The organism is Streptomyces spinosisporus (assembly GCF_022698145.1).
Lineage (GTDB): Bacteria > Actinomycetota > Actinomycetes > Streptomycetales > Streptomycetaceae > Streptomyces > Streptomyces spinosisporus.
Genome location: NZ_JALDAX010000008.1, coordinates 225,670 through 280,574, shown reverse-complemented (window position 1 = coordinate 280,574; position 54,905 = coordinate 225,670). Strand labels below are relative to the sequence as shown.

54 protein-coding genes and 1 pseudogene (2 of these 55 only partly in view) are annotated in these 54,905 nt (G+C 72.3%); 33 read left to right on the top strand and 22 right to left on the bottom strand.

Features of this window, described 5'->3' with window-relative positions; translation table 11 throughout:
- The 3 genes from MQN93_RS22725 to MQN93_RS22715 all read left to right on the top strand — a co-directional run.
- On the top strand, positions 1–249 hold the 3' end of the coding sequence (locus tag MQN93_RS22725) for a FadR/GntR family transcriptional regulator (protein WP_242711095.1). It extends 462 nt beyond the left edge of the window; only the last 249 of its 711 coding nucleotides appear in the window; its start codon lies beyond the left edge, outside the window; the stop codon is at positions 247–249.
- Positions 250–280: 31 nt separating this feature from the next.
- Entirely contained in the window at positions 281–1,297 is a 1,017-nt protein-coding gene (locus tag MQN93_RS22720) for an asparaginase (protein ID WP_242711026.1), read from the top strand.
- A 93-nt stretch (positions 1,298–1,390) separates the two neighbouring features.
- Positions 1,391–2,329: a glutaminase gene (locus MQN93_RS22715; protein WP_242711094.1), complete on the top strand. Its 939-nt coding sequence runs from the start codon at positions 1,391–1,393 to the stop codon at positions 2,327–2,329.
- Positions 2,330–2,338: 9 nt separating this feature from the next.
- Here MQN93_RS22715 and MQN93_RS22710 read toward each other — a convergent pair whose 3' ends face one another.
- On the bottom strand, positions 2,339–3,109 hold the full coding sequence (locus tag MQN93_RS22710; RefSeq protein WP_242711093.1) for an alpha/beta fold hydrolase: 771 nt from the start codon (positions 3,107–3,109) through the stop codon (positions 2,339–2,341).
- Between the two features lie 188 nt (positions 3,110–3,297).
- Between MQN93_RS22710 and mptB the strand changes: the two genes are divergently transcribed.
- Positions 3,298–4,692, top strand: a complete 1,395-nt coding sequence (mptB, locus tag MQN93_RS22705; RefSeq protein WP_016433407.1) for a polyprenol phosphomannose-dependent alpha 1,6 mannosyltransferase MptB — start codon at positions 3,298–3,300, stop codon at positions 4,690–4,692.
- Positions 4,689–6,065, top strand: a complete 1,377-nt coding sequence (locus MQN93_RS44240; RefSeq protein ID WP_308404371.1) for a glycosyltransferase 87 family protein — start codon at positions 4,689–4,691, stop codon at positions 6,063–6,065. Before mptB ends, MQN93_RS44240 begins: the two co-directional genes overlap by 4 nt.
- A 35-nt stretch (positions 6,066–6,100) precedes the next feature.
- On the opposite strand, the pseudogene MQN93_RS22695 reads toward MQN93_RS44240, so the two are convergent.
- Together MQN93_RS22695 and MQN93_RS22690 are read right to left on the bottom strand one after the other, a co-directional pair.
- Positions 6,101–6,979 (bottom strand): annotated as a pseudogene (locus tag MQN93_RS22695) (D-alanyl-D-alanine carboxypeptidase family protein); the annotation flags it as partial.
- Positions 6,980–7,127: 148 nt separating this feature from the next.
- On the bottom strand, positions 7,128–9,926 hold the full coding sequence (locus tag MQN93_RS22690) for a helix-turn-helix transcriptional regulator (RefSeq protein WP_308404370.1): 2,799 nt from the start codon (positions 9,924–9,926) through the stop codon (positions 7,128–7,130).
- Between the two features lie 222 nt (positions 9,927–10,148).
- On the opposite strand from MQN93_RS22690, the gene MQN93_RS22685 reads away from it, so the two are divergent.
- From MQN93_RS22685 to MQN93_RS22650, 6 genes are all read left to right on the top strand, one after another.
- Positions 10,149–10,868, top strand: a complete 720-nt coding sequence (locus tag MQN93_RS22685) for an SDR family oxidoreductase (protein WP_016433403.1) — start codon at positions 10,149–10,151, stop codon at positions 10,866–10,868.
- A gap of 48 nt (positions 10,869–10,916) precedes the next feature.
- Positions 10,917–11,786: a DUF427 domain-containing protein gene (locus MQN93_RS22680; RefSeq protein WP_016433402.1), complete on the top strand. Its 870-nt coding sequence runs from the start codon at positions 10,917–10,919 to the stop codon at positions 11,784–11,786.
- A gap of 26 nt (positions 11,787–11,812) precedes the next feature.
- The gene (locus MQN93_RS43970; protein WP_278191038.1) at positions 11,813–13,567 is read left to right on the top strand and encodes an MOSC and FAD-binding oxidoreductase domain-containing protein; all 1,755 of its coding nucleotides are present in this window, start codon (positions 11,813–11,815) and stop codon (positions 13,565–13,567) included.
- A gap of 302 nt (positions 13,568–13,869) precedes the next feature.
- On the top strand, positions 13,870–14,301 hold the full coding sequence (locus tag MQN93_RS22660) for a VOC family protein (protein WP_242711024.1): 432 nt from the start codon (positions 13,870–13,872) through the stop codon (positions 14,299–14,301).
- A gap of 85 nt (positions 14,302–14,386) precedes the next feature.
- Positions 14,387–14,794, top strand: a complete 408-nt coding sequence (locus MQN93_RS22655; protein WP_016433398.1) for a YciI family protein — start codon at positions 14,387–14,389, stop codon at positions 14,792–14,794.
- An 8-nt stretch (positions 14,795–14,802) separates the two neighbouring features.
- Positions 14,803–15,948: an RNA polymerase sigma factor gene (locus MQN93_RS22650; protein WP_242711023.1), complete on the top strand. Its 1,146-nt coding sequence runs from the start codon at positions 14,803–14,805 to the stop codon at positions 15,946–15,948.
- Positions 15,949–15,979: 31 nt separating this feature from the next.
- Here MQN93_RS22650 and MQN93_RS22645 read toward each other — a convergent pair whose 3' ends face one another.
- Positions 15,980–16,849, bottom strand: a complete 870-nt coding sequence (locus tag MQN93_RS22645) for an alpha/beta fold hydrolase (RefSeq protein ID WP_242711022.1) — start codon at positions 16,847–16,849, stop codon at positions 15,980–15,982.
- A 58-nt stretch (positions 16,850–16,907) separates the two neighbouring features.
- The gene (locus MQN93_RS22640) at positions 16,908–18,869 is read right to left on the bottom strand and encodes a Na+/H+ antiporter NhaA (protein ID WP_242711021.1); all 1,962 of its coding nucleotides are present in this window, start codon (positions 18,867–18,869) and stop codon (positions 16,908–16,910) included.
- A gap of 72 nt (positions 18,870–18,941) precedes the next feature.
- Between MQN93_RS22640 and MQN93_RS22635 the strand changes: the two genes are divergently transcribed.
- Together MQN93_RS22635 and MQN93_RS22630 are read left to right on the top strand one after the other, a co-directional pair.
- A complete protein-coding gene (locus MQN93_RS22635) occupies positions 18,942–19,550 on the top strand; it encodes a TetR/AcrR family transcriptional regulator (RefSeq protein ID WP_242711020.1) in 609 nt (202 codons plus the stop codon).
- A gap of 115 nt (positions 19,551–19,665) precedes the next feature.
- The gene (locus MQN93_RS22630) at positions 19,666–19,839 is read left to right on the top strand and encodes a hypothetical protein (protein ID WP_242711019.1); all 174 of its coding nucleotides are present in this window, start codon (positions 19,666–19,668) and stop codon (positions 19,837–19,839) included.
- On the opposite strand, the gene MQN93_RS22625 is transcribed toward MQN93_RS22630, so the two are convergent.
- Positions 19,794–20,648 carry a LysR family transcriptional regulator gene (locus MQN93_RS22625; protein ID WP_242711018.1) on the bottom strand — a complete coding sequence of 285 codons (855 nt, stop codon included), beginning with the start codon at positions 20,646–20,648 and terminating at the stop codon, positions 19,794–19,796. The two genes, MQN93_RS22630 and MQN93_RS22625, sit on opposite strands and share 46 nt — an antisense overlap.
- Before the next feature lie 113 nt (positions 20,649–20,761).
- Here MQN93_RS22625 and MQN93_RS22620 point away from each other — a divergent pair, with 113 nt between their 5' ends.
- The gene (locus tag MQN93_RS22620) at positions 20,762–21,619 is read left to right on the top strand and encodes an EamA family transporter (protein WP_242711090.1); all 858 of its coding nucleotides are present in this window, start codon (positions 20,762–20,764) and stop codon (positions 21,617–21,619) included.
- A 22-nt stretch (positions 21,620–21,641) separates the two neighbouring features.
- On the opposite strand, the gene MQN93_RS22615 is transcribed toward MQN93_RS22620, so the two are convergent.
- From MQN93_RS22615 to MQN93_RS22600, 4 genes are all read right to left on the bottom strand, one after another.
- On the bottom strand, positions 21,642–22,076 hold the full coding sequence (locus tag MQN93_RS22615) for a PaaI family thioesterase (RefSeq protein ID WP_242711017.1): 435 nt from the start codon (positions 22,074–22,076) through the stop codon (positions 21,642–21,644).
- 165 nt (positions 22,077–22,241) lie between these two features.
- A complete protein-coding gene (gene rho, locus MQN93_RS22610) occupies positions 22,242–23,384 on the bottom strand; it encodes a transcription termination factor Rho (protein WP_242711016.1) in 1,143 nt (380 codons plus the stop codon).
- A 284-nt stretch (positions 23,385–23,668) separates the two neighbouring features.
- On the bottom strand, positions 23,669–24,493 hold the full coding sequence (locus MQN93_RS22605) for a class I SAM-dependent methyltransferase (RefSeq protein WP_242711015.1): 825 nt from the start codon (positions 24,491–24,493) through the stop codon (positions 23,669–23,671).
- A 102-nt stretch (positions 24,494–24,595) separates the two neighbouring features.
- On the bottom strand, positions 24,596–25,738 hold the full coding sequence (locus tag MQN93_RS22600; protein ID WP_242711014.1) for a chitinase: 1,143 nt from the start codon (positions 25,736–25,738) through the stop codon (positions 24,596–24,598).
- A 158-nt stretch (positions 25,739–25,896) separates the two neighbouring features.
- Between MQN93_RS22600 and MQN93_RS22595 the strand changes: the two genes are divergently transcribed.
- From MQN93_RS22595 to MQN93_RS22560, 8 genes are all read left to right on the top strand, one after another.
- Complete coding sequence (locus tag MQN93_RS22595; protein WP_242711013.1) at positions 25,897–26,406, top strand: winged helix-turn-helix transcriptional regulator; 510 nt, start codon at positions 25,897–25,899, stop codon at positions 26,404–26,406.
- Positions 26,407–26,469: 63 nt separating this feature from the next.
- Positions 26,470–26,979 carry an SRPBCC family protein gene (locus tag MQN93_RS22590; RefSeq protein ID WP_016433390.1) on the top strand — a complete coding sequence of 170 codons (510 nt, stop codon included), beginning with the start codon at positions 26,470–26,472 and terminating at the stop codon, positions 26,977–26,979.
- Positions 26,979–28,034 (top strand): LLM class flavin-dependent oxidoreductase, encoded by a 1,056-nt coding sequence (locus tag MQN93_RS22585; RefSeq protein ID WP_242711012.1) that lies wholly within the window; start codon positions 26,979–26,981, stop codon positions 28,032–28,034. Before MQN93_RS22590 ends, MQN93_RS22585 begins: the two co-directional genes overlap by 1 nt.
- A gap of 94 nt (positions 28,035–28,128) precedes the next feature.
- Positions 28,129–28,851: a YciI family protein gene (locus MQN93_RS22580; RefSeq protein ID WP_016433388.1), complete on the top strand. Its 723-nt coding sequence runs from the start codon at positions 28,129–28,131 to the stop codon at positions 28,849–28,851.
- Positions 28,851–29,189, top strand: a complete 339-nt coding sequence (locus MQN93_RS22575; protein ID WP_016433387.1) for a YciI family protein — start codon at positions 28,851–28,853, stop codon at positions 29,187–29,189. The genes MQN93_RS22580 and MQN93_RS22575 overlap by 1 nt, the downstream gene beginning before the upstream one ends.
- Positions 29,186–30,445: an RNA polymerase sigma factor gene (locus MQN93_RS22570; RefSeq protein ID WP_242711011.1), complete on the top strand. Its 1,260-nt coding sequence runs from the start codon at positions 29,186–29,188 to the stop codon at positions 30,443–30,445. Before MQN93_RS22575 ends, MQN93_RS22570 begins: the two co-directional genes overlap by 4 nt.
- A 49-nt stretch (positions 30,446–30,494) precedes the next feature.
- Positions 30,495–30,632, top strand: coding sequence for a hypothetical protein (locus tag MQN93_RS22565; RefSeq protein ID WP_242711010.1), 138 nt, complete (start codon positions 30,495–30,497; stop codon positions 30,630–30,632).
- A gap of 2 nt (positions 30,633–30,634) precedes the next feature.
- Positions 30,635–32,095 carry an MFS transporter gene (locus MQN93_RS22560; RefSeq protein ID WP_242711009.1) on the top strand — a complete coding sequence of 487 codons (1,461 nt, stop codon included), beginning with the start codon at positions 30,635–30,637 and terminating at the stop codon, positions 32,093–32,095.
- On the opposite strand, the gene MQN93_RS22555 is transcribed toward MQN93_RS22560, so the two are convergent.
- Positions 32,058–32,465: a nuclear transport factor 2 family protein gene (locus MQN93_RS22555; RefSeq protein ID WP_016433383.1), complete on the bottom strand. Its 408-nt coding sequence runs from the start codon at positions 32,463–32,465 to the stop codon at positions 32,058–32,060. The two genes, MQN93_RS22560 and MQN93_RS22555, sit on opposite strands and share 38 nt — an antisense overlap.
- An 83-nt stretch (positions 32,466–32,548) precedes the next feature.
- Between MQN93_RS22555 and MQN93_RS22550 the strand changes: the two genes are divergently transcribed.
- Positions 32,549–33,283, top strand: coding sequence for a class I SAM-dependent methyltransferase (locus MQN93_RS22550; protein WP_242711008.1), 735 nt, complete (start codon positions 32,549–32,551; stop codon positions 33,281–33,283).
- 19 nt (positions 33,284–33,302) lie between these two features.
- Here the strand turns inward: MQN93_RS22550 and MQN93_RS22545 are convergent, their stop codons facing one another.
- Positions 33,303–35,513 carry an ATP-binding protein gene (locus tag MQN93_RS22545; protein ID WP_242711007.1) on the bottom strand — a complete coding sequence of 737 codons (2,211 nt, stop codon included), beginning with the start codon at positions 35,511–35,513 and terminating at the stop codon, positions 33,303–33,305.
- Between the two features lie 139 nt (positions 35,514–35,652).
- Between MQN93_RS22545 and MQN93_RS22540 the strand changes: the two genes are divergently transcribed.
- Entirely contained in the window at positions 35,653–36,522 is an 870-nt protein-coding gene (locus MQN93_RS22540; protein WP_242711006.1) for an MEDS domain-containing protein, read from the top strand.
- Entirely contained in the window at positions 36,519–37,484 is a 966-nt protein-coding gene (locus tag MQN93_RS22535) for an anti-sigma factor RsbA family regulatory protein (RefSeq protein WP_242711005.1), read from the top strand. The genes MQN93_RS22540 and MQN93_RS22535 overlap by 4 nt, the downstream gene beginning before the upstream one ends.
- Here the strand turns inward: MQN93_RS22535 and MQN93_RS22530 are convergent.
- The 7 genes from MQN93_RS22530 to MQN93_RS22500 form a co-directional block, all read right to left on the bottom strand.
- Complete coding sequence (locus MQN93_RS22530; protein WP_242711004.1) at positions 37,454–38,197, bottom strand: GntR family transcriptional regulator; 744 nt, start codon at positions 38,195–38,197, stop codon at positions 37,454–37,456. The two genes, MQN93_RS22535 and MQN93_RS22530, sit on opposite strands and share 31 nt — an antisense overlap.
- A gap of 130 nt (positions 38,198–38,327) precedes the next feature.
- Positions 38,328–39,494: a serine hydrolase domain-containing protein gene (locus tag MQN93_RS22525; protein WP_242711003.1), complete on the bottom strand. Its 1,167-nt coding sequence runs from the start codon at positions 39,492–39,494 to the stop codon at positions 38,328–38,330.
- A gap of 90 nt (positions 39,495–39,584) precedes the next feature.
- Positions 39,585–39,995: a nuclear transport factor 2 family protein gene (locus MQN93_RS22520; protein ID WP_242711002.1), complete on the bottom strand. Its 411-nt coding sequence runs from the start codon at positions 39,993–39,995 to the stop codon at positions 39,585–39,587.
- Positions 39,996–40,014: 19 nt separating this feature from the next.
- The gene (locus MQN93_RS22515; protein ID WP_242711001.1) at positions 40,015–40,983 is read right to left on the bottom strand and encodes an acetylxylan esterase; all 969 of its coding nucleotides are present in this window, start codon (positions 40,981–40,983) and stop codon (positions 40,015–40,017) included.
- Between the two features lie 114 nt (positions 40,984–41,097).
- Positions 41,098–41,682 carry an Rv1733c family protein gene (locus tag MQN93_RS22510; protein ID WP_242711000.1) on the bottom strand — a complete coding sequence of 195 codons (585 nt, stop codon included), beginning with the start codon at positions 41,680–41,682 and terminating at the stop codon, positions 41,098–41,100.
- A 132-nt stretch (positions 41,683–41,814) separates the two neighbouring features.
- Entirely contained in the window at positions 41,815–42,570 is a 756-nt protein-coding gene (locus MQN93_RS22505; RefSeq protein ID WP_242710999.1) for a ferredoxin reductase, read from the bottom strand.
- Positions 42,563–43,168, bottom strand: a complete 606-nt coding sequence (locus MQN93_RS22500) for a sulfite oxidase-like oxidoreductase (RefSeq protein WP_242710998.1) — start codon at positions 43,166–43,168, stop codon at positions 42,563–42,565. Before MQN93_RS22500 ends, MQN93_RS22505 begins: the two co-directional genes overlap by 8 nt.
- A gap of 201 nt (positions 43,169–43,369) precedes the next feature.
- On the opposite strand from MQN93_RS22500, the gene MQN93_RS22495 reads away from it, so the two are divergent.
- Positions 43,370–44,293, top strand: coding sequence for an NADP-dependent oxidoreductase (locus MQN93_RS22495; protein WP_242710997.1), 924 nt, complete (start codon positions 43,370–43,372; stop codon positions 44,291–44,293).
- Positions 44,290–45,000 carry a GNAT family N-acetyltransferase gene (locus tag MQN93_RS22490; protein WP_242710996.1) on the top strand — a complete coding sequence of 237 codons (711 nt, stop codon included), beginning with the start codon at positions 44,290–44,292 and terminating at the stop codon, positions 44,998–45,000. The genes MQN93_RS22495 and MQN93_RS22490 overlap by 4 nt, the downstream gene beginning before the upstream one ends.
- Here the strand turns inward: MQN93_RS22490 and MQN93_RS22485 are convergent.
- The gene (locus tag MQN93_RS22485) at positions 44,997–45,449 is read right to left on the bottom strand and encodes a MarR family winged helix-turn-helix transcriptional regulator (RefSeq protein WP_016433369.1); all 453 of its coding nucleotides are present in this window, start codon (positions 45,447–45,449) and stop codon (positions 44,997–44,999) included. The two genes, MQN93_RS22490 and MQN93_RS22485, sit on opposite strands and share 4 nt — an antisense overlap.
- A 114-nt stretch (positions 45,450–45,563) precedes the next feature.
- Between MQN93_RS22485 and MQN93_RS22480 the strand changes: the two genes are divergently transcribed.
- Together MQN93_RS22480 and MQN93_RS22475 are read left to right on the top strand one after the other, a co-directional pair.
- On the top strand, positions 45,564–46,610 hold the full coding sequence (locus MQN93_RS22480) for an ABC-2 transporter permease (protein ID WP_242710995.1): 1,047 nt from the start codon (positions 45,564–45,566) through the stop codon (positions 46,608–46,610).
- A 172-nt stretch (positions 46,611–46,782) separates the two neighbouring features.
- Positions 46,783–47,580 carry a putative protein N(5)-glutamine methyltransferase gene (locus MQN93_RS22475; RefSeq protein WP_242710994.1) on the top strand — a complete coding sequence of 266 codons (798 nt, stop codon included), beginning with the start codon at positions 46,783–46,785 and terminating at the stop codon, positions 47,578–47,580.
- Positions 47,581–47,643: 63 nt separating this feature from the next.
- On the opposite strand, the gene MQN93_RS22470 is transcribed toward MQN93_RS22475, so the two are convergent.
- Positions 47,644–48,354, bottom strand: a complete 711-nt coding sequence (locus MQN93_RS22470) for a hypothetical protein (RefSeq protein WP_242710993.1) — start codon at positions 48,352–48,354, stop codon at positions 47,644–47,646.
- Positions 48,355–48,489: 135 nt separating this feature from the next.
- Positions 48,490–50,559, bottom strand: a complete 2,070-nt coding sequence (locus MQN93_RS22465) for a SpoIIE family protein phosphatase (RefSeq protein WP_242710992.1) — start codon at positions 50,557–50,559, stop codon at positions 48,490–48,492.
- Between the two features lie 277 nt (positions 50,560–50,836).
- Between MQN93_RS22465 and MQN93_RS22460 the strand changes: the two genes are divergently transcribed.
- The 4 genes from MQN93_RS22460 to MQN93_RS22435 all read left to right on the top strand — a co-directional run.
- Complete coding sequence (locus MQN93_RS22460) at positions 50,837–51,712, top strand: hypothetical protein (RefSeq protein WP_242710991.1); 876 nt, start codon at positions 50,837–50,839, stop codon at positions 51,710–51,712.
- 104 nt (positions 51,713–51,816) lie between these two features.
- Positions 51,817–52,185 carry a hypothetical protein gene (locus MQN93_RS22455; RefSeq protein ID WP_242710990.1) on the top strand — a complete coding sequence of 123 codons (369 nt, stop codon included), beginning with the start codon at positions 51,817–51,819 and terminating at the stop codon, positions 52,183–52,185.
- A gap of 233 nt (positions 52,186–52,418) precedes the next feature.
- Positions 52,419–54,434 (top strand): NADPH-dependent 2,4-dienoyl-CoA reductase, encoded by a 2,016-nt coding sequence (locus MQN93_RS43965; RefSeq protein WP_278191037.1) that lies wholly within the window; start codon positions 52,419–52,421, stop codon positions 54,432–54,434.
- 29 nt (positions 54,435–54,463) lie between these two features.
- Positions 54,464–54,905, top strand: partial view of a PadR family transcriptional regulator gene (locus tag MQN93_RS22435; protein WP_242710989.1) — the 5' portion only. The gene runs 110 nt beyond the window's last position; 442 of the gene's 552 nt are visible here — the first part of the coding sequence; it begins with the start codon at positions 54,464–54,466; its stop codon lies off the right edge, out of view.

The window sequence follows — 54,905 nt, the reverse complement described above, 5'->3', positions numbered from 1 at the left end:
CTGGCGCGTCAGTCGGCCTTCCTCAACGAACTGGGCGGACGCCGCGAGCAGTCCAACCGCGAGCACCGGGCGATCATCGAGGCGCTGACGGACGGTTCCGAGCTCGACGCCGTGGATGCCATGGCGCACCACCTGGACCGCGTCGAGACGACTCTGACGGACATCGTGCACCGCGGGCGCACGGACGGCGCCGCACGCCCGTCCGCCGACTCCACCGACCACCGACCCAGCACCGGAGCAGGCGCGTGACCCTCGCGCCGTCCCCCTACAAGAGGCAGTGATGTTCAGCAGTTCCGTCGCGGACGCACCCCAGATCCGCGAGCCCCTCCACGCCCCCGTCGCCCACCTGATACGCGGCGGAGTCGTCGAGGGCATCCACTACGGTTCCGTCGTCGTCCTCGACACCGACGGCAAGGTCCAGCTCCAGATCGGAGACATCGAGGCCGCCTTCTACCCCCGCTCCGCCCTCAAGCCCGTCCAGGCGGTCGCCATGGTCCGGGCCGGGCTGCCGCTGGACGGCGAGCTGCTCTCGCTGGCCGCGGCCAGCCACTCCGGCGAGGAGCGCCATATCGCCGGCGTCCGGCGCATCCTCGGACTCGCCGGGCTCACCGAGGACCATCTGCGCAATGTGCCGGACATGCCGTTCGACCCGGTCGTCCGCGACACCTGGGTACGGGAGGGCCGTGAACCCTCCCGGCTCGCCCAGAACTGCTCCGGCAAGCACGCGGCCATGCTCTACACCTGCAAGCTCAACGGCTGGTCCCTGGACGACTACCTCGACCCCGCGCACCCCCTGCAGCAGGCGATCGCCGAGATCGTGGAGGACCTCACGGGGCAGCGCATCGCGCAGGTGACGGTCGACGGGTGCGGGGCCCCGCTGTTCTCGGTGTCGCTGCACGGGCTCGCGCGTGCGGGTGCCCGGATCACGACGGCGGTGGACGGCACCCCGGAGGCGCGGGTCGCCGACGCGATGCGTATGTACGCCGAGACGGCGTCCGGCGCGGGCCGGGACGTGGCCGCGCTGATGCACGCGGTGCCCGGGCTGCTCGCCAAGGACGGCTTCGAGGGGGTCCAGGTCGCCGCACTGCCGGACGGCCGGGCCGTCGCCGTGAAGATCGCCGACGGAGCGAGCCGGGCACGGATACCCGTGACCGCGGCGGGGCTTGCTCGCGCGGGCGTTGAGCCGGAACTGCTCACCGAGTTCACGGGGGAGCCGTTGCTCGGTGGGGGTGAGCCCGTGGGGTGTGTGCGTGCGGTGCGTGCTCTGGATCCGGTGCCGTTGGGTGCCTGCGCGTAGGGGGTCCGGGTTGGGGCGGGGGCTGCGGTCGTTTTCGGGCTGCCGGTCGTGTGTGGCTGGTCGCGCAGTTCCCCGCGCCCCTGGGGCGGCATGATGGTGATCATGACTACGGCGTCGTCCCACTCCTTCGAACCGGTCCTCGCGCGTATCGCCGAGGAGATCGAGCGGACCCCCGGCAGGGGCCGGCCCGCCGACTACATCCCGGCGCTGGCGGCGTGCGACCCGCGCCGGTTCGGTATGGCGGTGGCGGAGCTGGACGGCACGGTGTACGGCGTGGGGGACTGGCGCGAGCCGTTCTCCACGCAGTCCATCACCAAGGTCTTCACCCTCGCCCTCGACCTGGCCCGCGAGGGCGACGCCCTGTGGGAGCACGTGGGCCGCGAGCCCTCCGGCAACCCCTTCAACTCCCTGGTCCAGCTGGAGTACGAGAACGGCATCCCGCGCAACCCGTTCATCAACGCGGGCGCCCTCGTCGTCACCGACCGGCTGCAGACCCGTAGCTCGGACGCCTCGGGCGAACTGCTGGCCTTTCTGCGGGCGGAGAGCGGCAACCCCGCGCTGGACTTCGACCAGGACGTGGCCGCTTCCGAGTCCGCGCACGGGGACCGCAATGCCGCTCTCGCGCACTTCATGGCGTCGTACGGCAACATCGACAACCCGGTCCCGGTGCTCCTTGACCAGTACTTCCGCCAGTGTTCCGTCATGGCGTCCTGCGCCGATCTCGCCCTGGCCATCGGCTTCCTGGCCCGCCACGGCATCCGCGCCGACGGCGACAGGCTGCTCAGCCAGAGCCAGGCCAAGCAGGTCAACGCAGTGATGCTGACCTGCGGGACCTACGACGCCGCGGGCGACTTCGCCTACCGCGTCGGCCTGCCCGGCAAGAGCGGTGTCGGTGGCGGCATCATCGCGGTCGTGCCCGGACGCTGCACGCTGTGCGTGTGGAGCCCGGGGCTCGACGAGCGCGGCAACTCGGTGGCGGGAGTCGCGGCACTGGACCGCTTCACGACCCTGACCGGTCTTTCGGTGTTCTGAACGGCCGCTTCAGTCCAGGAACTCCGTCAGCAGCGGCACCAGCACGGGTGTGCGCCGCATCAGCTCGGCATGCGTGGTGCCCGGCAGCACGGCCAGCCGGGCTCCGGGGATGAGCCGGTGCATCTCGGCCGCGTGCTCGATGCGCACGAAGTCGGTGTCGCCGATGACCAGGAGCGTGGGCGCGGTGAGCCCGCGCAGGTCGTCGGCGGTCCAGGGCAGCGGGGCGTGGGCCGCGCCCGTGACCCTGCCGAGGAACTCCTCGAAGTGCTCGGGATGCGGCGCGACGGCCGCGTAGGCGTCGGCCCACTCCTGGAAGTCCTCCTGGCTCGGCAGCCGCGGGGAGGTGTAGTCGGGGGTGCGGACCTCCTCGTGGTAGCCGTCCTGGTGGTAGTGCGTGGCGGCGAGCACCAGGCGCCCGACGCGCTCGGGATGCCGCACCGCGATCTCCAGCGCGGTCAGGCCGCCGAGGCTGAAGCCGATGAAGTCGGCCTGCTCGATGCCGAGTCGGTCCAGCAGGGCCAGGACGTCCGAGGCGAAGTTCGGCACCGACATCTCGCGCTCGGTGTCGGCCGTGTGGCCGTGCCCCTGCAGCTCGGGCGCCACGATGCGGCGGCCCTCGCCGAGCGCGGGCAGCACCGCCCCGAAGGACAGGCCGACGGTGTGCACGCCTCCGTGCAGCAGCACCAGCGGACGGCTGCCGTCGTCGCCGGAGCCGTGGCGCTCGTAGTACATCTCCAGGCCGTTGACCTTCGCGTACGCGGAGTCGGAGGGCATGGTCATCACGTCCGTTCGGTAGGTGTCGGGAAGGGGGCGGAACGCTGGGTGCGACACAGGGGAGACCGGCCGGGCACGGCGAAATCATCGCTTCTGAAGCGGGATCACACGCCGGTCACATGCAGGCCCCCGCCCGGAAGGGGGCGCGTCAATCTCCGGCCACCCGGCGTTGACACGCTGACCGGGTGTTGGCCATGGCCCTTCCCGTCGATCTCCGCCGCTGCCAGGTGCTGGGCCTGGCCGGCACCGCCTTCCTCGCCCTGGGCGGTGAGTCGGCCGGTGCGCTGCCCGTGCGGGACCTGCTGGCACCGGCCGACGTGCACGCCGCCCTGGGCCTGGTCGGCGTCTACTTCGGCGTCGTCCTGCTGATAGCCGCCTGGGTGCTGCTCGGCCGGCTCGTGCGCGGCGCCGAACCGCCCACCCCGCGCGACCTGATGCTCGTGCTCGCCGTGTGGGCGGCCCCGCTGCTCCTCGCCCCGCCGCTGTTCAGCCGTGACGTCTACAGCTATCTCGCCCAGGGCGCCATGGTCGACGCCCACATGGACGTCTACGCCCAGGGACCCGCCCAGCTCGGCGGCCCGCTCGCCGACGAGGTCGCACCGCTGTGGCAGCACACCGGCGCCCCCTACGGCCCGGTGTTCCTCGCCCTCGCCTCCGCGCTGTCCGGCCTGACCCGTGGCGAGATCCCCGCAGGCCTCTTCGGGATGCGGCTGGTCGCCCTGCTCGGCGTGGTGCTGATGGCCGCCGCGCTGCCCCGGCTCGCCCGGCACAGCGGAGCCGACCCGGCCGCCGCGCTCTGGCTCGGCGCCCTCAACCCGCTGGTCCTGCTCCATCTGGTCGCGGGCGCCCACAACGACGCCATCATGCTCGGCCTGCTCGGCGTCGGCCTGGTCGCCGCCCTCGGCAGGTGGCCGGTCCTGGGCGCTGCCCTGGTCACCCTCGCCGCGCTGGTCAAGGCACCCGCCGTACTGGGGCTCGCCGCGGTCGTCCTCCTCCAGGTGCGGGCGGGCAGACCCCCGGCGAAGGCAGCGCTGACGACCGTGCTCGCCGCCGCGGTCACCACGGTCGCCGCGACCGCCCTCGCCGGCACGGGATACGGCTGGATCGGCGCCCTCGACACCCCGGTCTCCCCGCACAACTGGGCGCTCTCCAGCCTCCTCGGCCGCGCCACCGGCGCCCTGCTGGGCCGCTTCGGCAGCGACCTTGCGCCCCTGGCCCTGCCGGCCTGGCATCTGCTCGGCCTCCTGATCACCGCCGTCGCGGTGGCGGCCATATGGTGGCGACTGCGCCCACGTCCCGTCTACGCGCTCGGCCTCAGCCTCGCCGCGGTGGCCGCGTTCGGCCCGGCGATCCGCCCCTGGTACGCCCTGTGGGGGCTGTTCCTGATCGCCGCCGCGGCACCGACCACCTCGGTACGGCAACGGGTGGCGGCCGTGACCGGAGTGCTCGCGCTCGCCACCCTGCCGAGCGGCGGCCCGGTCGACAGCGGGCAGTTGATGCTCGCCGTCTCCGGCGGCGCGCTGGCCGTGGTCGTGCTGTGGCAGGCCCACCAGGCCGCGCAGGCACCGGCCGTGGGACGGACCGCGTGAAGGCTCCCCGCACCGACCGCGGCCGGCTGCTGCTGGTCCTCGCCGTGGCCGCGGTCGTCACCGTCTTCACCGCGACGGTGCCGCTGCTGCGCGACTGGTTCGACCTGCGGGTCTACTACGGGGCGGTCAACGGCTGGATCCACCACGGCGGACGCCTCTACGACTACCGGGTGCCGGGCACGACGTACGGCTTCACCTACCCGCCGTTCGCGGCCGTCAGCATGCTGCCCATGTCCCTCGTCGGCCTGCACACGGCGATCGCCGGTGCCCTGGTGCTCAACCTGGCGGCCCTGGTCCTGGTCCTGCACCTCCTCACCGAGGGGGCGTGGCGCCGCCACGGCTGGTTCGGCTGCGCCCTGGGCCTGTGCCTGCTCGCGCTGTACGAACCGCTGCGCGACACCTTCAGCTTCGGCCAGGTCAACCTCCTGCTGCTGGCCCTGGTGCTCACCGACGCCCGGCTGCTCGCCACCGGCCGGGAGCGCCTGGCGGGCGTCGGCATCGGCCTCGCCGCCGCGATCAAGCTCACGCCCGCGGTCTTCATCGGTCTGCTGCTGCTCGCCCGCCGATGGCGTGCGGCGGCCGTCGCGAGCGCGGTCACGGCGGCGGCGACCGGGCTCGCCGCATGGGTGGATCCGGCGGCCTCCCGCTTCTACTGGACCGAGGCCCTGTGGGACACCGACCGGGTGGGCCGCCTCGCCTATGTCTCCAACCAGTCGCTCCAGGGCATCCTGGCCCGGCTCGGCGTCATGGACCGCGCGGTGTGGGCCGGGGCGGTCCTCGTGGTCCTCGGCATCTGGGCATGGCGCACCCGGCGTGCCGTCGCGGCGGCCGACTGGCCGGCCGCGGTCGCCCTCACCGGTGCGACCGCGTGCCTGGTCAGCCCCATCACCTGGGTGCACCACCTGGTGTGGCTGCTGCCGGCGTTCGCCGTGCTGGTGCGCACCGGGCACGCGCGCGTGGCGGGCACGCTGTACACGGTGATGTGCACCAGCGTGGTGTGGCTGTGGTTCCACGACGCGTCCGGCATCGACGGCTTCCTCGGCAGCAACCTCTACACCTGGATCACCCTGGGGCTCCTGCTGTGGCTGCCGGTGGGTCAACTCCGCGCCGACAGCCTGCCCTTGGCCCGCAGCACCAGCGCCACGGCCACCGCACCGAGCACGACTGCACCCGAGACCACACCGGCCGTCGGCCACCCGGGGCCGCCGTCCGGGGCGACGGCCACCGGCGTGGCGTGCGGTCCCGCGACGGGCGTGGCGTGCAGTCCCGGTCCCGGCCGCGACCTGACCCGCAGCCCGTCCAGCGAGCCCACCGGTTCGACCAACCCGGCCGCCGCGAACCCCCAGTCCAGCAGCCGACGAGCCTCCTCGTAGACGGCGAATCCGCCGCCCTCCTGAGGGTTCATCACCGTGACCACGAGCGTGCGCCCGTCCCGGCGGGCCGCGGCGACGAGCGTGTTGCCGGCGTTGCTGGTGTAGCCGTTCTTCACGCCGATCAGGCCCGGATACGGCTCCACTCCGTCGGCACCGGTCAGCAGCCGGTTGGTGTTCCGGATGCCGTACGACCATCCGCCCCCGCCCGGGAAGCTCGCCTCGGCCGTGTCGCAGTAGCTCGCGAAGGCGGGGTCGCGCAGTCCCTCCCGGCCGAACACCGCCAGGTCGTACGCGGATGACACCTGGCCCGGCATGTCGTAGCCGTCGGGCGAGCGCACCTGTGTGTCCAGGGCGCCGAGGGAGCGGGCCTTGGCCTGCATCTGCTCGGCGGTGCGGTGCCAGCCGCCGTTCATCGAGGCGAGGACGTCCACGGCGTCGTTGCCGGAGTTGAGGAAGACCCCGCGCCACAGGTCGGAGACCCGGTACGTGTGCCCCTCGGCGACCCCGACCCTGCTGCTGCCGGGACCGATGTCCGCCATCTCCTCCTCGTCGACCGTGTGCTGCAGGTCCGCCGGCAGGACCGGCAGCACGGTCAGGGCGAACAGGGTCTTCAGCGTGCTGGCGGGCGGCAGTGCGCGATGGGCGTCGTGCGCGGCGAGCACCTCGCCGGTGCGGGCGTCGGACACCAGCCAGGACAGCGCGGAGACGTCCGGCAGCCCGGGTGCGTTCCGATGGGGCCGGACCACGGTGCCCTCGCGATACAGATACGACGGCTGCGGCAGCCCCGCCCGCGCCGGGGCGGGCGGCGTGGGCTCCGCACCGGCCGCGGCCGCCACGGGCGCGAACGCGATGACGCCCGCGACACAGAGCACACAGGTGGCGGAGGCCGCCCGGGATCGAAAATCGGTGATCATATGATCAACGTAGGAATGGGTCCGGCGTACGGGACGGTGACCGGGCCGGGAACGATCCGCTAGCACTCGGATGCCTCAGTGGGGTGGCGCGCGCGGCCGGTTCATGGCTCGGTCGCCGGGCGTCGGGCCGGATGTCCGGGGCCGTGGGTCAGCCGGCGGGGCCGCGGGGCAGGACGCGGTCGAGCTGGCTGCGCGAGGTGATCCCCAGCTTGGTGAAGACCTTCCGCAGGTGGTACTGGACGGTGCGGGCGCTGATGAACAGACGGGTGCCGATCTCGGGGTTCGACAGACCGTCCCGCGCCATACGGGCGATCTGCGCCTCCTGAGCGGTCAGTTCCTCGTCCCTGGCCGGGGTGGTGCGCCGGTGGGCCGTGCCTCCGGCCGCGCGCAGTTCGCGGGCCGCGCGGTCGGCGAACGCGGTCGCGCCCATCGTCTCCAACATGCCGTGCGCGGTGCGCAGTTGCTCGCGTGCGAGGCCGGGGTGCCGTTCCCGGCGCAGCCATTCCCCGTACAGCAGATGCGCCCGGGCCAGTTCGACGCGCATCCGGGTCCTGCCGAGGCGGGCGATCGCCTCGCGGTAGAGCCGTTCGGCCGCCTCGCCCTCGCTCAGCAGCGCTCGTGCCCGTGCCTCGACGCCGCGCACCCAGTCGGTGCCCGCGGCGTCGGCCATCACGCCGAGCCGGTCGCACGCGTCGGCCGCCGGACCGGCCGCCCCGCAGCGCGCGGCGGCCTCCGCCAGCTCGGCCAGGGTCCAGCACAGCCCGGCCGGATCATGGTCGTAGGCGTTGGCGCGCAGTCCGGCGGACATGGCCTCGTCGTAGCGGCCGAGAGCGTTGTTCAGGACGGCGTTCGCGCCCTCGGCGAAGGTGATACCGATGCCCTCGCCGCGCCGGGTCGCGTCCTCCAGGGTGGCCTCGATGACGGCGGTCGCGGCGCTCTCCTCGCCGCGCAGCGCGGCCAGGGCCATGGCGCCGTAGGGTGCCAGCCCGCTCCCGGTCGCCTCCTTGACCGCCTGCAGCTCCTCGGTCAGTGCCGCCGCCGAGGCCAACTCGCCCGCGAACAGCAGGACATGGGCGCGCGAGGTGAGGGCCAGCGGGAGTTCGCCGAAGGCCCCGGCGTCCCGGGCGAGGCGGACGTAGCGGGCCGAGAGGGCGGCCCACTGGTCGTCGTCCCAGATCCGGATGGCGGTGATGTTCGCCGGCCACATCCAGCGCAGTTGCTCCTCGGCCGACAGCCCGGACCGGAAGGCGGCCAGGGCCTCGCGCAGGACCGGGACCCCGGCCGCGTACCCGGTGTGCAGACCGGTGGCCGTGCCGTCGAGCAGGAGGTCGCAGGCGCGCGGGGCGTGCGGGGGCGGGGGCGCCGAGACGGCGGCGCGGGCCGCGTCCAGGACGTCGCCTCCGGGGCCTGCCAGCCGTCCGGCGAAGATCGCGGCCGAGACCGCGTCCAGGTAGGCCGCGCGGGACAGGTCCGCATCGACGGCTTCGAGCTGTCCCGCCGCCTTCAGCAGCAGGGTCGGGGCCTCGCCGCCGCGGGCGGTGCTGAACGCCAGTTGGGCCCGCATCGTGTCGAGGCCCGCCCGTTGTACGGCGGTGAGCGGTCCGGCCCCGGCCATGGCCAGCAGCTCCCGTGTCACGTCGAGGGCGCCGGTGCGGAGCGCTGCCCGGGCGGCGTCCAGCGCCCGTCCGGCCCGCCGCGCCGGGTCGAGGGTGAGCACGGCGGCCTGGTGCAGGAAGGCGGCCGACGCGGCCGTGCCGCCACGGGCCTGGGCCCGGCCCGCGGAGCGTTCGAGTTCGGCGGCGACGTCCTCGTCCGGCCCCGGGGCGGCCTGCGCACGGTGCCAGGCACGACGGTCGGGATCGAGCGTTCGGTCGGTGGCGGCGGCCAGGGCCCGGTGCGCCTCCTGTCTGTCCTGAACCGACGCCGACCGGTAGGCGGCCGAGCGGGCCAGCGGATGACGGAACCGCACCCGCCCACCGAACTCGGCGAGCCCCGCCTCCGTCACGGGGACCGCGGCCTCGCCACCGATCCCGAGCCGGCCGGCCGCACGCCACACCAGCGCCGGATCGCCGGACGGGTCGGCCGCCGCGACCAGCAGCAGCTGCCGGGCGTTTCGCGGCAGCGCGGCGACCCGCCGCAGGAAGTTCTCCTCCATGTCTCCCGAGAGCGCCGCCATGTCTCCCGACGGCGCTGCGGCGCCCGGAAGACCGAAACCCCCGGCCAGTTCGGCCGGTGCCCAGCCCCGTGTCAGCTCCAGCAGGGCCAGCGGATTGCCCCGCGCCTCCAGGACGATCTGGTCCCGTACTCGCGTGTCGATGGGCCCGGTCGGCACGGTGTCGAGCAGCGCTCGTGCGTCGGGCTCCGGCAGCCCCTGGACCAGCAGCTCCGGGACTCCCGTGAGGTCGCCACGGTCGCCGCGGGAGGCGAGGATCAGACCGATCGACTCCGCCCCCAGGCGGCGCGCGACGAACGCGAGGATCTGCGCCGTGGCCCGGTCGAGCCATTGCCGGTCGTCGACCAGGCAGATCAGCGGCTGCTGCTCGGCGACCTCGGACAGCAGGCCGAGCACGGCCAGGCCGACCAGGAACCGGTCGGGGGCCGGGCCGGTGCTCAGCCCGAAGGCGGTGCCCAGCGCGTCGCGCTGCGGTACGGGAAGGTGCTCCAGCCGGTCCAGCATCGGGGCGCACAGCTGGTGCAGCCCGGCGAAGGCGAGCTCCCGCTCTGACTCGACTCCCGCGGCACGTACGACACGGCAGTTGCGTGCCTGTGCGGCCAGGTGGTCCAGCAGGGCCGTCTTGCCCACGCCCGGATCTCCGTGGAGCAGCAGGGCCCGGCTCTCACCGGCGCGAACCGCCGCGATCAACCGGTCGAGCACGTCGCATTCCGCGCGGCGGCCGGTCAGCCCGGTCGCGCTGTCCCACCGCGGCGGACCCGCAGCATCACGCACACCACCACGCTATCCCGCCCACCGGCACCGACGGCCAGCCACTGGCGGATGCGCCGACGGTCGGGTGCGCCGCAGTCTGCAACTGACTTCCTGGACGCCTAACCGCTGTATCTGTCTTGACAGGTTAGGTGTGCGGTGATTGACTCCCATGGCAACCACTTAAAACGCTTACGAGGGTTAGAGGGGCCGGCGCCTGCCGGCCCGGCATCGAACGGAGCGGACATGACCGGACCCCTCAAGGACGAAACCGTGCTGGTCATCGGACGGGGCGGCGGAATCGCCCGAGCCGTCGTCGTCGCCGCGCGGGACGCGGGAGCGCGGGTCGTCGCCGCCGGACGCGACCGGCAGGCCCTCGCCGACGCCTACGCCGGCGAGCCCGGCATCGGCACCGAGACCGTCGACCTCACCGACGACGCATCCATCGCCGCCCTCGGCGAACGGCTCGGCTCCGTCGATCACGTGGTGTCCACCGCGTCGGCCCGCGCCCGCGGCCGGCTGGGCGATCTGGAGCGGGACGCGGTCCGGCGCTCGTTCGACACCAAGGTCATCGGCCCGCTCATGCTGGCCAAGCACTTGGGCCCCCGGATCGCCGAGGGCGGCTCGTTCACCCTGTTCTCCGGGGTCGCCGCGGTGAAGATCGCGGCCGGGACCCTGGCCGTGGCCATCACCAACGGCGCCGCCGACGTCCTGGCCCGCTCGCTGGCCCTGGAGATGGCGCCGGTCCGAGTCAACGCCATCTCCCCGGGAGTGATCGACACCGGCGCCTGGGACGCCCTCGGTGAGCAGGGCAAGGCCGACTACTTCGCCGACATCGGCGCCCGCAACCCCGCCCGGCGCATCGGCACCACCGACGACATCGCCAACGCCGCCCTGTTCGCCATGACCAGCACCTTCCTGACCGGCGTGACCCTGCGCATCGACGGCGGCGAGCCGCTCACCTGACCCACCCGGGCCGCCCCGGCCCCGGGCCGAGCCGAAAGGAACGAAACGATGGGACTGTCCTGGCAACAAGGACCGCTCGCCCCCGGAGCGGTCGGCCGCTTCCTCGTCCCCGAACCCCTGCCCGAGCGGATGCTCTTCGCGGAGCCGCTGCGCCGGCGCATGCGGGTCCGGTTCGCCGACACCTGGATCGCCGACAGCGAGGACGTCGTGCTGCTGCACGAGCCCGGCCGATACCCGGTGGCGTACTTCCCCGTCGGCGACATCGACGTCGGCGTACTGGAGTCGGCCGGGCACACCACCCGCCACGGCGACCTCGGGCCGACCGCCTGGTACACCGTGCACGCGGGCACGCAGAGCAAGCCGCGCGCCGCCTGGCAGTACACCGAACTGCCCGACCACGCCAGTGAGTTGAAGGGCCGCGTCGCCTTCGCCTGGCGGGCGATGGACGCCTTCTACGAGGAGGACGAGCGGATCGTCGGCCACGCCGCCGACAACTACCACCGCATCGACATCCGCCGCACCAGCCGCCATCTCGTCGTCCGCAGCGGCGACCGCGTCGTCGCCGACTCCCGGCGGCCGCTGGTCCTCTACGAGTCCGGGTTCGCGCCCCGCTGGTACGTGCCGCGCGCCGACGTGGACGAGACGGCACTGACGCCGGCCGACACCCGCACGTTCTGCCCCTACAAGGGACTGTGCGACTACTACGACATCGCACAGACGCGGCGCGCCGCCTGGTCGTACCGCAACGCCTACCGTGAGGTCGACCGCATCGAGGACCTGGTGTCCTTCGAGCCCGACGAGGTCGAAGTACACCTGGACGGTGTCCGGCTGCGCCTCGAACCCGGCCAGAAAGTCGTCTCGCACGGCGTCGACCGCAACCTCGACCTCGACGAGACGGCCCCTGTCCCACAGCCGTGAGCAAGGACACGAGGAAGGAGCGGGCCATGCCCTCCCTGCTGTCGGTGAACGTCGGAAAGCCCAAGGACGTGGCGTGGCAGGGCCGTACGGTCCACACCGGTGTGTGGAAGCACCCGGTGTCCGGACCGGCGATGGTGCGCCGGCTCAACATCGACGGCGACGGCCAGGGCGACACCAACGGCCATGGCGGTGAGCAACGGGCGGTGCTCGTCTACCAGATCGAGTCCTATCGGTACTGGCAACGGCACTTCGGACGCGACGACTTCACGTTCGGGCAGTTCGGCGAGAACCTCACCGTCGACGGCCTGGCCGACGACGAGGTCTGCATCGGCGACCGGTACCGCATCGGCGAGGCCGAGTTCGAGGTCACCCAGCCCCGCGTCACCTGCTACCGCGTCGGAATGCGCATGGGCGAACCGGAGCTGCCCGCCCTGCTGGTCAGCCACCACCGCCCCGGCTTCTACATGCGCGTCCTGCGCGAGGGACACATCGAGGCCGGCGACCGGATCGTCAGGACCCGCACCGGCCCCGGCGCGCTCACCGTCGCCGACACCGACGCGCTGCTCTACCTCCCCGACCGCGACCCGGCCAAGCTGCGCCTCGCCGTCGACATCCCCGCGCTGAGCCCGGGTTGGCAGGGCTCGTTCCGCGACCTGCTCGCCGACGGAGCCGGGGGAGCCGACGGAACCGGGGGAGCCGGGGCAGCCGGAGGTGCCGCCCGCCCGGCCTGGGACGGCTTCCGCGAGCTGCGGGTGGCCGACGTCGTCGCCGAGAGCACGACGGTCACCTCGATCCACCTGACCGCCACCGACGGGACCCGGCTCCCGGCCGCCCGCGCGGGCCAGTACCTGACGCTGCGGATCCCCGGCGCCGGGCAGCCCGCACCGGTGCGCAGCTACTCGCTGTCCTCCGCGCCCGACACGGGCAGCTACCGCATCAGCGTCAAGCACGAACCGCACGGCGCCGCGAGCGGCTATCTCACCACCGGCCTGCGCGCGGGCGGGGTGCTCGAAGTCGCGGCGCCCCGCGGCGACTTCGTGCTCACCGAGGGCACCGGCCCGGTCCTGCTGATCTCCGCCGGTATCGGCGTGACACCGACGCTGTCCATGCTGCACGCGCTCGCGGCCGCCCGCAGCGACCGCGAGATCTGGTGGATCCACGGCGCCCGCGGCCCGCGGGAGCACCCGCTCGCCGCCGAGGCACGCACCCTCCTCGCGTCACTGCCGCACTCCCGCGAGCACGTCTTCTACAGCGCGGCCACCGCCGAGGAACGCGACCGCCACGGCGCGAGCGCCGGCCGCCTCACCAAGGACGAGCTGACCGCGCTGAAGGTCCCCGCCGACGCCACCGCCTACATCTGCGGCCCGACGGCGTTCATGACCGACATGACGGACGCCCTCGTCGCGGCCGGCATCGACCCGGCCCGCGTCCACACCGAGCTCTTCGGGGCGCTGCCCGCCATCAACCCCGGTCTCACCGGGCGGACGGCCCGGCCTCCGCACCAGCCACCCGGACCGCCCGGCACCGGCCCGACGGTGACCTTCGCCCGCAGCGGCATCTCCACGCCCTTCCCCGACGGCGGCGGCAGCGTGCTCGAACTCGCCGACGCCTGCGACGTCCCCGCCCGCTGGAGCTGCCGTACCGGCGTCTGCCACACCTGCGTCACCCCCCTGCTGTCGGGCCGTGTCACCTATGAGCCGGCGCCGCTGGAGCCCCCGGCCGACGGCGACGTGCTCATCTGCTGCGCCCGGCCCGGCAGCGACATCGTTCTGGACATGTGAGACAGGCGAACACGATGCCCCCGACTCCCGTACAGCCCACGGACACCACCGCCACCGCCGACCGGCGGACAAACCCGCCACCGAACCCGCCGGAGCCCGTGACCGTGACTCCGGCCTTCGGTCCCATCCCGGCCATCCACATCCCCAAGCCGTCGTCGACCCGGACGTACACCGTCCGCGGGACCTGGCGGGCCACTGTCCGAGCGGCCCGCACGGCGCTCCGCCGGACCGATCAGAGGAACCATGACTGACTTCCCGACCGGCCTGAACGCCGGCGTCCGCCCCACCCCAGGAGGTGCCTGATGCACTACAGGCTCGAAGTCGTCACGCTCCCCGTCGGCGACGTCGACAAGGCCAAGGAGTTCTACACCCGGCAGGCCGGTTTCACCCTCGACGTCGACTACCACCCGACCGCCTCCTTCCGCGTCGTGCAGCTGACCCCGCCCGGTTCGGCCTGCTCGGTCCAGATCGGCGTCGGACTCACCGACGCGCCACCCGGTTCGGCCCGCGCGCTGCACCTGGCCGTGCCCGACATCGAGACCGCGCACCGCGAACTGACCGCACGCGGTGTCACCGTCGGCGGCATCCGGCACAAGTCACCGGTGGAGGAATGGACGGGCGGCTGGGCACCCGGCCCGCACCCCGACCGCCTCGACTACGCCAGCTTCGCCGACTTCACCGACCCCGACGGCAACACCTGGACCCTCCAGGAGATCGGCCGGGCCCAGCGGTGAAAGCCGGATCTTCCTGAAAGCCGGATCCTCCTGGGAGGCGAATGCGGTCACAATGGGTCGCACCAGCCCGAGGAGTGACGACACGATGGCCAAGTACCTGCTGCTGAAGCACTATCGAGGCGCCCCACCCCCGGTCAACGACGTGCCGATGGACCAGTGGACACCACAGGAGATCTCGGCGCACGCGCAGTACATGAACGACTTCGCGGCACGGCTGGAGAAGTCGGGGGAGTACGTAGACGGCCGGGCACTGTCCCCCGAGGGGACCTTCGTCCGCTACGACGGCGAGGGGCGCCCGCCCGTCACCGACGGCCCGTTCGCCGAGACCAAGGACCTCATCGCCGGCTGGACGGTGATCGACGTCGACAGCTACGAACGCGCCCTGGAACTGGCCGCGGAGCTGTCCGCCGCCCCCGGCGCGGGCGGCAGGCCGATCCACGAGTGGCTCGAGGTGCGCCCGCTCATGGCCGAGCACTGCACCGCCACGGAGTGACCCCACCGATGGACGAGGCCCTGCTCAGGAGCCTCACGCCCAGTGTGCTCGCCGTCCTCGTCCGCCGCGGAGCGGACTTCGCGGCGGCCGAGGACGCCGTACAGGAAGCCCTCGTCGAGGCGGTCCGCCACTGGCCGGACGATCCGCCCCGGGACGCCAAGGGCTGGCTGGTCACCGTGGCCTGGCGCAAGTTCATCGACACGACCCGCGCGGACGCCGCACGACGACGTCGTGAGGACCGCGTCGAGGAGGAACCGCCGCCCGGACCCGCGTCCTCGGTCGACGACACGCTCCAGCTCTACTTCCTCTGCGCCCACCCCTCGCTCACGCCGTCGTCCGCGGTCGCGCTCACCCTGCGTGCCGTCGGCGGGCTCACCACCCGGCAGATCGCCGAGGCCTATCTGGTGCCCGAGGCGACCATGGCGCAGCGGATCAGCCGGGCCAAGCGCACCGTCTCCGGCGTACGCCTCGACCGGCCCGGCGACGTCGCCACCGTGCTGCGCGTGCTGTACCTGGTCTTCAACGAGGGCTACTCCGGCGACGTCGACCTCGCCGCCGAGGCCATCCGGCTCACCCGACAGCTCGCGGCCGCGATCGACCACCCCGAGGTCGCGGGACTGCTCGCGCTCATGCTGCTCCACCATGCCCGGCGGGCCGCCCGGACCGCGCCGGACGGCAGCCTGGTACCGCTCGCCGAGCAGGACCGCAGCCGCTGGGACACCAAGGCGATCGCCGAGGGCATCGGCATCCTGCAGAAGGCGCTGGCCCGCGACCGGCTCGGCGAGTTCCAGGCCCAGGCCGCCATCGCCGCCCTGCACGCCGACGCGCCCACCGCCGGTGAGACGGACTGGGCGCAGATCGTCGAGTGGTACGACGAGCTCGCGGGCCTGGTCGACAGCCCGGTCGTGCTCCTCAACCGCGCGGTCGCGATCGGCGAGGCCCACGGACCGCGCGCCGGCCTCGCGGCACTCGCGGAACTGGACGACTCACTGCCCCGCCACACCGCCGTGGCGGCCTACCTCCACGAACGCGAAGGCGACCTCACGAAGGCAGCCGCGCTCTACGCCGAGGCGGCCCACAAGGCCACCAACCTCCCCGAACGCGACCACCTGACCCGCCAGGCCGCTCGCCTCAACGCGAAGCGACGCGCCTGACGGGTCATGGCCGTCGGGTTCCTCCCGGTCGTCAGTCGAGGACGCGGCCGAGGAAGTCGCGGATGTGTCCGGCGATGGTCCCGAGGTGGCTCTCCAGGGCGAAGTGGCCGGACTCGATCAGATGGATCTCGGCGTCGGGCAGGTCCTGGCGGAAGGCCTCCGCGCCGGCGGGGCCGAAGATCTCGTCGCCCGCTCCCCAGACCGCAAGCAGCGGGACGCGGGAGTCGCGGAAGTACTGGTGGAGCTTCGGGTAGAGGTCCACGTTGGTGGGGTAGTCCCGGAACAGCTTCAGCTGGATCTCGTCGTTGCCGGGGCGGTCCAGCAGCGCCTGGTCGTGCAGCCAGTTGTCCGGGCTGACCAGGCTGGGGTCGGCGACGCCGTTGACGTACTGCCAGCGGGTGCTCTCCAGGGTCAGGGCGCCGCGCATGGCGGCCTCGGTCTCCGGTCCGGGGTTCGACGTGTAGGCGAAGACGCCGTCCCAGAAGGGCTTGACGAAGCCCTCCTCGTAGCCGTTGCCGTTCTGCGTGATGATCGCTGTGATGCGCTGCGGGTCCTGGAGGGCGAGGCGCCAGCCGATGGGGGCGCCGTAGTCCTGTACGTACATCGCGAAGCGCCCGACGCCCAGCCGTTCCAGCAGTCCGGCGGTGACCTCGGTGAGCGCGTCGAAGGTGTACGGGAACTCCCGCAGCCCCGGCATCGCCGACTGGCCGAACCCGATGTGGTCGGGGGCGATCACGCGATAGCGGTCGGCGAGGGCCGGGATCAGATGACGGAACATGTGCGAACTGGTCGGAAAGCCGTGCAGCAGGACGAGCACGGGGGCCTGGGGGTCGCCGGCCTCCCGGTAGAAGACGTCGAGGCCGTTGACGGTGGCGGTGCGGTGGTGGACGGAGGGGACCATGTCGCCTAACCCTTCAAGTTGAATTCACTGGTTATGTGTTCAGTGCAGCACGGTCGCCCTAACCTGTCAAGACAATTTTAGAGGTTAGGTCTCGGCTTGCTCGTGCCGCGTCGAGGGCCCGTGTGAGGGTCGCCAGGTCGTGGGCGCCGTGGTGGCGCTGTCCGTTGAAGAAGAAGGTGGGCGTTCCGGAGACCCCGATACGGTCGGCCGACGCGACATCGCGTGCGACACGGTCGGCGTGCACCCGGCGCTGCAGGTCATGCCGGAACCGGCTTACGTCCAGGCCGAGTTCGGCGGCATGGCCGAGCAGGTCGCTCACCTCCAGCCGGTCCTGGCGCTGCAGCAGCAGCGTGTGCATCGCCCAGAAGGCTCCCTGGGCCCCGGCTGCCTCCGCGGCTTCCGCTGCCAGGCCTGCATGCGGATGGATGTCGGTGAGCGGCAGATGGCGCCACACGTAGCGCACGTCGGATCGTGAGAGGAGCAGGTCGCGAGTGACGGGGTCGGCCTCGCGGCAGTACGGGCACTCGTAGTCGCCGTACTCGACGACGGTGACCGGCGCGTCCTGCGGCCCGCGGACGTGGTCGAGAGCGGGGTCGACGCCACCGTCCAGGTCGGCCAAGGGCGGTGCCGCCCCGAGGAGGGCGCGGTGACGGGCCGCGCGGGGGAGGAGCGAAGTGAGGCGGTAGACCGTCCAGCCGAGGGCGCCGGATGCCACGACCGCCGCCAGGATGCCGACCTTCGCCTCCAGGAGCGGCCGTCCGGTGAAGGCGAGGTTCGCGATCAGCAGGGAGACGGTGAAGCCGATCCCGGCCAGCGCACCGCTCCCCGCGACGGCGGCCCAGCCGACGGGCGGACGCAGCCTCCCGCCGCTGAGCCGTCCCACCGCCCAGGAGGTGACGATGACCGAGAGGGGCTTTCCGACGACGTAAGCGAGGAAGACGCCAACGGTCACGGGGGCGGTGAGGGCGCTCCGCAACAGCCCCGCGTCGAGGGTGAAACCCGCGTTGGCCAGGGCGAACAGCGGCACGATGACGAATGTCGTCCAGGGGTGGAAGCGGTGCTGCAGCCGCGCGTTCTCCGAGAGCGCGGAGGTCAGTCCCGCGGCGGCGGAGCGGGCGCGATGCGCGCTCGGCTGTTCGCGGAACAACCGCACCAGACCGGTGGCGTGCTCCAGGTCGCCGCGGGCGGGCCGGTAGGCCGAGGTGACCAGGCCGATCGCCAGGCCCGCGACCACCGGGTCGACCCCGCCCGTCATCAGTCCGGCCCACATCACGGCGCCCAGCGCGACGGCAAGGGCGCCGCAGTTGCGCAGACGCATCCGGCCGCAGACGAGGAGGGCGGCGAAGGAGACCGCGGCCACGAGAAGCGGGACCGGCCGGACGTGATGGCTGTAGAAGGCGGCGATCACCAGGAGTGCCACCAGGTCGTCGACAACGAACAGGGTGAGCAGGAAGGCGCGGATACGTGCCGGAAGGTTCCGACCCAGGACGCTGAAGACGCCCAGCGCGAGGGCGCTGTCCGTGGACATGGCGACTCCCCAGCCGTGCGCCGCCGGGCCGGAGTGGTTGACGGCGAGGTAGATCCCGACGGGCACGGCCATGGCCGCCACCCCGGCTCCGACGGGCAGCAGCAGACGGCGCCGGTCACGCAACTCGCCCAGATCGAGCTCCCTGCGCGCCTCCAACCCCACGAGCAGGAAGAAGAAGGTCATCAGCCCGCTGTTGATCCAGGTGCGCAGATCCAGCCCCGCCCGACCGCCGCCCACTCCCAGGCTCAACTCCGTCCGCCACAACGCCTCGTAATCGGCGGGGAACACGTTCGACCAGATCAGAGCGGCCACCAGTGCGCCGACCAGTGCGAGCGCCCCAGCGGCCTCCCCGGTCGGCATGGCCCTGACGCGGCCCGTGCCGGCAGCCGGTGCGTCGGGCTGTTCGACGGGCCGCTCGACGATCGGCACCAGACGCAGCCGATCACGCGGCGGCGGTGCCTCTGCGACGTCCGTGTCCTGGTAGGCGAGCACGACCTTTTCTCCTAACCCCTGTAAGTCATGTGTATGGTTAGAATGAGCGCATGGATGTAACCTGTCAAGCGAATGAAAAGGGTTAGAGTCATCATCGGTCAGGTCGCGCGCGCCGCGGGCATCGCGGAGGGGACGATCTTCCGCGTCTTCGCCGGCGAACTGCTCGACGCCGTGATGGCCGAGGCGATGCGTCACGACCACGCCGTACGGGAGATCTCCTCCATCTCCCTCGACCAGCCGCCGGCCGACCGCCTGGCCGAGGCCGCCGATGCGCTCGGCGCGTATCTGGGTCGGATGGGCACGATTGCAGGGGCCCTGCACGAGTCCGGGCACCGGCGACAGCGGGGCGAGGAGGGGAGGAGGCCGCCCGCCGGAGCCCGGGAGGTCTCGATGGCGGCGATCCGCGAGGCCCTCGCGGAGCTGTTCGCACCAAGCAGCTGCGGATCTCCGGCGAACAGGCCGCCGCGCTCTTCCTCGGCCTGCTGTTCCACCGCCCGCAGCAGCTCGGCGCGGTGGCGCTCGACACCTCCGACCTGGTCGCCGTCTTCCTGCACGGAGCGCTCGCGGAGGACGGCGCAAGGTGAGCGTGCACCCCGCACCGCCGGACGGACGGTTCTGGGACGAGATGTACCGCCCTGCGGCGCGCCGCCGCCGACATGGCCGCTCTCACGGACCGCGTGACGTGGACGCACGCCGACCTGGCGGCCGCGCCGCCCGCGCCCGGCGCCTTCGACCTGTGTCGGTGCAGTACTTCCCGCTCCGGTGAACCCCGCAACTCGCGGTGCCGCGTGGCCTGTTGGACGCCGTAGCCCCCGGCGGCACCCTGCTCTTCGTCACCCATGACCTCGCCGACCTGACCCCGGGCCCGGAGCAGGGCTTCGACCCCGGTGACTACTGCCGGCCCGACGACCTCACTGGGGTCGGTCAGTCGCCCCGGTACAGCGCCGTGAGCAGTTCGATCGCCATCTGAGTGGCGGGATGCGGATCGTCCCGCCACCAGGCGAGGCGGACGGCGATGGGCTCGGCGTCGCGCACTGGACGGTAGACGATGCCCGCCCTGCGGTACTGGTGCGCGGTGGACTCCGCGGTCATGCCGACGCAGCGCCCGCTGGAGATCACGTTCAGCCAGTCGTCCACGTCATGGGTCTCCTCGGTGGCCGGGCGCGCGTCGGGCGGCCACAGTTCGGGCGTGGACGTTCCGGTCCGCCGGTCGATCAGCAGCGTGCGCTCGGCCAGGTCGGCGAGCCGCAGCGAGCGTCGTCCGGCCAGGGGATCGTCGGCGGACAGAACGCACAGACGTCGCTCCAGACCGATGATGGCCGCGTCGAACCGGCGGTCGTCCAGGGGAATGCGGACCACGGTGAGATCGCAGCTGCCCTCGGCCAGTCCGGCGGTGGCGGAGTTGACGCGGACCAGATGGAGGTCGGTGTCGGGGTGGGCCCCGGCCCAGCGGCGCTGGAAGGCGGGGGTGTGACGGCCGAGCGCCGACCAGGCGTAGCCGACCCGCAGGGTGGAGTGGCCCGAGGTCGCCTCCCGGACCAGGTCGTCGACCTCGCCGAGCACCCGCCTGGCCTGCGCCACCACCCGCAGCCCGGTCGTGGTCGGCGCCACCGCGCGCGAGGTGCGCCTCAGCAGCCGTACCCCCAGCGTGCGCTCCAGCGACGCCAGCGTGCGGGACACCGCCGCCTGGGAGACGCCGAGCGCGATGGCGGCGTCGGTGAAGGTGCCCTCGTCGACGATGGCGACAAGACAGCGCAACTGCCGGAGCTCCACATCCATGAGCCAAGCGTATAGATCGCGCGGGCTGTGCATTTTGTGCATGCCCGGCGGCGGCGCACGATCGGGGCATGCTCAGCGAAGCAGACATCGTTTCCGAGGGTTCTGCACCGTCCATGGGGCCATCGGCTCCGGCGCCGTCGCACGGACGGTCGGCCGGAGTGGTGACGATGGCCGCGAGCGGCCTGTCGAACCAGGTCGGCGCCGCGATCGGTTCGCTCGCCTTCCCCGTCCTCGGACCGGCCGGCGTCGTCGCGGTCCGCCAATACGTCGCCGCCGTCGTCCTGTTCGCCGTCGGCCGCCCCCGCGTGCGCGACTTCACCTGGGCGCAATGGTGGCCCGTGCTGGGGCTGGCCGTGGTCTTCGGGACCATGAACCTGTCCCTCTACAGCGCGATCGACCGGATCGGCCTGGGCCTCGCCGTCACCCTGGAGTTCCTCGGCCCGCTCGCGATCGCCCTCACCGCCGCCCGCCGCCGTATCGACGCCTGCTGCGCGCTGATCGCCGCGGCGGGCGTCGTCACCCTGATGCGCCCTCAGCCCTCGACCGACTACCCGGGCATGGCCCTCGGTCTGCTCGCCGCGTGCTGCTGGGCCTCGTACATCCTGCTCAACCGCAGCGTCGGCCGCCGTGTCCCGGGCGCGCAGGGCTCCGCCACCGCCGCCGCGCTCTCCGCGCTGATGTTCCTGCCGGTCGGCGTGGTCGTGGTGCTGAGGCAGCCGCCGACCGCCGGTGCGGTCGGCTGCGCCATCGCCGCCGGTGTGCTCTCCTCGGCCGTGCCGTATCTCGCCGACCTGTTCACGCTGCGCCGGGTGCCCGCCCAGGCCTTCGGGCTCTTCATGAGCGTGAACCCGCTGCTCGCCGCGCTGGTCGGCCGGATCGGCCTCGGTCAGCACCTGGGTTGGGCCCAATGGGCGAGCATCGGCGCCATCGTGGGCGCCAACACGCTCAGCATCGCCGTACGACGCCGTTGACCGGCGCGTCGGCGCATGAAGCTCAGCTTGCGGTGCCGTCGTTCGCGGCCAGCACAATCTGGGTCTGCGTGGTCTGTCCCACGAGGCGGTCTCTGTCGTCGCGCAGATCGGTCTGTACGACGACCAGGGTGAAGCCGACGTGCAGCGTGCGGGCCGTGGCGTGGACGCGTCCGGAGGTCACTCCGCGCAGGAAGTTGGTCTTGGACTCGATCGTGGATGTCCCGGCGCCCGGCGGGAGGTTGAGGTAGGCGCAGACGGCGCCCACGGAGTCGGCCAGCGCCATCAGGGCCCCGCCGTGCAGGACTCCGCCCGCGGTGCAGGCCTCGGGGGACCACTCCAGGCTGCCCACGACCCGGTCGGGGCGTGCCTCGTGGAGCTCGATGCCCAGCCGTGCCGCGAAGGGCATGGCCGCGAGGAGGGCGGCGGGGCCGGGGGACGTCGTCTCTGAAGGTGGCATGGTGTGCTGCCTTTCGCGGGGCGGGAACGCGCTGACGCGCACGGGGGGATGATCGTGCGTGGTGTCACCGGCAGTGTGGCAGCAGGCGTACGGTACTCGGGGGCAACTGCGCGATCTCGCCCCGGTCGGCGCCACGGCGAAGCGGTGCGGCGCACGCGTGCCGGGTCACTCGGCGGGCAGTGTCGGCTGGATGCGGCGTACGAACGTCGCGTTGTCGGGCGTGTTGCGCAGCCGCTCCAGCAGGGTTTCGGTTCCTGACTGGCCGTCCCGAGACTGCAGGGCCCGGCGCAGGCCGCGAACGGCCGTCAACTCGGCGGAGGGCAGGAGCAGTTCCTCGCGGCGGGTGCCGGAGGGGTTGATGTCGACGGCCGGGAAGACACGGCGCGCGGCGAGTTCACGGTCGAGGCGCAGCTCCATGTTGCCGGTGCTCTTCAGCTCCTCGAAGTAGTAGTCGTCGGCGCGTGAGCCGGTCTCGACCAGCGCGGTCGCGAGGATGGTGAGCGAGCCGCCCTCCTCGGCCAGCCGGGCGGCGCCGAAGAACCGCTTCGGCCCGAGCAGCGCCGTCGCGTCGACGCCGCCGCTCAGGGTGCGGCCACCGGACGCGGCCGCGTTGTTGTGGGCCCGGCACAGCCGGGTCAGTGAGTCGAGCAGGATCACGACGTCCTCGCCGGCCTCGACGTGCCGCTTGGCCCGCTCGACAACCAGCTCGGCCAGGGCGATGTGCTGCTTGGCGGCCCGGTCGAAGGTCGAGGCGTACACCTCGCCGCGCACCGAGCGCCGCATCTCGGTGACCTCCTCGGGGCGTTCGTCGAGCAGCAGCACCATCAGCCGGGCCTCGGGGTGGTTGCCGGCGACGGCGGCCGCGATCTGCTGCAGCAGCACCGTCTTGCCGGTCTTGGGCGGGGCCACGAGCAGACCGCGCTGGCCCTTGCCGACGGGTGCGATCAGATCGACGACGCGACCGGTCAGCCCGGCCGCCGGGTGCTCCAGGCGGAGCCGCTCGCGCGGGTGCAGCGGGGTGAGATCGCGGAAGTGCGGGCGGCCGCGCAGTTCGTCGGGTGTGCGCCCGTCGACCCGTGCGACCTCGGTCAGGGCGCGCCGGGCGTCGCGTACGCCGTCGATCAGATCTCCCTTGCGCAGGCCATGACGGCGGATCAGCGCGGGGGAGACGGTCGGGTCGGACGGCGAGGGCAGCAGGCCCTCGGCGCGCAGGTGCCCCTTCCCGTTCGCGTCGATGTCGAGGACACCGGTGACGGCCTGGGGCCGGGGCTCTTGCTTGACAGGGGGGTGTTCGAGAGTGGTGGTCATGGTGGTCGGTCCTTTCGGGGACGGATGGCATGGAACATGCGAAGGGAGGGGAACGCCGCGGAGGGAAGGCGGACGGAGCACGCCTTCTGCGGCAGGAACAACACCTCGGATGCGGCGGAACCGCGGGTCACGAGGTGATGCGGAGAAGCCGGTGAGCCGACCGGGAAACGGCGGGCGATACGGCGAACTGAGAGAAGATCCGCACCGGCGCCCTCAGAGGGGGCGTACACAAGTGCTGTCAGGACCGTACCACAGTGGGTACGGCGTCGAACCGATGCGCGGGTTCAGCGGGCGGCGAGGAGGCCGTAGAGCAGCGGGATCCGCGGCTGCGGCAGCCGCCACCAACCGGACGGGGTCCGGACCATCTGCGGCCAGCGCGGCCAGGGCAGCTCGTCGCTCTCCCGCAGGCTCCGGATGGTCAGCCCTGCACCGATCAACGCGTTGACGACATCGCTTATTCCGTGCATCCACTCGTAGCTGTCGGTGGCGCCCTCGACGGCCGGGCCGTCGGTGTAGGTGTGCGTCGCGTCGCGGTGCACGGCACCCTCGCCGGCCAGGTAGTCGTGCCGCAGCAGCAGCTCGGGTCCCTCGCCCGGGCCCGGCTTGGGGCCCAGCGAGTTGAGCAGCGGATGGAACTCCACGATGTACAACCGGCCGCCGGGGCGCAGGAGCCGGGCCACCACGGACGCCCAGCGGTCCAGGTCGGGCAGGTAGCACAGCGCGCCCTTGCCGGTGTACACGATGTCGAACTGCCGCCCCTGAAGGGCCTGTTCGGCGTCGTAGACATTGGCCCGTACGTACTCGACGTCCAGGCCCGCCTCGGCCGCGATGTCCCGCGCGGCGGTCACCGACGCCTGCGAGAAGTCGAGTCCCGTGGCCCGGGCGCCGCGCCGGGCGAGGGCGAGGGTCTCGGTGCCGAGATGGCACTGCAGATGGAGCACGTCGCGGCCGGTCAGTTCGCCGAGGTCGTCCCACTCGAAGGAGGCGAACCAGCGGGCCGGGTCCAGGTCCTGGTCGAGGCCGTAGAACCGGCTGGCGAGATGGACCGGCGTGCGGGCGTCCCAGTTCGCCTGGTTGGCCCGCATGAACCGCGCGTGCTCGTCGTTCATGACCCCATCCAACCGCGAATCAGCGCCGGATGCCGGGAAGAGACAGAGGCCGGGGTCGCGGACCCCGGCCTCTTCAGGTGCGCGTGACGGTGAAGTGCCCGGTCAGCAGTACAGGTTGCCGCCGGGGCTGACGCCCAGGATCGAGGTGAAGCGCTGGTAGGCGTCGACCCGGCTCTGCACCTGCGCCGGGTTCCTGCCGTCGCACTCCAGCGACCCGTTGATGCTCCGGATCGTCTGCCCGAAGCCCGCGCCGTTGACCATGGCGTTGTGCGGGGTCATGGTGCCGGGCCCCGACTGGGTGTTCCAGTACCACAGGCCGGTCTTCCAGGCGACCGCCGAGTCGTTCTGCACCAGCCAGGGGTTGTTGAGCAGGTCGATGCCCAACGCGTCGCCCGCCGCCTTGTAGTTGAAGTTCCACGACAGCTGGATCGGGCCGCGGCCGTAGTAGGCGGCCTGTCCGGCCGGGCAGCCGTACGACTGGCTCCAGTCGCAGTACGTGGGGTAGTTGGCGGTGTTCTGCTCGACCACGTAGACCAGTCCGCCGGTCTCATGGCTGACGTTGGCGAGGAAGGCCGCGGCCTCCTGCTTCTTCACGGTGTCGCTGCCGGTGTTGGCGAAGCCGGGGTAGGCGCTGAGCGCTGCGGTCAGACCGCTGTAGGTGTAGAAGGAATTCCGGTTCGGGAACATCTGGTTGAACTGCGACTCGCTCACCACGAAGCCCGAAGGGGTGCCTCCGCCGCCGCTCGCGGGCGCGTTCCACTTCTGGTTGGCGCCGCCCGTGCAGGTCCAGATCTGCAGCCGGGTGCCGTTGGCGCTGTTGTTGTCGCGTACGTCCAGGCACTTGTTCGCGGCCGGGTTCACGATGTCGTGGGCGCCGGAGACCACCCACTGCTGGTTGGCGCCGCCGTTGCAGTCCCACAGCTGGACAGCCGCGCCGTCGGCGGTGCTGCGGTCGACCACGTCGAGGCACTTGCCGAGCGCGCGCAGGGTGCCGTCGCCCGGGTTGGACCAGTTCTGGGCGCCCGTCCCGTTGCAGTCGTAGAGCTGGACTGCGGTCCCGTTGGCGCTGTTCGCGCCCGCCACGTCGACGCACTTTCCGGCCAGCCCCGTGATCTGGCCGGAGGCCGCGGAGGCGGGCGTGACGCTCACCAGCGCGGTGAGCAGGGCGGCGAGCACGGCCACGAACGCGAACCGGTCGAGGGCGGTGCGTCTGAGGCGGAAGGCGGTGAATCGGGGGGTGGTCATGGTGGACCTCGCTTCTCGTCGGAGCTGCCGAAAGTGAGGGTGCTGTGCACTGGTCCAGACCATGGCAGGAGTCCAGGAGGGCGTCAATGCTTAAGGAAAGGGCTGAAGTTAATGGCTGAAACCCTGGGTCTCATGACGAGACTGGCTAGGGTGAAGGCATGAAACGGACGTCCTTCTCGAACTGGCCGTGCTCCATCGCGACGACCATGGACCTCCTGGGCGACGCATGGACGCCCCTGGTGCTGCGGGAGGCCTTCTACGGGATCCGTCGCTTCGACGCGTTCCAGCAGGAGCTGGGCATCGCGCGCAACACGCTGACCGACCGGCTGCGCCGTCTCGTCGACGAAGGGCTGCTGGAGAAGCGCCCCTACCAGGACGAACCCCGGCGCTACGACTACGTGTTGACCGAGAAGGGGCGGGACTTCTTCGGCGTGCTCGCCGCGCTCTCCCGCTGGGGCGACCGCTGGCTGGCGGGGGAGGAGGGCGCCCCCGTCGTCTTCCACCACGACACCTGCGGCCACGACACCCATGCCGAGGTCGTCTGCGCCCGCTGCCGGGAGCCGCTGCGCGCCGAGGACACCTCCATGCGGATGGGGCCGGGCTATCCGGAGCGGCTGAAGCAACGACCGGACGTACGGCGCCGGTTCAACCTCGGTGCGGATCCTTGACAGGGTCAGTCTCATGACGCAACTCTGGAGGTCAGACCCTTGACGGCGAGGAGGTAGACCGACGTGAAATGGACCGGCGCACGGTACACGGACACACCCACCGTCGAGGTGCGGACCTGGATCGACGCCCCGCCCGAGCGTGTGTGGGCCCTGGTCTCGGACATCTCCCTGATGCCGGCCATGAGCCGGGAACTCCAGTCGGTCGCCTGGCTCGACGGCGCCACCGGGCCCGCCCTCGGCGCCCGCTTCCTCGGCCACAGCAAGCACGAGGCGCTCGGCGAGTGGTCCACCACCTCCTACGTCGTCGAGTACGAACCGGGCCGTCGCTTCGCCTGGGCGGTGCAGGACCCCGCCGAGCCGTCCGCCGTCTGGCGCTTCAGGCTGCACGCGGGCGACGGCGGTACCGATCTGTCGCAGTGGGTGCAGATGGGCCCCGGCCGCTCCGGGCTGTGCGAGGCCATCGACCGCATGCCGGACAAGGAACAGAAGATCGTGTTCGTACGGTTGCGGGAGCTGGAGCAGAACATGACGACCACGCTCAAGGAGATCAAGCAGCGGGCGGAGGCCGGCTGATGCGCACCGCGACCACGGTCGAGGCCTCCACCGGTGAACACTGGTCGCAGACCGCCGACTTCGTCGTGGAGGCCGAGAAGCTGGGCCTCGACGTCTGCTGGGTGGCCGAGGCCTGGGGCTCCGACGCGCCCTCCGCCCTCGGCTACTACGCGGCGCTCACCGACCGGATGCTGCTGGGATCCGGCGTCATCCAGGTCGGCACCCGCACCCCGGTGGCCGTCGCCCAGACCGCGATCACCCTCTCCAACCTCTCCGGCGGCCGCTTCCTGCTGGGGCTCGGCGCATCCGGACCGCAGGTGATGGAGGGGCTGCACGGCGTGCCGTTCGCCCGCCCGCTCGCCCGCATGCGGGAAACCGTGGAGATCGTGCACCGGGTCCTCGACGGCGGCAAACTCTCGTACGAGGGAACGCAGTTCACCATCCCGCTGCCCGGCGACGCGGTCCCGATGCGGCTGTCGACGCGGGCCGAGCACCCCGTTCCCGTCTATCTCGCCGCCCTGTCACCGGCCATGCTGCGGCTGACCGGTGAGGTCGCCGACGGCTGGCTCGGGACCAGCTTCGTGCCCGAGGGCGCGGCGGGCGCCTACTTCACCAACCTCGACGAAGGACTCGCCAGGGCCGGGCGCAGCCGCACGGATCTGGACGTCTGCCAGGGCGCCGAGGTCGCCTTCGCCGCCGACGAGGACGCACTCGCCGCGATGGTCGCCGGCCGCAAGAAGGAGCTGGCCTTCAGCCTCGGGGGCATGGGCTCAGCCTCGACCAACTTCTACAACAACGCCTACAGTCGCCAGGGTTGGGCCGAGGTGGCCGCCGAGGTCCGCGAGCGCTGGCAGGCGGGCGACCGGGACGGCGCGGCCGCTCTCGTGACCGACGAGATGGTCCTCGGCACGACCCTGATCGGCACCGAGCCCATGGTGCGGGAGCGGCTGCGCGTGTGGCGCGACGCCGGCGTGGACACCGTACGGCTGTATCCGGCGGGGGAGAGCCTGGAGGACCGGCTCGTCACGCTGGGCCGGGCCGTCGAACTCGTACGGGAGATCGGCAGCGCGTCCTGAAACCGTCCGGATGATCCGTGCGGCAGAGTGTCGATTCGGTCGGCCCCCGTTCGTCGGTGGGGTGTAGGAAGCTCATGACGACCGGGAGGACCCCATGAAGTACATGCTGCTCGTCTGCGGCGACGACACCGCCGACGCCTCGGGCATGGCACCCGTCGAACCCTGGGTGGAGGAGCTCGGCGAGCGGGGCGCACGGCTGCACGGCCACCGGCTCGCCCTGCCGTCCGAGGCGGTCACGGTGCGCGTGCGCGGCGGTGAAGTCCTGCGCACCGACGGGCCGTTCGCCGAGACCAAGGAGTACGTCGCCGGCTTCGACGTCCTGGAGTGCGACAGCCTGGAGGAGGCCGTCGAGGCCGCCGCCCGGCACCCCGTCGCCACCATCGGCGCCATGGAGGTCCGCCCCTTCTGGCCCATGGGGGAGGGCGAGGACGCCGAGACCGCCGTCCGCGCCCTCGACACCGAACTCACCGAGGCCTTCCGGGAGCGGGACATCGACCGCGCGCTGGCCTGCTACGCCCCGGACGCGGACATCTTTTACTGCACGGACGGCCACGAGCGCCAGGGCCTGGACGCCCACCGCGAGGCACTGCAGGACCTGTTCGCGTCCGTCACCGGACCGGTGACACGCGAAGTGCTGGACCTGCGCGTCGAGGTCGACGAGAGCGTCGGGTTCACCCGCTGCCGCGTCCGGGTGACCGCCGAGCGCCCCGACGGCACCCGCATCGACCACACGATGCGGGTGACCACCGGCTACCGCGACATCGGACTGCGCCGGGTGATCACCCACGAGCACGCCGTGACCCTGAAGGAGGCGTGATGAAGTACGCCCTGCTGTTCTGCACCCCGGTCGGGGCCGAGGAGCAGAGTCCGGCGGAGCACGCCCACGACCCGCGCTTCGCCGCGTACTTCGACGAGGCACGGGCGGGCCGGGTCACCGGCGGAGCACGGCTGCGGCCGGTGAGCGACGCCACCACCGTGCGGGTGCGGGGCGACGAAGTCCTGCTCAGCGACGGGCCGTTCGCGGAGACGAAGGAGTATCTCGCCGGAGTCTCCTTCATCGATGTCGCCGATCTGGACGAGGCGATCGCCCTGGCCGCCAAGCATCCGGCCGCCCTCGACGGCGGCGCGGTCGAGGTGCGGCCGGTCTGGGAGTGAGTGCCACGGACGACGTCGAGAAGGCCGTCGCCGCCGCCTTCCGCGAGGAGTGGGGCCAGGTCGTCGCCACCCTGATCCGGGTGACCGGCGACTGGGACCTCGCCGAGGAGAGCACGCAGGACGCCTTCGCCCAGGCCCTGGACCGGTGGCGGCGCGACGGCATCCCGCGCCGCCCCGGCGCCTGGCTGACCACGACCGCACGCCACCGTGCTCTCGACGTGCTGCGCCGGGAGGCGGTGGGGGCGGCCAAACTGCGGGAGGCGGCCGTGCTGGCGCGCGACGAGGGACCGTACGACCCGGAGTACGACGGCGACGACAGCGGCGTCCAGGACGACCGGCTGCGGCTGATCTTCACCTGCTGCCATCCCGCCCTGCCCATCGAGGCCCGCGTCGCCCTCACCCTGCGCACCCTCGCCGGCCTGACCACACCGGAGATCGCCCGCGCCTTCCTCGTCCCCGAGGCGACGATGGCGCAGCGCCTGGTGCGTGCCAAGAAGAAGATCCGCAACGCCGGCATCCCCTACCGGGTGCCGCCCGCGCACCTGCTGCCCGAACGCACCACGGGCGTGCTCGGCGTGCTCTACCTGCTCTTCAACGAGGGGTACGCCGCCTCCTCCGGCGCCGACCTCGTGCGCACCGACCTGTGCGCCGAGGCGATCCGTCTCGCACGCCTGCTGGCCCGGCTGATGCCGGACGAGCCCGAGACGCTCGGCCTGCTCGCCCTTCTGCTGCTGCACGACGCGCGCCGGCACACGCGCGTGGACGCGGCCGGCGAACTGGTGACCCTGGAGGACCAGGACCGCGAAGCCTGGGACCGCGCCGAGATCGACGAGGGCACCGGACTGCTGGAGACCGCGCTGCGCCGCGGGCGCCCCGGCGCCTACCAGATCCAGGCCGCCATCGCCGCCTGCCACACCACCGCTGCGACGGCCGAGGACACCGACTGGGCCGACATCGCCGCGCTCTACGGCGAGTTGAGCCGCTTCGTGCCCTCGGCCGTCGTCCGCCTCAACCGCGCTGTCGCCGTGGGCATGTCCGAGGGCTTCGACGCGGGGCTGGCCCTGGTCGCGCAACTGGAGCAGGAGGGCGACCTGGCCGGATACCACCTGTTGCCCGCCACCCGCGCCGACCTGCTGCGCCGCAGCGGACGTATGAAAGAGGCGGCCGAGGCCTACGAACGGGCGCTGGAGTTGGTGGAGAACGACGCCGAACGGAGATTTCTGCAGAAGCGGCTCGCGGAGTGTCGATCCGCCTAGGAGCCGTTCGTCGGTGGGGTGACAACACCCCACGACACCGGAGTCTCCGATGACCGCCCACCACCTCACGCGCCGCACCACCCGGCTCCGCAAGGCCCTCGCCGCGCTCCTGCGCGAACCCCGCAGCCCCGGCAGCCCCGGCGGCACACCGGACGTATGGCTGGCCGCCCTCCGCCTGGGAGGCTGACCGTGCCCGCCACCGACGCACGCCGCTGGTACGCCCTCGCCCTGCTCTGCGTCGCCGGGTTCATGGTGATCCTCGACGCGCAGATCGTGCTGCTCGCCCTCCCGTCGATCGCGGACGGGCTCGGTCTGTCCGCGGACGGCGCCCAGTGGGTGATGAGCGCCTACCTGCTGAGCTTCGGCGGGCTGCTGCTCCTCGGCGGCCGCACCGCCGACCTGCTGGGCCGCCGCCGCGTGTTCATGGCCGGAACGCTGCTGTTCGGGGTGTCCTCACTGCTGTGCGGACTGGCCTGGACAGCCGGGGTACTGGTCGCGGCCCGCGCCGTCCAGGGCGTATCGGCCGCGATCATGGCGCCGAGCGCGCTGTCGCTGCTGGTGAGCACCTTCGACGAGGGCCGTGAGCGCAACAAGGCCCTAGCCGTCTGGTCCGGCAGCGGCGGCTTCGGTGCCACCGCGGCCCTGCTGATCGGCGGCCCCCTCACCGACACCCTCGGCTGGGAGTGGGTCTTCTTCCTCAACGTCCCCGTCGCCGCACTCCTGTTGGCGCTGACCCCGCTCCTGCTGCGCGAGAGCCGCACCGACGCGCGGGCCCGCTCCTTCGACCCGGCCGGTGCGCTCGCCGCCACCGCCGCGCTCGTCGCCTGCGTCTACGCCGTCGTCGAGGCACCCGGAGCCGGATGGCTGTCGGCGCGCACGACGGGGCTGCTCGCCGCGTCCGTGCTGCTCGTTGTGGTGTTCGTCCGCATCGAGTCCCGCACCTCGGCGCCGCTCGTGCCGCTGCGCCTGCTGCGCGCCCGGACGGTGAGCGGCGGCAACCTGGTCGTGTTCCTGCTCGGCGCGAGCGCCTTCGGGATGTCGTACACGCTGTCCCAGTACGGCCAGGGCGTCCTCGGCTACTCGCCCCTGCGCTTCGGGCTGTGCAACGTGGTGATGCCCGTCGGGGCGGTCGTCGGCTCCTACGCCGGACAGGCCCTGGTCACCCGGGCCGGCGCCCGCCGGATCGCCGCGGGCGGTCTCGCACTGGTCGGCGCGGGCAGCGCACTGCTGGCCGGCGTCCCGGTCGACGGGAGCTTCGCCCGCGACCTCCTGCCCGGCCTGCTGCTCTTCGGCCCGGGCCTGGGCGCGTGCGCGGTCGCCGGGGCCATCGCCGCCCTGACCGGCGTGCGGGAACAGGACTCGGGCGTCGCCTCCGGCATCAACACCGCGGCCTTCCAGATCGGCGGGGCCTTCGGTGTCGCCGTCGTCACGTCCGTCGCCCTCACCTGGACCGACGGGCCGGACCGGCTCGCCGCCCTGACCACCGGCTACCGTGCCGCGTTCCTCGCGTGCGCCGCCCTCGCGACCGCGGGGCTGATCTGTGCCCTGCTCCTGCTGCGCCGGGGCGAGGAACAGAGCAGGCGGGAGGACCGGTCGCCCGGTGCGGCCCGTGTCAGGACGGGGAAGCGGACCGTGCCTCCGCCTCCTTGACGATGTCCTCGAAGCGCGCCCCCATCTCCGCCGCCAGGGCCTGGGCACCCGACAACGGCCGCACCATGACCATGAGTTCGCCGATCAGGCCGTCCTCGTTCAGCCGGATGAAGTCGCAGCCCGTCAGCTCGCGGTCGCCCACCCGGGCGGTGAACACCAGGGCGTGGTCGCGGCCGTCGGCACCGGCGAGCTCGCGGTCGTACCGGAAGTCCTGGAACACCTTCGAGACCGCGCGCAGGATCGCCGCGGTGATCGCCTTGCCCGGATACGGCTTGAAGACCACCGGACTGGTGAAGACGACGTCCTCGGCCAGCAGCGCCTCGACGGCCTCCATGTCCCCGGCCTCGACCGCCTCGCGGAACGCTCGCATCGCGCCACCTCATAATCAATTTGTTGAGTAAGTGAGAAGGAGACTAATCAGTGGCCGCCGAGGTGTCCACTACGCTGACGTGGATGTTCAGCCCCGAGGGCCCCAGCCTGCGCGAGCTCGCCGTCCAGGCACTGTCGTCCGTCGAGCACGGCTACGACCTGCTCGCCCCGAAGTTCGACCACACCCCCTTCCGCACCCCCGACTCCGTGCTCGACGCGGTCGCCTCCGCACTCGCCCGGACCGGGCCCTTCGACGCCGGGCTCGACCTGTGCTGCGGCACCGGCGCGGGCGTCGACGTCCTCGCGCGGGTCTGCCGGCGCAGCGTCACGGGGATCGACTTCAGCGCGGGCATGCTCGCCGAAGCCGGGCGGCCCGTACGGCCGCCGAAGCCGGCGGTGTCCTGGGTCCGCGGGGACGTCCGCGCACTGCCGTTCACACCCGGCGCCTTCGATCTGGTCGTGAGCTTCGGGGCGTTCGGGCACTTCCTGCCCCGGGAGCTGCCGGACCTCTTCGCGCAGGTCCACTCCGTGCTCCGCCCGGGCGGCTCCTTCGCCTTCCCGGTGCTCGCCCCGCCCCGGCCCACCTCCCCGGCGTACTGGACGCTGCTCGGCTTCGACGCACTCATGCGCGTCCGCAACACCGTGTGGCGGCCCCCCTTCGTCATGTACTACCGAGCCTTCCGCCTCGGCGACGTACGCCGGGAACTGCAGCGGGCCGGCTTCCGCGTGAACCTGCATGCGCTGGAGGACTTCGGGCGCCGCGCAGACGGGAGCCCGCGCGCGCGAATGATCGTGGCCGTGAGGGAGCCGGCGGTCTGACTTTCCGACGCCTGCTCGATCAGGCGCCGGGCGCGCCGGAGGTGCCGGGGTCCCCGGGGCCTTCGGGTCCGTGCGAATCCCCGGGCTCACTTGAGTCTTCGGGCCCTCCCGGCCCCCCAGGCCCTCCCGACCCCCCAGACCCGTCCGCCCCGTCGCCCCCACCAGCCCCGTCCAGCGCCCCGCCCAACGCCCAAGTCACCGCCGCCTCCGAGCCCAGTTCGCGGCCGGCGGTCACCGCTTCGGTGAAGCGGGTGTCGCCGAGGGAGGTGCGTAGGCGGCGTTCGTATTCGCGGTGGAAGACCGTTCGGTCCGGGCGGCCGAGCTGGGGTAGGCCCGCTGCGAACCACAGGCGTCTGCTGACGCCGAGGAGATGGGCGGCGAGTTCGTCCTCGCCCTGTGCGGCCTGCGCGACCACCAGAAGGTCGGCGACCGCGGCGGCGCCGATCCGGTCGTGCACCCGCCACTTGGCGGCCAGTGCCTCGCGCGCCGAGCGCACCGCCTCGTGCGGGTGGCCCAGACCGATCCCGGCGAGCGACACGAAGAAGTCGCCCCAGGCCCGCATCCACAGCTCGCCGCGCTTGGCGCACTCCGCGCGCAGCCGCTCGGCGACCGCGGCGCACCGCTCGAACGCGGCCTGGCTCGCCAGCAGATACGCCTGGACGGCGAGGGTGAGCAGCTGGAAGAACTCGGCCCCGCCGTCGCCGGACGGTGCCTGGCGCGCACTGCCGTACAGCACCGCCGAGCGCGCAGACTCGCCCCGTACGGCCAGGCTGGCACCGGTCAGCGGCAGCGCGGGCACCGGCAGTCGGCGCTCCTCGGCGAGCCACACGTAGGCGGCGCTCACCGACTCGGCGGCCTCCAGGTCGTCCGGGACGACGGTGACCAGCCGGTGGGCCCACACGGCCAGGGTGTGTTCGGGCCCGCCGTCCTCGGGGGCGCGCCGCAGCGCCCGCTCCAGATAGGTGCGACCCTCCTCGGCGAACCCGCAGGCGAACCAGAAGAACCAGAGCGAGCCGGTCAGTTCCAGCGCCACCTCGGGCTCCGCGGCGGTCAGGCACTGCTCGATCGCCAGCCGCAGATTGGCGTGCTCCGCGGTCAGCCGTTCGGCCCACATCCGCTGGCCGGGCCCGAGCCACTCCGCCTCGCCCTGCCGGGCGATCCAGCGGAAGTAGTCGCGGTGGCGCAGCCGGACCGCCTCCGCCTCACCCAGCCCGGTCAGCCATTCGGCGCCGAACGAGCGGACCGTGTCGAGCATCCGGTACCGCACCGCCGCGCCGTCACCGTCCATGGTGATGATGGACTTCTCGGTGAGGGAGGCGAGCAGGGGGAGGATCTCCTCCGGGTCCAACGGGCCGCCGTGGCACACGAATTCGGCCGCCTCCACGTCCCAGCCGCCCGCGAACACCGACAGACGGGCCCACAGCAGCCGCTCCAGCGGCGTGCACAGCTCATGGCTCCAGCCGATCGCGGTGCGCAGCGTCTGGTGGCGGGCCAGCCGTGGCCGGGCGTGCGACACGAGCAGGTCGAAGCGTGAGTCCAGGCCCTCCAGGAGCCGGTGGAGGGGAAAGCCGCGCAGCCGCACGGCGGCCAGCTCCAGGGCCAGCGGGATCCCGTCCAGGCGGGCGCAGATGGCGGTCACGTCGGCCCGGTTGTCATCGGTGAGGGTGAACGCCGGCACCGCCGCCACGGCCCGTGCCGCGAACAGCGCCACCGCGTCGTCGCGTTCGCCCAGCGGCAGCGGCGCCACGGTCAGCAGATGCTCGCCCGGCACCCCGAGCTGCTGCCGGCTGGTGGCCAGGACCCGTAACTCAGGAACATGGGCGAGAAGTTCCTGCACGACACGCGCGCATTCGTCCAGAACGTGCTCACAGGTGTCCAGAACCAGCAGCACCGGTGCCCCGGCGAGATGTTCGCTGACCGCCTGCAGAAGTGGCCGCAGTGTCTGCTCGGTCAACCGGGTCGCCTGGGCCACCGTGTTGGTCAGCAGGTCCGGATCACGCAGCTCCGACAGCTCCACCAGCCAGACCCCGCCGGGGAAGTCGGCCTTGGCGGCGTGCGCGGCCCGCAGGGCGAGCCGGGACTTGCCGACTCCTCCCGGCCCCGTCAGTGTCACCAGTCGCTCGGTCCTCAACAGCTCCGTGATCCGGCCGAGTTCACGCCGACGGCCGACGAAGACGTTCGCCTCGGCGGGAAGGTTGCCGATCCTGCCGCCCTGCACAGAGGCCGCCATCGTTCCCCCTCACCGGAACCGATGGCGGACACGATAACCCCTCACGGCGAGCCTGTTTCGGGCGTAGCTTGGAAGCGGTCCGTCCACCGAGGGAGGTAGGGGGATGGCCGCCGTACCCACCCGGAAAACCGTGGGACAGATGCGTCAGGGAGACCACTTCCTCCTTGGCTACGACACGGACGAGGAGCGCGACACCGTCCTTGCGTCGTTCCTGCTCGACGGTCTCGCCAGCGGGCAGCGGGGGCTGGTGCTGCCTCCGGCCGACGTGCCGGGCCAGGTCGCCCTGTCGTTCCTGGAGGCGCACGGCTGCCGGGTCGACGAGGAACTCGCGGAGGGCCGGCTGTGCGTCGATCCGCACCTGGCGAACCCGGAGGGGCTGTGGGATCTGGACGAGGTGATCCGGCGTGAGGCGCGCCGCGCGGTCGGCGACGGCTTCCTGGGCCTGCGGGTGTGCACGGAGAGCCTGCGCTCCCTGGCCGGCAAGGAGCTCAAGACGCTCCACGACAGCGAGTTGTTCCTCGACCCCGTGTTCTCCTCCCTGCCGGTCCTCGGCATCTGCCAGTACGACCGCAGGATCTTCGCCGACACCGAACTCGCCCCGATCGCCGGGCTGCACCACGGCCGGGTCGGCGCCGACGACGTCTGGCGCGACGAGATCCTCACCATCAGCCGTACGTTCTCGCCCCCGGGCCTGGCCCTGGCCGGGGAGGTCGACGACACCAACGTCACGGCCGTCGCCCGCGCCCTGCACGCCGAGACCGACCGCGCCAGGTCCCGCGCCGCACCCCGCACCCATCTCGACCTGCGCGAGCTGCACTTCATCGACGTCGGGGCGCTGCGGCTGCTGGCGTTCACGGCGCTGGGCCTGTACACGGCGGGCGGCACCCTCGAACTGGCGGGAGTGGCCCCGCACGTGCAGCGGGTGATGCGCGTGACGGGCTGGGACCGGGTGCCCGGCCTGTACATGGAGCCGACGCGGGCGCGCGGCGCGGAAGGAGCGGGGCTGTGACCGGTTTCGTCCACCAGGCACTGCGCTACCGCTCGGACGACCAGTTCCGCGACGCCGTCGCCGCGTTCGTGCGCGACGGACTCGACGCGGGCGACCCGGTCCTGGTGGTGGTCGACCACCGCAGCATTCCCCGTCTGGGCCGGGCACTCGGGAGCCGCTTCGAGGGCGTCGAGTGCCACGCCTCCCAGGACTGGTACGACTACCCCTCGCGCACGCTGGGCCGCTACCACGCCTACTGCGAGCGGCGCGGGGCCGACCGCCGCGTGCGCGTCGTGGGCGAACCGGTCTGGCAGGGCCGCTCCGCGTTGGAGACCCGGGAATGGATGCGGTACGAGTCCCTCGTGAACGTCGCCTTCGCCGACTCCCGGCACTGGATCCTGTGCCCGTACGACGTCCGGGCGCTGCCCGAGAACGTGGTGCGCAGCGCCGCGCGCACGCACCCCGAACTCGTCCAGGAGCCCCGCGAAGCGGTCGAGTACACCGACCCTGCGGTCTTCTCCGCGGAGTGCGACGAGCACGGCCTCGCCCGGCTGCCCGGCGGCGCCGACGGCATCCGCTTCACCCGCGGCCGTACGGCCGCCGTACGCCGCGCACTCGCCGTGTACGCCCGCCGCCTGGGTCTTCCCGAGCAGCGGGCGTACGACTTGGTCGCGGCGGTGCACGAGACGGTGCTCAACGCCGTGCGCTACGGCGGTGGGCACGGTGTGGTACGGCTGCACTGCGACCGTGACCATGTGATCTGCGAGATCTCCGACGTCGGCTCGTACAACCCGGTGGCCCGGCCGCCCTTCCCCGGTCATCTGCCGCCCAGGCCGGGTGCCGCCACCGGTCACGGGATGTGGCTGGTGCGGCAGTTGAGCGATCTGGTCGACGACGACCTGGACGCCGCGGGCTCCGTGGTGCGGCTCTACTTCCGGCGCCCGGGGCGTGCTCAGCCCGCCGAGGGCAGAGTGAACTCGTAGACCAGTGCGTCGGGTTGGGCGTCCACGACCAGGTCGGTGATCTCCAGCGGCCGTGCGTACTGGTCGTGCACGCGCCGGGTGACGCGCACCGAGGGTGTGTCCGCGAGCGGGGTGATGGTGTCCCGGTGGTGCAGGGTCAGGCCCGCTCTGCGCATCCAGTCGTAGGTGCGGCCCAGTTGGGCCGAGGCGGCGCCGTCGGCGCGGTCGCGGTAGCGGGCCAGCTCCTCGACCTCCGACAGGGCCACGGCGGAGAACGACGTCACGGCCGTGCGGCGGCCCCGGCCGTCGGCGCCGGCCGACTCGTAGCGGTGCACCAGGGTCGGCCGGTGCGGGGCGAGCCCGAGGACCTCGGCATGCTCGGGCGGGGGAGTCTCCCAGCTGACCCTTGCCCGGTCGAGGGCGCCGGGGTCGGCGGCCCGGACGCCGACCGGGAAGCTCAGCGAGGCCGGGCTCTGCACCGGAAGCCCCGGCAGGGTGGCGTGGCTGCCCCGCCGGTCGGTGGCGACCAGACCGTCCCGGCGCAGCACCTCCAGCGCCTGCCGGACGGTCTCCCGGCTGACGCCGAAGTGCCCGGCCAACTGCCGTTCGGCGGGCAGCCGTTCGCCGGGCGGGACGGTCCCGTCGCGCAGCTCGCCGAGCAGCTGCGTCGCGACGCGCCAGTACAGCGGCTGTTCGTCGGGGAGGGGACGGTCGAGCGGGGTGGTGCGGTCCATGCCGCGCCTCCTGTTGGTGACGTGCCGTAGCCGTGCGGACTCGATGCGCCACCAGATCTAGCATTGGTCTAAACCACGAGGGAAGACCGGCCTGCGGGTTCGGCCGAAACCGGTCCGCACCGCACGCCCCTCACAGTGCACTGTAGAGGGCGTCGATGAGGGTCATCTTCCGTGGGTCGTCCGCGATATGAGGCCCCATACGGTTCATCACATAGCCCAGGGACACCCCCGCCTCCGGGTCGGCGAGACCGCAGGAGCCGCCGAAGCCGTCGTGTCCGAAAGCGCGCGGGTTGGGGCCGTAGGAGCCGTGGGGGCCGCTCAGCCAGAGCCCGAGTGCCACCTCCGTGTCGCCCCCGAGCCCGGCGCCGAGCACCAGGTCGCGGCAGCTGCCCTGCCCCTCGCGCACCCGCTCGGCCGCCTCGGGGGACAGGATGCGGTGCCCGCCGTACGCACCGGGGCCCGCGAAGATCCCGTAGAGCGCGGCGACCGCCCGTGCCGTCCCGTGGCCGTTGGCGGCCGGGATCTCGGCGGCGCGCCACTCGGCCGTGTTGGCCTCACTCGCGCCCACCACCGGATTGGCCAGCGCCGCGAGCGCCGCGGGCGGCAACTGGCTGAAGCGCGCGGCCTGTTCGCTGCTCGACGCGGCAGGAGGATGCACCAGCTCCGCCGCACGGGCGGCCTCCTGCTCGGGCAGCCCGATACGGAAGTCGATCCCGAGCGGCCCGGTCACCTCCCGCTCCAGGAAGGCCCCCGGCAGCAGCCCGGAGACCCGCCGGACGACCTCCCCGACCAGAAAGCCGTAGGTGAACGCGTGATACCCGGACTGCGTCCCGGGCTCCCACCACGGCTCCGTCGCGGCGAGCCGCCGGGTCGTCAACTCCCAGTCGCAGAGCTGCTGGAACGAGTGCGGCTCGCGCAGTCCGGACAGCCCCGCGCGGTGCGACAGCAGATGCCGTACGAGGATCTTGTCCTTGCCGGCCGCGGCGAACTCCGGCCAGTACCGCGCCACCGGCGCGTCCAGGTCGAGCAGCCCGCGGTCGGCGAGGATGTGGGCGCACAGGGCGGTGGGCCCCTTGGTCGTCGACCACACATTGACCAGCGTGTCGCGCTGCCAGGGCCGGGTCCGGGCCGCGTCGGCCCAGCCGCCCCACAGGTCCACCACGACCTCGCCGCCCACGGTGACGGTGACCGCCGCGCCGAGCTCCCCGCGGTCCCGGAAGTTCTCCTCCAGTGCCGTCCGTACCGCCGTGAACCGCTCGTCGCAGTGACCGTGCACGGCCGGCTCGCGCTGCGCCATAGGACCCTCCGTCGTCCGCACGAAGCCCGGGCCGCGGCACTGCGACCCGGGCGATGATGAACGTACCGACTGGTCGGACTGGAGGGAAGATCAGAGCAGGAAGAGCCTTCCGGCCACGTCCCCGTGGCCGTCGGCCGTGTGCCAGTAGTCCCGGCTCTCGACCGCCAGGCCGGTGTCGTCGAACCGCACGAAGACGCAGCCCGCGAGGGCCGAGGCGGCACCGTCCCCGGTGTCCTCGGCCCGCACCCGGAACTCGGCCGCGGCCAGACCGTCACGGCCGACGAGCGGTGGCGAGAACCGGACGTCCCTCACCCGCTCCCGCTCGAACGACCAGCGCAGGTAGGCGGCGAGCTCCGCCCGCCCCCGGTGCGGTTCACGGAACGGCATGGAGCGATGGATGCAGTCCTCGGCGTACAGCTCCAGCAGCCCGTCCACGTCGTGCGCCGCCCAGGCCCGTTCCCAGACCCGGACGAAGCGCTCGGCGGCCTCGGAGGTCTCCATGCGCTGCTCCTCAGGGGTATCAGGCGTACGACCGCAGCCAGGCCAGCTTGGCCGCGTCCTGGTAGGGGCCGCCGCCCTCGTGGTCGTTGAAGTCGTACACCTCGATCGTCTTGTCGTCGTGCGCCCAGGCGTTGAAGGCGGCGAAGACCGTGGAGGGCGGGCAGGTCTGGTCCTCCAGGGCCGCCGAGAACAGGGCGGCGGCGCGGCCGCGCGCGGCGAAGTGGACGCCGTCGAAATAGGACAGCGTGCGCAGGGCATCCTCGGTGCGGCCGCGATGCGTCTTGAGGAAGAGACCGATCTCGCGGTAGGGGTGGCGGTCCGTCAGGGTCGCCGCGCGCGGGTAGTCGCACAGGAACGGCACGTCCGGCGCGACCGCGGTCAGGTCCGGGACCAGACCGCCCACGGCGATCGTGATGCCGCCGCCCTGGCTGGCGCCGAGAGCGACCGTGCGGGACGCGTCCGTCAGCGGATGCGAACGGGCCGCCTCCACGGCACGCACCGCGTCCGTGAACACCCGGCGGTAGTAGTAGTTCTCGGGCGCGTCGATGCCGCGGGTCATGAAACCGGGGTAGGCGGGCGCACCGCCCACCGGGTCCGGGGTGCCGCCGCCCCCGCCCCAGGCGCTGCCCTGTCCGCGCGTGTCCATCACGAAGTGGGCGCGGCCGGTGGACGCCCACAGCAGATGCTCGTGCGGCAGACCGCGCCCGCCGCCGTAGCCGATGAACTCCACGACCAGCGGCAGCGGCTCCTGAGCCCCGGCGGGCAGCGTCAGCCAGCCCTTCACCGGGTGCCCGCCGAACCCCGCGAACGTCACGTCGTACACGTCCACCGTCGTCAGGCCGGTGTCGACCGGTTCGAAACGGGCGTCCAGGCCGTGCTCGCGGGCCTCCTTGAGGGTCTTGGACCAGAACGCGTCGAAGTCCTCGGGCTCGGCGGACGCGCTGCGGTACTCGCGGAGCTCTTCCAGCGGAAGGTCGAACAGGGCCATGTAGGACCGCCTTTGTGAGAGGTCAGTGCGGAGACGGTGCGGATGATCACACCGTACGTGCGTGGTCCGACTACCCGCCAGGCCGTGGCGAATGCTCGTGTCACCCGGCGGGCCTCACGCCCGGCGCCGGGTCCACTCCGGTTCGGTCCGGGCCCATTCCCGCTCCCATTCGAGCAGTCGGTGGTTGGTGGCGACGCGGTTGACGGCGGCGTTCGCGAGGAGGACGACGGCGACGGCGCCGCCGGTGGCGGTCACGCCGATGGTCAGGGTGTGCTGCCAGATCGCGGTGCTGCTGGGCGGCGGCGGGACGACCTTGCCCCGGGAGTCGAACCAGAGGGGGACGGTGTCGCCGCGCCGGGTGCCGGCCGGGACGCGGGCGTTCGTAATGTGGGTGCCGGTGGCGGGGTCCTTCCAGCGCACGTCCACTCGGTAGGAGTGCTGCCGGCCGCCCTGCAGGGTGGGCAACTGGTCGGGGGTCCGGCCGACGACCTCCGCCTGCACGCGATGACGTTCGGCGCGCTGCGCGGCGGCGACGCCCTGCGCCTCGTCATGGGCCCACCAGGCAGCCAGCACTGCCGCCAGCGGCGCACCCACGAACAGCAGGACCGCGACGGCCAGCGCCGTCCACGCCGCGATCACGTCCGACCGGCGCCGCAGCGGATTGCGCCGCCAGCGCCAGCCGCGCACCCGGGTTCGCATGTCGACCTCCTCGCCGTCACCGAAGCCGGAGGGGCCGTAACCTGTTCGCGTTCGTATTGTCCCTCCGTTCCGTGCATGCGCGCGAGTGCCCTCACGTCCCGGGTACCCGGCGGGCCGGAGATCGCTCACCGCTCAGCCGAAGCGCTCGATGCGGATCCGGTCCACGGGCTGCCCCGCCGCGACGAGCAGCCGCGAGGCGTGCTCGGCGAAGGCGTTCGAACCGCACACATAGGCCTCCCACCCACCGGGAGGCTGCTCGGCCAGGAGCGGCGCCACATGTGCGGCCGCCATACGTCCCACGGACACACCCTCGGGGGCGCTCCGTGTGAACACGGGCGTCGTCTCCGCGCCGAACTCCCGCGCGTAGATGAGCTCCTCGGGGCTGCGCGCGGACACCAGCAGCCGCAGCGGAACGTCCAGGCCGCGCGCCCGGTGGTGCCGCACCATCGACATCAGCGGTACGACCCCGGAGCCGGCCCCGACCAGCAGCGCGGGCCGGTCACCCGGCCAGGCGAAGAAGCCGCTCAGCGGTCCGCGCACCTCGACCCGGTCGCCGGGCCGGGCCACGGTGTGGAACCAGCCCGAGACCTCCCCGTCCGGCACCTGGTCCAGGGTCACTTCGAGATGCCCCCGGTCGTCGGGGGCGGACGCGATCGAGTAGTGGCGCTGGGCCGTGTACCCGTCCGCGGCCGTCAGCCGCAGCAGCAGGTGCTGGCCCGGCAGATGCCCCGCCCAGCCGGGCACCGCGAACCGGAAGGTGGCCGCGTGCGGGGTCTCCCGGCGGATCTCGGTGAGCGTGGCCGTGTGCCACTGCGCGGCGGCCTGGTCGCTCACGGGGACACGGCCGGGCACGGCGAAGCGCCTCGGGGGCGTGAACGTCTCAGTCACCGTGGTACCGCTGCTCCTGCCAGGGGTTGCCGCGGGCGTGGTAGCCGTTCTGCTCCCAGAAGCCGGGCTCGTCGTGGTCGAGGAGCGTGAGTCCCGCGATCCACTTGACGCTCTTCCAGAAGTACAGATGCGGCACCAGGAGCCTGGCGGGCCCGCCGTGCTCGGCGGGCAGCGGACGCCCGTCGTACTCCCAGGCGATCCAGGCGCGTCCCCCGGTCAGATCCGCGAGCGGCAGGCTCGCCGTGTACCCGGTGTGGGAGTGGGCGACGGCATGGGTAGCGGACGCATCGGGCCGCGCCCCGTCGAGGAAGGCGTCCAGGGACACCCCCGAGAAGCGCACCCCGAACTTCGACCAGCCCGTCACACAGTGGATGTCGCCCTCGTACGCCGCCCCGGGCAGGGCGTGCGCCTGCTCCCAGTCCCACGTCCGCGGCCGCTCCACGAGTCCGTCGACGCGGAAGGTCCAGTCGGCGGGCGCCAGTTCGGGCGTGACCTCCGCGGACAGGACGGGCCAGTCGTCGCCCGCGTCGTACTGGCCGGGCGGCAGGCCCGGATGGTGGACGCGGGGGCGTCCGGTGAAGCCTCGGGTGACGTTCATGGAGTTCCAGCGGGAGGGAGGGGATGCGATTGGTTACGTCTTCAACCGTACGTGCTCGGCGACCGTGCCCACGTCCGGGGCCGCCCGCAGCCGGGCCCTTCTCATGAACGCCGTATGAAGATCCGCAGCCGCGGGAATAGCCGCCTGCCGATCACCCTTGCTGACTGTTGCCGTGTCGACAGCGAAGGAGTGTGACGAGACATGCCCAAGGCGTACGTCTTCACGCGGAACGGCGGGCCCGAGGCGGAGGCCCTGATCGAGGTGGAGCGGCCCGTCCCGGGTGCCGGCCAGGTACTGGTCGCGGTGCGTGCCGCGGGCGTGAACCCCGTGGACTGGAAGCTGCGCAACGGCTTCCGGCGCCCGGGCGACAGCGGCGAGCGCGCGTTCCCCGCCTACCTGGGCAGCGAGGTCGCGGGCGTCGTCGAGGCGGTCGGCGACGGGGTCGGGGGATTCGCCCCCGGGGACGAGGTCTTCGGGCAGCCGGTGGTCGGCGGGTACTCCGAGTACGCGCTGCTGACGGTCGGCTTCAGCGCCCCCAAGCCCGCGGCCGTGTCCTTCACCGACGCGGCGACCCTGCCCGTCGCGGGGGCCACCGCGTACGACGGGATCCACCAACTCGGCCTCCCGGCCGGCGCGACCGTGCTGGTCACCGGCGCGGGCGGCGGGGTCGGCGTCGCGGCGGTGCAGATCGCCCGCACGCTCGGCCTGCGTGTCGTGGGCGTCGCGAGCGAGGCCAAGAAGGATCTGATCGAGTCCCTCGGCGCGGTACACGTGCCGTCCGGGGAAGGCTGGGCCGCGCGCGTGCCGGAGGGTGTCGACGGCGTGTACGACCTCGTCGGCGGCACCGTCCTCACCGAGGCGGCGACCCTGCTCGCCGACCGGACGAAGCTCGTCACGGCAGGGGCGTCGCCCGACGAGGTGCAGGCGCTCGGCGGCGCCCGCGTGGCCCGGGTCCGCACCCCGGAACGGCTGGCGGAAGTGGCCGATCTCGTGGCGACCGGCGCCCTGGACCCGCAGGTGACGCGGACGTACCCGCTGGACCGGGCCGGCGAGGCGCTGCGCGCCGTCGAGGAGGGCCACGCCCGCGGCAAGATCGTGATCGTCCCCACGGAGAACGCCGCATGAGCCACGTCCTCGACCACCCCGCCCTCGCCTCCCTGACCGGCCCGCACGCGCACTTCGCCGAGCGCCGCGGCCGGGTGCTGCGCTACCCCGTCGACGTGACGCCGTGGCAGGCGCTGCCCGAGGAGCCCGACGCCGACGACTGGGCCGACCTCGCCGCGCTCGCGGGACCCGGCGCGGACGTCCCGCTCCTAGGCTTCCGCGGCGAGGTCCCGCCCGACTGGGAGATCACCTTCCGGATCGAGGGCGTGCAGTACGTCGACGACGGCCTCGCAGCCGCCCCCGACCCGGAGGCGGTCCGTCTCGGCCCCGAGGACGTCCCCGAGATGCTCGACCTGGTCGAGCGCACCCGGCCCGGACCCTTCCTGCCCCGCACCATCGAACTCGGCACCTACCTGGGCATCCGCCGGGGCGGTGCCCTGGTCGCCATGGCGGGGGAGCGGCTGCACCCGCCGGGCTGGACCGAGATCAGCGCCGTCTGCACCGACCCCGCCCACCGCGGCGAAGGCCTGGGCACCCGGCTGATCCTCGCCGTGGCCCACGGCATCCGCGAACGCGGCGAGACCCCGTTCCTGCACACCGGCGCCGGCAACACGAGCGCCATCCGGCTCTACGAGTCCCTCGGCTTCCGGCTGCGCCGCACCACGGCGTTCATGTCGGCCCGCGCACCCGAACACCTCACGGACGAACGGGTGGTGGCCGTTTCCTAGCGGCCTTCCGCTTCGTCGCCGGCGCTCTCGGGAGACCATGCGTTGTAGCGCACGAGATAGGCGGCGAACCGCTCCAGATCCTCCCGCGGCCAGCCCGCCAGCCGCTCCCGGAAGGCGGTCCGGCGGCTCTCGGTGACCTGCGCGAGGATCCGGCGGCCTGCGGCGGTCAGATGCAGCACCTGCACGCGGTGGTCGTCCGGGTCCACGCGCCGCTCGATCAGACGGGCCCGCTCGAGGGCCGCCACCTGGCGGCTGACGGTGGACTTGTCCAGGGCGTAGTGCGCCGCGAGGTCCGTCGCCCGGCAGCCGCCGCTCTCCTCCAGATGCCCGAGCAGGGTGTACGAGACCAGCGACAGCTCGGGGTGCATACGGCCCGCCGAGGCACGCGCGCGGCGGGCGAAGGCCGTCATCTCGCGCTGAATCGTCTCCACGGCTTCGTCTGCTTCCACCGGACCTCCCTCACGAACCACGGAATACCAGCCGACCGGCTTGGTTGTATAGTACAACTTGAATCTGAGTTGTATAGGCCAACTACCTGGTCAACCGTCTGGAGGTTGCGAACGATGAGGTCGCCGGCCCTGCGTCATGTGCTCACGCACCTGATCACCCCGCTGCTGATGTGCATCGGCATGGGACTCGCGTACATGGGGGCGTTCGTGACACCGGCGCCCCACCACCTGCCCGTCGCCGTCGTCGGCTCCGGCCCCCAGGTGAAGGTGTTCGCGCAGACCGTCAAGGACGAGGCGGGGGACAAGCTCGACGTCCGTACGGTCGCCACCCGCTCCGAGGCCGTCCACCTGCTCGACTCCCGTGCCATCACCGGTGCCTACGTGCCCGCCGCGAAGGCACCGGAGCTCGTCGTCGCCTCCGCCGCCTCCGACATGGACGCCACGGCGGTCGAAAAGGTCTTCACCCCCGTCGCCGCCGAGCAGGGCACCGCCCTGAAGGTCACCGACGTGGCCGCACCGGTCGACGACGACCCCACCGGGCAGGGCCTGTTCTTCCTGCTGATCGCGCTGAGCATCGGCTCCTACGCCTCCGTCGCCGCGCTCGGCGCCGCCGGCGGCACCCTGCCCATGCGGATCCGCGCCCTGCTGGCGCTCGGGGTCTCCGCCGTCGTCAGCGGCATCGGCGCGCTGCTCGCCGGGCCCGTCTTCCACCTCGCCCACCACGATCTGGCGAACCTGTGGGGTATGGCCTGGCTGTACTCCGCCGGCATCCTCTTCATCGGCGTGGGTCTGCACACCTTCCTCAAGCGCTGGACCACGCTCGCCATGATGGTGCTGTTCGTGATGCTCAACTTCACCAGCTCCGGCGGTTTGTTCCGGCCCGACCTGCAGAACGGCTTTTTCGGCACCCTGCACGCCTTCTGGAACGGCGCCGGCTTCGTCGAGGGCGCCCGCAGCCTGCTCTACTTCGGCGGCGACGGGCTCTCCCGCGACGTGGGGACGCTGGTGGCATGGCTGTTGCTCGGGTTCGTGGTCACAGGGGTCGCTGCCGTGTACGAGCGGTCCAAGGCGCCGGTCGCGGGCGGGGCTGCCGTACCCGTGCGCGAACCCGAAGAGACCGTGACGGAGGAGGAAGAGGCCGAGGAGACGGTCGGCGTCTGACGTCGGGTACTGTGGCCGTCCGGCCGTGGAACGCCCCGGCCCCGGAGACCGAGGAGGTGAGACCGATTTCCGCTGTGCGCAGGTCGGGTGCTCTCCCCACCGGTCAGGCGTGTCACCGCCCGTAGGTGACCGCGAGAGCGCCCTTCGAATCACCGAAAGGCTCTCGGCCCTCATGCCTCCACCGTCTCCATCCTCTCCTTCCTTCCCTTCCTCTTCCTCCGTCGTAGCCGCGCTGCGTGCCGCGGGCTGTGTCTTCGCCGAGGACGAGGCGGAGTTGATCCTCGAAGCCGCCCGCACGCCTGAGGAACTGGCCGCCCTGGTCGACCGCCGGGTCGCCGGGCTGCCCCTCGAACTCGTCGTCGGCTGGGCGGAGTTCCGCGGACTGCGCATCATCGTGGAACCCGGCGTCTTCGTGCCCCGCCGCCGTACCGAGTTCCTCGTCGAACAGGCCCTCGCCCACGTCCCGGACGCCTCCGTCGTGGTGGACCTGTGCTGCGGATCGGGCGCCGTCGGCGCGGCGCTGGCCGCAGCACTCGGTCCCGTCGAACTGCACGCCGCCGACCTCGACCCGGCCGCCGTGGCCTGCGCCCGCCGCAACATCGACGGCCACGTCCACCAGGGCGACCTGTTCGAAGCGCTCCCCGACCACCTGCGCGGCCGTATCGACATCCTCGCCGCCAACGTCCCCTACGTCCCCACGGACCACGTCGGCCTGCTCCCGTCCGAGGCCCGCGACCACGAACCCCTGACCGCCCTCGACGGCGGCCCCGACGGCCTCGACATCCTCCGCCGCATCGCCACACAGGCCCACCCCTGGCTGGCCCCCAACGGCTGCGTCCTGATCGAAACAAGCGAACACCAGACCCCATCAGCCCTCGCCGCCTTCACCGCCGGGGGGTTGACGCCCCGCCTCGCGGTCTCAGAGGAGTTGTATGCCAATGTCGTGATAGGGGTTCGGGGGCGGGGGTGAGTTTCTCGGCAGGGGGAGGTGGGGTGTCGGAAGCGGTGTCGACCGCCCTGACCAGCAACGGCGTCAGGTCGTCGCGCCGTTCTCCGACGGGCTCGTGGACGGTGCCGGCAGATGCCAGTTGCGGTGGCCGGGGAACCTGTTGTGGCCGTCGCCGCGGCCGTTCATGTCGCCGGGGTGCTTGTTCCAGGTGCCGGTCAGGGCGTGGGTTGCGGTCCTGGTGTCGTTGTCGGAGAGCGTGCCGATGAGGAAGGCGGTCTCGTCCTTCTTGAGGTCGTCGGCGCCGGAACCCTTCGTGCCGTTGCGCAGCACGGTGGTGTCGGAGTTGACGGTCCAGGTCCACTGGGCGCCGTCGTCGCTCTTGACAGTGACCTGGTCGCCGTCGATCTTCTCGACGGTGCCGCGCTGCCAGGTCCGTACGATCCACTTGCCGGTGTCCGGGTCCTTGACGGTCGCCTCGCCGTGGACGCCCATGCCGCCCGCGCCGAACCAGCGGCCGCCGTGCCGCTCGCCCGGCCCGTCCGGGGACGGCGACGCGGACCCGGACGCGGAAGGCGTGACCCCCTGGCCGGAGTCGCCCGAGGTGGCGGCGTAGGCGACGGTGCCGCCGAGGGCCAGGACGACGACCGTGGCCGCCGCGATCACGGCGCGCGAGCGGCGCGAGCGCCGACGCCACAGCCCCGGTTCGCGGTCCGCCCCTCCGGGACCCGTCAGTACTTCCATGTCCGGCGAGGTCTCGTTACCGGCAGTGGGTTCCCGGTCCGGCTCGTGCATCATGGCTCGCTCCCATCGGCCACGGCCCCGGCATCCGTATGCCATGCCTACCTGTGATTGTCGAATGGGGACGATAAAGAGCAGGTAATCAGTACCTGTGAATCCGAGACCTGTGAATCCGCCGCCTGTGCATCCGGCTCAGTGGCACGACTTCTGCACCCGCGCGATGAGCAGCGCCACGTCGTCGGAGTTGTCTGGCTGGTGCAGGGTCCGCAGCAGCAGGTCCGCAACCTCCTCCAGGGGACGGTCGGGCCCTTCGAGGAGGGACAGCAGCGCGTCCAGGCGCTCATCGAGCGGATGCTGCCGGGTCTCCACCAGACCGTCGGTGTAGAAGACGAGACGGTCGCCCGGCTCCAGATCGACCGTGGTGGTGGAGAAGGCCACCCCGCCCACGCCCAGCGGCACCCCGGTGGGCAGTTCGAGCAGTTCCGGAGGCTGCCCCGGGCGCAGCCGGGCCGGCGGCAGATGGCCCGCGTTGGCGATCCGGCACTGCCGCAGCTCGGGGTCGTGGACGGCGTAGACGCAGGTGGCGATGGAGTGGTCCAGGTCCTCGGTGATCCGGTCGAGATGCTCCAGCAGGCGTGCCGGATCGAGGTCGAGCGAGGCCAGGGTGTTGGTCGCGGTGCGCAGTCGCCCCATGGTCGCGGCGGCGTTGATGCCGCTGCCCATCACGTCGCCCACCACCAGCGCCGTCTTGCCGCCGCCCAGCGGGATCACGTCGAACCAGTCGCCCCCGACCTCGGTGGTGCCGCCGGCCGGCTGGTAGCGGGAGGCGACCTCGAGGCCGCCGGTGACGGAGGGATGGCTGGGCAGCAGGCTGCGCTGCAGGGTGAGGGCGGTGTTGCGGGCGTTCTGGTACCAGCGTGCGTTGTCGATCTGCACGGCGGCCCGGGCCGCGAGTTCGCGGGCGAGCAGCAGGTCGTCCTCGCTGAACGGCAGCGGGTTGTTCGTGCGCTTGAGGTCGAGGGCGCCGAGCACCTCACCGCGCGCGATCAGCGGCACCGCCAGATAGGAGTGGACGCCCGCGCGGGCCAGCTGCTCCGCCGCCTCGGGCGAGCGGGCGATCTGCGGCAGATGCCCGGGCTGGACCTGCTGGACCATGACGGGGCGGCCGGTGCGCACGCACTCGGTGACCAGACGGTCGGGGCCGTAGCGGGCCACCTGCCCGGGCGGGTCGGCCGCCCGCAGCGCCTCCGGTGCGCTGTCCGCCTGTACGGCCAGAGCACGGATCACCGCGGACTCCGCGGGCCCCAGACTGCTGCGTCTGCCCGCCACCACCGCGTCGAGCAGATCCACGGCGGCGATGTCGGCGAGCTCCGGCACGGCCACGTCGGCCAGTTCGCGGGCGGTGCGGTCCAGCTCCAGGGTGGTGCCGATCCGGGCGGACGCGTCAGCGATGACCTGCAGCCGCCTGCGCGCGGCGTCCGCCTCCACGCTCGCCCGGTGCTGCTCGGTGATCTCCACGACCGAACCGGCCAGGCCCAGCACGGTGCCGACCGTGTCGTCCAGCCGGTACAGCGACATCGACCAGACCCGCTCGTTCAGCGGGTCGGCGGGGGTCCGCCCGACGGTCTGCCGGTCGACCAGGGGCCGCCCGGTCTCCAGCACCTGACGCGCCTCCGCCTCGATCATGTCGACGTCGAGATGCGGCAGCACCTCACGGATGGACCGGCCGACGTGGTCCTTGGCCGGCAGTCCGTTGATCTGCTCCAGCGCCGGATTCACGGAGACGAACCGCAGATCGGTGTTGAGGACGGCCAGGCCGATGGGGGACTGGGCGATCATGCGGGTGGACAGGGCCACGTCCCGTTCGAGCCGCCGTACGGTCGACCGGTCGGCGCACAGTCCGAGCGCATAGACCTCGCCGTGGTCGTCGAGCAGGCGCATGTTGCGGAACTCGACGAGGCGCGTGGTGCCGTCCTTGCGCCGGATGGGGAAGGCGCCGGCCCAGCTCTGGCCGGTGAGCATGACGTCGGCGAAGAGCTTGATGACGAGGTCGAGGTGCTGTTCGTGCACCATGATCCGGGCGGCGTACTCGCCGAGGGCCTCGTGGGCCGGGTAGCCGAAGAGCTGCTCCGCCTGCGGGCTCCACAGCACGATGCGTCCCTTGGCGTCCAGGACCACCGAGGCCATGCTGAGCACGTCGAGCAGCCCGCTGGGCCGTACGGACTCCTCGCCCCCGGCCGCCGGAAACCCAGGTGCACTCATGTCACGCACCGCCTTTGCCGGTTCACGCGGCACGTCGTTCCCCCGTGCCGACTCCCCATGTTCTACCGCGCTCAATCGTCTCTGTGACGCCTCCGTCGCCCACCTCCACCATCCCTCAACACCTCCGGGGCCCTTGCGTGGAGCCGTGTCGACACTACCTGGGACGCAGCGTCGCCGAGCCGAAAGCCTCCGTTACCGATGTGGTCTGTACATGACCACCTGACGTGGCCAGACTGAGCGCCGAAACCCGCCACACCCCCCACGGAGGAGCCCTGTCATGCCCCTGCGCTCGCGGCAACGTTGTCACGCGGCCCTGACCGCGGTGCTCGCCCTCGCGACCGCCGCCGTCCTGTCCGCCGCCCCGCCCGCCTCGGCCGCCGACACCTGGAACGAGGTGGGCTCCGACCGGGCGGACCCGCTCACCGAGAGCCAGGGGCTGACGTCCGTCGAGGTGCCGGCGGGCAGCCCCAACCACTACACGGGCATCGGCACGATCCCCGCCGACGTGTCCGGCCGGGGCTGGAACCATGTGGGCGACCCCGACGCCTCCTACGACGGCCACTACGTCGAGCCGTACCAGGCCGACTCTGGGAACGCGAAGATGTACCGCGTGCAGGCGCCGGACGGGAGCTGGTCCGAGTACGTGCACACGCTCGGCTCGGGTGAGGCGCTCAACAACTCGTGGGTCGCGATCTCGCCGGACGGCCAGTGGATGCTGTCCGGGGAGTACGGCACGATGAGCCGCTTCCTGGTCTTCCCGACGCCGGGCGTCAACGCCGCCACCTCGCCCTCGGCGAACCTGCCGCAGGTCTCGACCGTCCGGCTCGACCATGCCGTACGGGACGTGCAGGGCTGTGACTTCTCGAGTCCCACGACGCTGCTGTGCTCCTCCGACGATCCCGAAGGCTCGCTGTTCGGGATGACCAAGCCGCTGCTCCAGGTGGACCTGTCCGCCGCGCCGAACGGCACGTCGGACGTGTCCGGGCACGTCACCGCGCTGCGGCAGCTTCCGCTGCGCAGTGCCTGCTCCGGCACGTTCGAGGCGGAGGGCATCGACTACGACCGCCGGGACGGCACGCTGCGGGTGATCGTCGTGTCGCCGGGGTTCTGCGTGCTGACCGACAGTAAGACGTACCGCTTCACACGGGGCTGAACCTCTCGCTGGTCCGGCCCGGGCAGTGGTGCTTTTCTGGGGGTGTGGCGCGGTACGCGGGGAACTCGCACCGCCGCGCCACCCCCGCGAGAGGAGCGATCACGATGGACCGTGTGCGACCGCACGAGGAGCCCGTCTCCCTCGAGATCAGTGGATGCAGCAAGGAGGACGCCCGGATCGTCTTCGACACGCTGTGCACGTGCTTCGAGTCCGACCGGGCCGCGGACGAGGTGCCGCAGCAGCTCCACGAGACCCGTCCGATGGTGTGGCTCGGCACCTTCGAGGTGACCGACGCCCACGAGTGCCCGGCGCCCGCCCGGCTGTCGTCGTCCGTCGAGGTCGACGCACAGGGCGGCTACTGGGCGATCGAGCGCCTGCGCTCCACGCTCGACCCCCTCTTCACCGTCCGCGACCTCACCTCGGCCTCGGGCGACCAGGAACGCGAACTGCACGTACGCCTCGAAAGCCGGTAGTCGCGTCCGCGGGCCCGGCGTGTTCTGCACGGGCCCTGTGCTCGCGCCGGGCACGGCGCTCCGGCTTCGCCTGACGGACGCGCTTGCCCCGCTGCCGCGTCCGTGAGGCGGTTCCGCGCGCCCCGAGCACCCCGACGTGGTCGTCGTCACCCCTCCGTTGTTTTGCAACTAGTTGCATAAAGGCCCCGGTGTCCTCTACAACAGTGAGCACGACACCGCACACGGAGGGCCCGATGAGCCGTTACCCGCATCTGCTGAACCCGCTCGACCTGGGATTCACCACGCTGCCCAACCGCGTCCTCATGGGCTCCATGCACGTGGGCCTGGAGGAGGCCGAGGGCGGCTTCGAGCGCATGGCGGAGTTCTACGCCGCCCGCGCGCGCGGAGGAGTGGGCCTGATCGTCAGCGGCGGCATCGCGCCCAACGAGGAAGGGCGCCCGTACGAGGGCGGCGCCAAGCTCACCACCGAGGCGGAGGCCGAGCAGCACCGGCTGGTCACCGACGCCGTGCACCGCGAGGGCGGCCGGATCGCCATGCAGATCCTGCACCTGGGCCGCTACGCCTACCACGAGGACCTGGTGGCCCCGAGCCCCCTCCAGGCCCCGATCAACTTCTTCGTGCCCCGCGAGCTCACCGACGCCGACGTCGAGCGCACCATCGACGACTACGCAAGCGCCGCCCGACTGGCCCGGCAGGCCGGCTACGACGGCGTCGAGATCATGGGCTCCGAGGGCTACCTCATCAACGAGTTCATCGCCGCGCAGACCAATCACCGCACCGACCGCTGGGGCGGCTCGTACGAGAACCGCATGCGCTTCCCGGTCGAGATCGTGCGGCGCGTCCGCGAGGCCGTCGGCGAGGACTTCATCGTCATCTACCGCCTGTCCATGCTGGACCTGGTCCCCGGCGGCTCCACGTTCGACGAGGTGATCACCCTCGCCAAGGCCGTCGAGGCCGCCGGGGCGACGATCATCAACACCGGCATCGGCTGGCACGAGGCCCGCATCCCCACGATCGCGACCTCCGTGCCGCGCGGCGCCTACACCTGGGTCACCAAGAAGCTCATGGGCGCGGTGTCCGTCCCGCTCGTGATGACCAACCGCATCAACACCCCCGAACTCGCGGAGGAGTTGCTCGCCGAAGGCTGTGCGGACATGGTGTCCATGGCCCGCCCGATGCTCGCCGACCCCGACTTCGTCGCCAAGGCCGCCGAGGGCAGGCCCGAGGCCATCAACACCTGCATCGGCTGCAACCAGGCCTGCCTCGACCACACCTTCAGCCGCAGGATCACCTCCTGCCTGGTCAACCCGCGCGCCTGCCACGAGACCGAACTCGTGCTGGCCCCCACCCGGTTGAAGAAGCGCGTCGCCGTCGTGGGCGCCGGACCGGCCGGACTCGCCTGCGCCGTCTCGGCGGCCGAGCGTGGCCACGACGTCACCCTGTACGACGCCGCGAGCGAGATCGGCGGCCAGCTCAACATCGCCCGCAAGGTCCCCGGCAAGCAGGAGTTCGACGAGACCCTGCGCTACTTCCGGCACCAGCTCGACGCCCACGGCGTGGACGTACGCCTCAACACCCCTGTGGCGGCACCTGATCTGGAGGGATACGACGAGGTCGTCGTCGCCACCGGCGTCACCCCGCGCACCCCCGACATCCCCGGCCTCGACCACCCGAGCGTCGTCGGCTACCTCGACGTCCTGCGCGACGACGTTCCCGTCGGCGACCGGGTCGCGATCCTCGGCGCTGGCGGCATCGGCTTCGACGTGGCGGAGTTCCTCACCGACGGCGGGGACAAGGCGAGCGAGGACCCGGCGACGTACTTCCGCCAGTGGGGCGTCGACATGGACTACCGCGGCGCCGGCGGTCTCGCCGCCCCCGAGCGCCAGACGCCGCCGCGCAGCGTCCACCTGCTGCAGCGCAAGCAGAGCAAGGTCGGCGCCGGCCTCGGCAAGACCACCGGCTGGATCCACCGCACGGAGCTCAAGCACCGCGGCGTCACCATGGTCCCGGGCGTCCGCTACGACCGTATCGACGACGCCGGCCTGCACATCACCGTCGGCGAGGAGAGCACGGTCCTCGCCGTCGACACGATCGTGCTGTGCACCGGGCAGGACCCGCGCCGTGACCTGTACGAGGAGCTGGTCGCGGCCGGACGCGAGGTGCATGTGATCGGCGGTGCCGACGTGGCCGCCGAGCTGGACGCCAAGCGGGCCATCAAGCAGGGCACGGAGCTGGCGGCGGCGCTCTAGGGCCGTACCTCGGTCCCTAGGATGACTGCATGTCACTCCCGCACGCGATCCTGACCGCCCTGTTGGAAAAGCCCTCCTCGGGGCTGGAGCTGACCCGCCGGTTCGACCGGTCGATCGGCTACTTCTGGTCGGCGACACACCAGCAGATCTATCGCGAGCTGGGAAAACTGGAGGCCGAGGGCCATATCAGGGCGCTGCCCTCCGAGCAGCCGGCCCGTGGGCAGAAGAAGAGCTACGAGGTCCTGCCCGCGGGCCGCGCCGAACTGGCCCGCTGGACCGCCGCGTCCCAGGACCCGAAACCGCACCGCGACCCGCTGCTGCTGCGGCTGCGCGCGGCGGCCGTGGTGGGCACCGATGGACTCGAGGCCGACCTGCGCCGCCATCTGGAGCTGCACAAGCGGCAGTTGGCCGACTACGAGAAGATCGAGCAGCGTGACTTCCCGCCCGGAAAGGACGCTCCGCACGACCGGA

What these genes read in the sequence shown, in the direction of transcription:
- MQN93_RS22720 (WP_242711026.1), top strand. Translation starts at nt 281, where the DNA reads ATGTTCAGCAGTTCCGTCGCGGACGCACCCCAGATCCGCGAGCCCCTC.
- MQN93_RS22715 (WP_242711094.1), top strand. Translation starts at nt 1,391, where the DNA reads ATGGTGATCATGACTACGGCGTCGTCCCACTCCTTCGAACCGGTCCTC.
- MQN93_RS22710 (WP_242711093.1), bottom strand. Translation starts at nt 3,109, where the DNA reads ATGACCATGCCCTCCGACTCCGCGTACGCGAAGGTCAACGGCCTGGAG.
- mptB (WP_016433407.1), top strand. Translation starts at nt 3,298, where the DNA reads ATGGCCCTTCCCGTCGATCTCCGCCGCTGCCAGGTGCTGGGCCTGGCC.
- MQN93_RS22685 (WP_016433403.1), top strand. Translation starts at nt 10,149, where the DNA reads ATGACCGGACCCCTCAAGGACGAAACCGTGCTGGTCATCGGACGGGGC.
- MQN93_RS22680 (WP_016433402.1), top strand. Translation starts at nt 10,917, where the DNA reads ATGGGACTGTCCTGGCAACAAGGACCGCTCGCCCCCGGAGCGGTCGGC.
- MQN93_RS43970 (WP_278191038.1), top strand. Translation starts at nt 11,813, where the DNA reads ATGCCCTCCCTGCTGTCGGTGAACGTCGGAAAGCCCAAGGACGTGGCG.
- MQN93_RS22660 (WP_242711024.1), top strand. Translation starts at nt 13,870, where the DNA reads ATGCACTACAGGCTCGAAGTCGTCACGCTCCCCGTCGGCGACGTCGAC.
- MQN93_RS22655 (WP_016433398.1), top strand. Translation starts at nt 14,387, where the DNA reads ATGGCCAAGTACCTGCTGCTGAAGCACTATCGAGGCGCCCCACCCCCG.
- MQN93_RS22650 (WP_242711023.1), top strand. Translation starts at nt 14,803, where the DNA reads ATGGACGAGGCCCTGCTCAGGAGCCTCACGCCCAGTGTGCTCGCCGTC.
- MQN93_RS22645 (WP_242711022.1), bottom strand. Translation starts at nt 16,849, where the DNA reads ATGGTCCCCTCCGTCCACCACCGCACCGCCACCGTCAACGGCCTCGAC.
- MQN93_RS22635 (WP_242711020.1), top strand. Translation starts at nt 18,942, where the DNA reads ATGAAAAGGGTTAGAGTCATCATCGGTCAGGTCGCGCGCGCCGCGGGC.
- MQN93_RS22625 (WP_242711018.1), bottom strand. Translation starts at nt 20,648, where the DNA reads ATGGATGTGGAGCTCCGGCAGTTGCGCTGTCTTGTCGCCATCGTCGAC.
- MQN93_RS22620 (WP_242711090.1), top strand. Translation starts at nt 20,762, where the DNA reads ATGGGGCCATCGGCTCCGGCGCCGTCGCACGGACGGTCGGCCGGAGTG.
- MQN93_RS22615 (WP_242711017.1), bottom strand. Translation starts at nt 22,076, where the DNA reads ATGCCACCTTCAGAGACGACGTCCCCCGGCCCCGCCGCCCTCCTCGCG.
- rho (WP_242711016.1), bottom strand. Translation starts at nt 23,384, where the DNA reads ATGACCACCACTCTCGAACACCCCCCTGTCAAGCAAGAGCCCCGGCCC.
- MQN93_RS22605 (WP_242711015.1), bottom strand. Translation starts at nt 24,493, where the DNA reads ATGAACGACGAGCACGCGCGGTTCATGCGGGCCAACCAGGCGAACTGG.
- MQN93_RS22600 (WP_242711014.1), bottom strand. Translation starts at nt 25,738, where the DNA reads ATGACCACCCCCCGATTCACCGCCTTCCGCCTCAGACGCACCGCCCTC.
- MQN93_RS22595 (WP_242711013.1), top strand. Translation starts at nt 25,897, where the DNA reads ATGAAACGGACGTCCTTCTCGAACTGGCCGTGCTCCATCGCGACGACC.
- MQN93_RS22585 (WP_242711012.1), top strand. Translation starts at nt 26,979, where the DNA reads ATGCGCACCGCGACCACGGTCGAGGCCTCCACCGGTGAACACTGGTCG.
- MQN93_RS22580 (WP_016433388.1), top strand. Translation starts at nt 28,129, where the DNA reads ATGAAGTACATGCTGCTCGTCTGCGGCGACGACACCGCCGACGCCTCG.
- MQN93_RS22575 (WP_016433387.1), top strand. Translation starts at nt 28,851, where the DNA reads ATGAAGTACGCCCTGCTGTTCTGCACCCCGGTCGGGGCCGAGGAGCAG.
- MQN93_RS22565 (WP_242711010.1), top strand. Translation starts at nt 30,495, where the DNA reads ATGACCGCCCACCACCTCACGCGCCGCACCACCCGGCTCCGCAAGGCC.
- MQN93_RS22555 (WP_016433383.1), bottom strand. Translation starts at nt 32,465, where the DNA reads ATGCGAGCGTTCCGCGAGGCGGTCGAGGCCGGGGACATGGAGGCCGTC.
- MQN93_RS22550 (WP_242711008.1), top strand. Translation starts at nt 32,549, where the DNA reads ATGTTCAGCCCCGAGGGCCCCAGCCTGCGCGAGCTCGCCGTCCAGGCA.
- MQN93_RS22545 (WP_242711007.1), bottom strand. Translation starts at nt 35,513, where the DNA reads ATGGCGGCCTCTGTGCAGGGCGGCAGGATCGGCAACCTTCCCGCCGAG.
- MQN93_RS22540 (WP_242711006.1), top strand. Translation starts at nt 35,653, where the DNA reads ATGCGTCAGGGAGACCACTTCCTCCTTGGCTACGACACGGACGAGGAG.
- MQN93_RS22530 (WP_242711004.1), bottom strand. Translation starts at nt 38,197, where the DNA reads ATGGACCGCACCACCCCGCTCGACCGTCCCCTCCCCGACGAACAGCCG.
- MQN93_RS22525 (WP_242711003.1), bottom strand. Translation starts at nt 39,494, where the DNA reads ATGGCGCAGCGCGAGCCGGCCGTGCACGGTCACTGCGACGAGCGGTTC.
- MQN93_RS22520 (WP_242711002.1), bottom strand. Translation starts at nt 39,995, where the DNA reads ATGGAGACCTCCGAGGCCGCCGAGCGCTTCGTCCGGGTCTGGGAACGG.
- MQN93_RS22515 (WP_242711001.1), bottom strand. Translation starts at nt 40,983, where the DNA reads ATGGCCCTGTTCGACCTTCCGCTGGAAGAGCTCCGCGAGTACCGCAGC.
- MQN93_RS22510 (WP_242711000.1), bottom strand. Translation starts at nt 41,682, where the DNA reads ATGCGAACCCGGGTGCGCGGCTGGCGCTGGCGGCGCAATCCGCTGCGG.
- MQN93_RS22500 (WP_242710998.1), bottom strand. Translation starts at nt 43,168, where the DNA reads ATGAACGTCACCCGAGGCTTCACCGGACGCCCCCGCGTCCACCATCCG.
- MQN93_RS22495 (WP_242710997.1), top strand. Translation starts at nt 43,370, where the DNA reads ATGCCCAAGGCGTACGTCTTCACGCGGAACGGCGGGCCCGAGGCGGAG.
- MQN93_RS22490 (WP_242710996.1), top strand. Translation starts at nt 44,290, where the DNA reads ATGAGCCACGTCCTCGACCACCCCGCCCTCGCCTCCCTGACCGGCCCG.
- MQN93_RS22480 (WP_242710995.1), top strand. Translation starts at nt 45,564, where the DNA reads ATGAGGTCGCCGGCCCTGCGTCATGTGCTCACGCACCTGATCACCCCG.
- MQN93_RS22475 (WP_242710994.1), top strand. Translation starts at nt 46,783, where the DNA reads ATGCCTCCACCGTCTCCATCCTCTCCTTCCTTCCCTTCCTCTTCCTCC.
- MQN93_RS22470 (WP_242710993.1), bottom strand. Translation starts at nt 48,354, where the DNA reads ATGATGCACGAGCCGGACCGGGAACCCACTGCCGGTAACGAGACCTCG.
- MQN93_RS22465 (WP_242710992.1), bottom strand. Translation starts at nt 50,559, where the DNA reads ATGAGTGCACCTGGGTTTCCGGCGGCCGGGGGCGAGGAGTCCGTACGG.
- MQN93_RS22460 (WP_242710991.1), top strand. Translation starts at nt 50,837, where the DNA reads ATGCCCCTGCGCTCGCGGCAACGTTGTCACGCGGCCCTGACCGCGGTG.
- MQN93_RS22455 (WP_242710990.1), top strand. Translation starts at nt 51,817, where the DNA reads ATGGACCGTGTGCGACCGCACGAGGAGCCCGTCTCCCTCGAGATCAGT.
- MQN93_RS43965 (WP_278191037.1), top strand. Translation starts at nt 52,419, where the DNA reads ATGAGCCGTTACCCGCATCTGCTGAACCCGCTCGACCTGGGATTCACC.